62 protein-coding genes, 1 pseudogene, 1 riboswitch and 1 other annotated feature (2 of these 65 running past the window's edge) are annotated in these 56,357 nt (G+C 52.2%); of the genes and pseudogenes, 32 read left to right on the forward strand and 31 right to left on the reverse strand.

The genetic code is table 11. The annotated features are described in order from the left end of the window. The 14 genes from OGV69_RS17820 to pduF all read right to left on the reverse strand — a co-directional run. A protein-coding gene (locus OGV69_RS17820) for a cobalt-factor II C(20)-methyltransferase (protein WP_069323545.1) crosses the window boundary here: on the reverse strand, positions 1–79 show its beginning. 635 nt of this gene lie to the left of the window's left edge; the window shows 79 of its 714 coding nt (coding positions 1–79); it begins with the start codon at positions 77–79; its stop codon lies beyond the left edge, outside the window. Then, positions 76–870, reverse strand: coding sequence for a sirohydrochlorin cobaltochelatase (cbiK, locus tag OGV69_RS17825; protein ID WP_038641645.1), 795 nt, complete (start codon positions 868–870; stop codon positions 76–78). Before cbiK ends, OGV69_RS17820 begins: the two co-directional genes overlap by 4 nt. Before the next feature lie 10 nt (positions 871–880). Then, positions 881–1,666 (reverse strand): cobalt-precorrin-6A reductase, encoded by a 786-nt coding sequence (locus OGV69_RS17830; protein ID WP_069323544.1) that lies wholly within the window; start codon positions 1,664–1,666, stop codon positions 881–883. After that, positions 1,663–2,388, reverse strand: a complete 726-nt coding sequence (locus OGV69_RS17835; protein WP_003030278.1) for a precorrin-3B C(17)-methyltransferase — start codon at positions 2,386–2,388, stop codon at positions 1,663–1,665. The genes OGV69_RS17830 and OGV69_RS17835 overlap by 4 nt, the downstream gene beginning before the upstream one ends. Then, positions 2,388–3,443, reverse strand: coding sequence for a cobalt-precorrin 5A hydrolase (gene cbiG / locus OGV69_RS17840; RefSeq protein ID WP_038641649.1), 1,056 nt, complete (start codon positions 3,441–3,443; stop codon positions 2,388–2,390). Before cbiG ends, OGV69_RS17835 begins: the two co-directional genes overlap by 1 nt. Beyond that, positions 3,424–4,197 (reverse strand): cobalt-precorrin-4 methyltransferase, encoded by a 774-nt coding sequence (locus OGV69_RS17845; RefSeq protein ID WP_069323543.1) that lies wholly within the window; start codon positions 4,195–4,197, stop codon positions 3,424–3,426. Before OGV69_RS17845 ends, cbiG begins: the two co-directional genes overlap by 20 nt. Beyond that, positions 4,190–4,759, reverse strand: a complete 570-nt coding sequence (locus OGV69_RS17850) for a decarboxylating cobalt-precorrin-6B (C(15))-methyltransferase (RefSeq protein ID WP_038641653.1) — start codon at positions 4,757–4,759, stop codon at positions 4,190–4,192. The genes OGV69_RS17845 and OGV69_RS17850 overlap by 8 nt, the downstream gene beginning before the upstream one ends. Continuing rightward, positions 4,749–5,354 carry a cobalt-precorrin-7 (C(5))-methyltransferase gene (locus OGV69_RS17855; RefSeq protein ID WP_069323542.1) on the reverse strand — a complete coding sequence of 202 codons (606 nt, stop codon included), beginning with the start codon at positions 5,352–5,354 and terminating at the stop codon, positions 4,749–4,751. The genes OGV69_RS17850 and OGV69_RS17855 overlap by 11 nt, the downstream gene beginning before the upstream one ends. Continuing rightward, entirely contained in the window at positions 5,348–6,484 is a 1,137-nt protein-coding gene (gene cbiD, locus OGV69_RS17860) for a cobalt-precorrin-5B (C(1))-methyltransferase CbiD (RefSeq protein WP_038641657.1), read from the reverse strand. Before cbiD ends, OGV69_RS17855 begins: the two co-directional genes overlap by 7 nt. Beyond that, positions 6,481–7,113, reverse strand: a complete 633-nt coding sequence (locus tag OGV69_RS17865; protein ID WP_008785140.1) for a cobalt-precorrin-8 methylmutase — start codon at positions 7,111–7,113, stop codon at positions 6,481–6,483. Before OGV69_RS17865 ends, cbiD begins: the two co-directional genes overlap by 4 nt. A gap of 10 nt (positions 7,114–7,123) precedes the next feature. Beyond that, complete coding sequence (gene cbiB / locus OGV69_RS17870; protein WP_069323541.1) at positions 7,124–8,083, reverse strand: adenosylcobinamide-phosphate synthase CbiB; 960 nt, start codon at positions 8,081–8,083, stop codon at positions 7,124–7,126. Then, entirely contained in the window at positions 8,080–9,459 is a 1,380-nt protein-coding gene (locus OGV69_RS17875) for a cobyrinic acid a,c-diamide synthase CobB (RefSeq protein ID WP_069323540.1), read from the reverse strand. Before OGV69_RS17875 ends, cbiB begins: the two co-directional genes overlap by 4 nt. Positions 9,460–9,547: 88 nt before the next feature. Further along, positions 9,548–9,722: riboswitch (cobalamin riboswitch) on the reverse strand. Between the two features lie 329 nt (positions 9,723–10,051). Continuing rightward, a complete protein-coding gene (gene pocR / locus OGV69_RS17880) occupies positions 10,052–10,963 on the reverse strand; it encodes a transcriptional regulator PocR (protein WP_006683984.1) in 912 nt (303 codons plus the stop codon). 203 nt (positions 10,964–11,166) lie between these two features. Then, positions 11,167–11,976: a propanediol diffusion facilitator PduF gene (gene pduF / locus OGV69_RS17885; RefSeq protein WP_038641665.1), complete on the reverse strand. Its 810-nt coding sequence runs from the start codon at positions 11,974–11,976 to the stop codon at positions 11,167–11,169. A gap of 523 nt (positions 11,977–12,499) precedes the next feature. On the opposite strand from pduF, the gene pduA reads away from it, so the two are divergent. The 21 genes from pduA (at position 12,500) to OGV69_RS17990 (ending at position 29,260) form a co-directional block, all read left to right on the forward strand. Then, complete coding sequence (pduA, locus tag OGV69_RS17890) at positions 12,500–12,781, forward strand: propanediol utilization microcompartment protein PduA (protein WP_003030255.1); 282 nt, start codon at positions 12,500–12,502, stop codon at positions 12,779–12,781. After that, positions 12,781–13,593, forward strand: a complete 813-nt coding sequence (pduB, locus tag OGV69_RS17895) for a propanediol utilization microcompartment protein PduB (protein WP_003030252.1) — start codon at positions 12,781–12,783, stop codon at positions 13,591–13,593. The genes pduA and pduB overlap by 1 nt, the downstream gene beginning before the upstream one ends. An 18-nt stretch (positions 13,594–13,611) precedes the next feature. After that, entirely contained in the window at positions 13,612–15,276 is a 1,665-nt protein-coding gene (pduC, locus tag OGV69_RS17900; protein ID WP_038641668.1) for a propanediol dehydratase large subunit PduC, read from the forward strand. A gap of 10 nt (positions 15,277–15,286) precedes the next feature. Next, positions 15,287–15,961 (forward strand): propanediol dehydratase medium subunit PduD, encoded by a 675-nt coding sequence (gene pduD / locus OGV69_RS17905; RefSeq protein WP_038641670.1) that lies wholly within the window; start codon positions 15,287–15,289, stop codon positions 15,959–15,961. Positions 15,962–15,975: 14 nt separating this feature from the next. Then, the gene (pduE, locus tag OGV69_RS17910) at positions 15,976–16,494 is read left to right on the forward strand and encodes a propanediol dehydratase small subunit PduE (protein WP_016153529.1); all 519 of its coding nucleotides are present in this window, start codon (positions 15,976–15,978) and stop codon (positions 16,492–16,494) included. A gap of 15 nt (positions 16,495–16,509) precedes the next feature. Further along, complete coding sequence (locus OGV69_RS17915) at positions 16,510–18,342, forward strand: diol dehydratase reactivase subunit alpha (RefSeq protein ID WP_038641673.1); 1,833 nt, start codon at positions 16,510–16,512, stop codon at positions 18,340–18,342. Next, positions 18,332–18,682 (forward strand): glycerol dehydratase reactivase beta/small subunit family protein, encoded by a 351-nt coding sequence (locus OGV69_RS17920; protein WP_069323539.1) that lies wholly within the window; start codon positions 18,332–18,334, stop codon positions 18,680–18,682. Before OGV69_RS17915 ends, OGV69_RS17920 begins: the two co-directional genes overlap by 11 nt. A 19-nt stretch (positions 18,683–18,701) precedes the next feature. Then, complete coding sequence (pduJ, locus tag OGV69_RS17925; RefSeq protein WP_001057752.1) at positions 18,702–18,977, forward strand: propanediol utilization microcompartment protein PduJ; 276 nt, start codon at positions 18,702–18,704, stop codon at positions 18,975–18,977. A gap of 24 nt (positions 18,978–19,001) precedes the next feature. Further along, positions 19,002–19,466, forward strand: coding sequence for a BMC domain-containing protein (locus OGV69_RS17930; protein WP_069323538.1), 465 nt, complete (start codon positions 19,002–19,004; stop codon positions 19,464–19,466). Next, a complete protein-coding gene (locus tag OGV69_RS17935) occupies positions 19,466–20,098 on the forward strand; it encodes a phosphate propanoyltransferase (protein ID WP_069323537.1) in 633 nt (210 codons plus the stop codon). Before OGV69_RS17930 ends, OGV69_RS17935 begins: the two co-directional genes overlap by 1 nt. Next, complete coding sequence (gene pduM, locus OGV69_RS17940; protein WP_069323536.1) at positions 20,095–20,586, forward strand: microcompartment protein PduM; 492 nt, start codon at positions 20,095–20,097, stop codon at positions 20,584–20,586. The genes OGV69_RS17935 and pduM overlap by 4 nt, the downstream gene beginning before the upstream one ends. A gap of 3 nt (positions 20,587–20,589) precedes the next feature. After that, the gene (locus tag OGV69_RS17945; protein WP_038641685.1) at positions 20,590–20,865 is read left to right on the forward strand and encodes a EutN/CcmL family microcompartment protein; all 276 of its coding nucleotides are present in this window, start codon (positions 20,590–20,592) and stop codon (positions 20,863–20,865) included. 8 nt (positions 20,866–20,873) lie between these two features. Beyond that, positions 20,874–21,881, forward strand: a complete 1,008-nt coding sequence (gene pduO, locus OGV69_RS17950; protein ID WP_069323535.1) for a two-domain cob(I)yrinic acid a,c-diamide adenosyltransferase PduO — start codon at positions 20,874–20,876, stop codon at positions 21,879–21,881. Continuing rightward, on the forward strand, positions 21,878–23,263 hold the full coding sequence (gene pduP / locus OGV69_RS17955; protein ID WP_069323534.1) for a CoA-acylating propionaldehyde dehydrogenase PduP: 1,386 nt from the start codon (positions 21,878–21,880) through the stop codon (positions 23,261–23,263). Before pduO ends, pduP begins: the two co-directional genes overlap by 4 nt. 10 nt (positions 23,264–23,273) lie before the next feature. Next, positions 23,274–24,386 (forward strand): 1-propanol dehydrogenase PduQ, encoded by a 1,113-nt coding sequence (locus tag OGV69_RS17960; RefSeq protein WP_069323533.1) that lies wholly within the window; start codon positions 23,274–23,276, stop codon positions 24,384–24,386. After that, positions 24,383–25,738, forward strand: a complete 1,356-nt coding sequence (pduS, locus tag OGV69_RS17965) for a cobalamin reductase PduS (protein WP_069323532.1) — start codon at positions 24,383–24,385, stop codon at positions 25,736–25,738. The genes OGV69_RS17960 and pduS overlap by 4 nt, the downstream gene beginning before the upstream one ends. Positions 25,739–25,740: 2 nt before the next feature. After that, positions 25,741–26,295, forward strand: coding sequence for a propanediol utilization microcompartment protein PduT (gene pduT / locus OGV69_RS17970; RefSeq protein ID WP_003030201.1), 555 nt, complete (start codon positions 25,741–25,743; stop codon positions 26,293–26,295). After that, positions 26,295–26,645, forward strand: coding sequence for a propanediol utilization microcompartment protein PduU (gene pduU / locus OGV69_RS17975; RefSeq protein WP_032939586.1), 351 nt, complete (start codon positions 26,295–26,297; stop codon positions 26,643–26,645). Before pduT ends, pduU begins: the two co-directional genes overlap by 1 nt. Before the next feature lie 4 nt (positions 26,646–26,649). Continuing rightward, entirely contained in the window at positions 26,650–27,102 is a 453-nt protein-coding gene (pduV, locus tag OGV69_RS17980; protein WP_038641695.1) for a propanediol utilization protein PduV, read from the forward strand. Next, entirely contained in the window at positions 27,087–28,301 is a 1,215-nt protein-coding gene (locus OGV69_RS17985; RefSeq protein ID WP_069323531.1) for an acetate/propionate family kinase, read from the forward strand. The genes pduV and OGV69_RS17985 overlap by 16 nt, the downstream gene beginning before the upstream one ends. A 92-nt stretch (positions 28,302–28,393) precedes the next feature. Further along, complete coding sequence (locus tag OGV69_RS17990; RefSeq protein ID WP_069323530.1) at positions 28,394–29,260, forward strand: GHMP family kinase ATP-binding protein; 867 nt, start codon at positions 28,394–28,396, stop codon at positions 29,258–29,260. Between the two features lie 39 nt (positions 29,261–29,299). Here the strand turns inward: OGV69_RS17990 and OGV69_RS17995 are convergent, their stop codons facing one another. The 7 genes from OGV69_RS17995 to phsA form a co-directional block, all read right to left on the reverse strand. Continuing rightward, entirely contained in the window at positions 29,300–29,635 is a 336-nt protein-coding gene (locus OGV69_RS17995) for a DUF496 family protein (RefSeq protein ID WP_032939582.1), read from the reverse strand. 238 nt (positions 29,636–29,873) lie between these two features. Further along, complete coding sequence (locus OGV69_RS18000; protein WP_069323529.1) at positions 29,874–30,932, reverse strand: FUSC family protein; 1,059 nt, start codon at positions 30,930–30,932, stop codon at positions 29,874–29,876. 86 nt (positions 30,933–31,018) lie between these two features. Further along, the gene (sbmC, locus tag OGV69_RS18005) at positions 31,019–31,486 is read right to left on the reverse strand and encodes a DNA gyrase inhibitor SbmC (protein ID WP_069323528.1); all 468 of its coding nucleotides are present in this window, start codon (positions 31,484–31,486) and stop codon (positions 31,019–31,021) included. 124 nt (positions 31,487–31,610) lie between these two features. Continuing rightward, complete coding sequence (gene dacD, locus OGV69_RS18010; protein WP_069323527.1) at positions 31,611–32,783, reverse strand: serine-type D-Ala-D-Ala carboxypeptidase DacD; 1,173 nt, start codon at positions 32,781–32,783, stop codon at positions 31,611–31,613. 139 nt (positions 32,784–32,922) lie between these two features. Further along, on the reverse strand, positions 32,923–33,690 hold the full coding sequence (gene phsC / locus OGV69_RS18015; RefSeq protein WP_069323526.1) for a thiosulfate reductase cytochrome B subunit: 768 nt from the start codon (positions 33,688–33,690) through the stop codon (positions 32,923–32,925). Continuing rightward, positions 33,687–34,265: a thiosulfate reductase electron transport protein PhsB gene (gene phsB / locus OGV69_RS18020; RefSeq protein WP_069323525.1), complete on the reverse strand. Its 579-nt coding sequence runs from the start codon at positions 34,263–34,265 to the stop codon at positions 33,687–33,689. The genes phsC and phsB overlap by 4 nt, the downstream gene beginning before the upstream one ends. Before the next feature lie 14 nt (positions 34,266–34,279). Beyond that, positions 34,280–36,553, reverse strand: a complete 2,274-nt coding sequence (phsA, locus tag OGV69_RS18025; RefSeq protein WP_069323524.1) for a thiosulfate reductase PhsA — start codon at positions 36,551–36,553, stop codon at positions 34,280–34,282. A gap of 392 nt (positions 36,554–36,945) precedes the next feature. On the opposite strand from phsA, the gene sbcB reads away from it, so the two are divergent. Then, positions 36,946–38,370, forward strand: coding sequence for an exodeoxyribonuclease I (gene sbcB, locus OGV69_RS18030; RefSeq protein ID WP_038641712.1), 1,425 nt, complete (start codon positions 36,946–36,948; stop codon positions 38,368–38,370). Between the two features lie 59 nt (positions 38,371–38,429). Here the strand turns inward: sbcB and plaP are convergent, their stop codons facing one another. The 4 genes and pseudogenes from plaP to OGV69_RS18045 all read right to left on the reverse strand — a co-directional run bounded on the left by plaP (position 38,430) and on the right by OGV69_RS18045 (position 41,856). Further along, complete coding sequence (gene plaP / locus OGV69_RS18035; RefSeq protein WP_003030167.1) at positions 38,430–39,791, reverse strand: putrescine/proton symporter PlaP; 1,362 nt, start codon at positions 39,789–39,791, stop codon at positions 38,430–38,432. Then, positions 39,781–39,843: a membrane protein YoeI gene (gene yoeI / locus OGV69_RS25230; protein WP_110498811.1), complete on the reverse strand. Its 63-nt coding sequence runs from the start codon at positions 39,841–39,843 to the stop codon at positions 39,781–39,783. Before yoeI ends, plaP begins: the two co-directional genes overlap by 11 nt. A gap of 162 nt (positions 39,844–40,005) precedes the next feature. Continuing rightward, positions 40,006–40,990, reverse strand: a pseudogene (locus OGV69_RS18040) (LysR substrate-binding domain-containing protein). Positions 40,991–41,031: 41 nt separating this feature from the next. After that, positions 41,032–41,856 (reverse strand): SDR family oxidoreductase, encoded by an 825-nt coding sequence (locus tag OGV69_RS18045; protein ID WP_069323522.1) that lies wholly within the window; start codon positions 41,854–41,856, stop codon positions 41,032–41,034. A 174-nt stretch (positions 41,857–42,030) separates the two neighbouring features. On the opposite strand from OGV69_RS18045, the gene hisL reads away from it, so the two are divergent. From hisL to hisIE, 9 genes are all read left to right on the forward strand, one after another. Then, the gene (hisL, locus tag OGV69_RS18050) at positions 42,031–42,078 is read left to right on the forward strand and encodes a his operon leader peptide (RefSeq protein WP_100250077.1); all 48 of its coding nucleotides are present in this window, start codon (positions 42,031–42,033) and stop codon (positions 42,076–42,078) included. Further along, positions 42,054–42,176, forward strand: a sequence feature (His leader region). It overlaps the preceding gene by 25 nt. A gap of 44 nt (positions 42,177–42,220) precedes the next feature. Continuing rightward, entirely contained in the window at positions 42,221–43,120 is a 900-nt protein-coding gene (hisG, locus tag OGV69_RS18055) for an ATP phosphoribosyltransferase (RefSeq protein ID WP_038641718.1), read from the forward strand. Positions 43,121–43,125: 5 nt separating this feature from the next. Beyond that, positions 43,126–44,430, forward strand: a complete 1,305-nt coding sequence (gene hisD, locus OGV69_RS18060; protein ID WP_038641720.1) for a histidinol dehydrogenase — start codon at positions 43,126–43,128, stop codon at positions 44,428–44,430. Further along, positions 44,427–45,506 (forward strand): histidinol-phosphate transaminase, encoded by a 1,080-nt coding sequence (gene hisC / locus OGV69_RS18065; RefSeq protein WP_069323521.1) that lies wholly within the window; start codon positions 44,427–44,429, stop codon positions 45,504–45,506. Before hisD ends, hisC begins: the two co-directional genes overlap by 4 nt. Then, a complete protein-coding gene (gene hisB / locus OGV69_RS18070; RefSeq protein WP_069323520.1) occupies positions 45,503–46,570 on the forward strand; it encodes a bifunctional histidinol-phosphatase/imidazoleglycerol-phosphate dehydratase HisB in 1,068 nt (355 codons plus the stop codon). The genes hisC and hisB overlap by 4 nt, the downstream gene beginning before the upstream one ends. Next, entirely contained in the window at positions 46,570–47,160 is a 591-nt protein-coding gene (gene hisH, locus OGV69_RS18075; protein WP_038641727.1) for an imidazole glycerol phosphate synthase subunit HisH, read from the forward strand. The genes hisB and hisH overlap by 1 nt, the downstream gene beginning before the upstream one ends. Beyond that, positions 47,160–47,897 (forward strand): 1-(5-phosphoribosyl)-5-[(5-phosphoribosylamino)methylideneamino]imidazole-4-carboxamide isomerase, encoded by a 738-nt coding sequence (gene hisA / locus OGV69_RS18080; protein ID WP_069323519.1) that lies wholly within the window; start codon positions 47,160–47,162, stop codon positions 47,895–47,897. Before hisH ends, hisA begins: the two co-directional genes overlap by 1 nt. Beyond that, positions 47,879–48,655, forward strand: coding sequence for an imidazole glycerol phosphate synthase subunit HisF (hisF, locus tag OGV69_RS18085; RefSeq protein ID WP_069323518.1), 777 nt, complete (start codon positions 47,879–47,881; stop codon positions 48,653–48,655). Before hisA ends, hisF begins: the two co-directional genes overlap by 19 nt. Further along, a complete protein-coding gene (gene hisIE, locus OGV69_RS18090) occupies positions 48,649–49,260 on the forward strand; it encodes a bifunctional phosphoribosyl-AMP cyclohydrolase/phosphoribosyl-ATP diphosphatase HisIE (RefSeq protein WP_069323517.1) in 612 nt (203 codons plus the stop codon). The genes hisF and hisIE overlap by 7 nt, the downstream gene beginning before the upstream one ends. A 76-nt stretch (positions 49,261–49,336) precedes the next feature. Here hisIE and wzzB read toward each other — a convergent pair whose 3' ends face one another. After that, positions 49,337–50,317, reverse strand: coding sequence for an LPS O-antigen chain length determinant protein WzzB (gene wzzB / locus OGV69_RS18095; RefSeq protein ID WP_069323516.1), 981 nt, complete (start codon positions 50,315–50,317; stop codon positions 49,337–49,339). Between the two features lie 400 nt (positions 50,318–50,717). On the opposite strand from wzzB, the gene OGV69_RS18100 reads away from it, so the two are divergent. After that, entirely contained in the window at positions 50,718–51,722 is a 1,005-nt protein-coding gene (locus OGV69_RS18100; RefSeq protein WP_069323515.1) for an NAD-dependent epimerase, read from the forward strand. 59 nt (positions 51,723–51,781) lie between these two features. On the opposite strand, the gene ugd is transcribed toward OGV69_RS18100, so the two are convergent. The 5 genes from ugd to OGV69_RS18125 form a co-directional block, all read right to left on the reverse strand. After that, complete coding sequence (gene ugd / locus OGV69_RS18105) at positions 51,782–52,948, reverse strand: UDP-glucose 6-dehydrogenase (RefSeq protein ID WP_069323514.1); 1,167 nt, start codon at positions 52,946–52,948, stop codon at positions 51,782–51,784. Positions 52,949–53,145: 197 nt separating this feature from the next. Next, entirely contained in the window at positions 53,146–54,552 is a 1,407-nt protein-coding gene (gnd, locus tag OGV69_RS18110; RefSeq protein WP_069323513.1) for an NADP-dependent phosphogluconate dehydrogenase, read from the reverse strand. A 127-nt stretch (positions 54,553–54,679) separates the two neighbouring features. Then, a complete protein-coding gene (locus tag OGV69_RS18115) occupies positions 54,680–55,576 on the reverse strand; it encodes an alpha-1,2-fucosyltransferase (RefSeq protein WP_069323512.1) in 897 nt (298 codons plus the stop codon). Between the two features lie 11 nt (positions 55,577–55,587). Continuing rightward, positions 55,588–56,325: a glycosyltransferase gene (locus OGV69_RS18120; RefSeq protein WP_069323511.1), complete on the reverse strand. Its 738-nt coding sequence runs from the start codon at positions 56,323–56,325 to the stop codon at positions 55,588–55,590. A gap of 2 nt (positions 56,326–56,327) precedes the next feature. Then, positions 56,328–56,357 carry the 3' portion of an O-antigen polymerase gene (locus OGV69_RS18125; protein ID WP_069323510.1) on the reverse strand. The gene runs 1,134 nt beyond the window's last position, so only the last 30 of its 1,164 coding nucleotides appear in the window; its start codon lies off the right edge, out of view; the stop codon is at positions 56,328–56,330.

Consider the following 56,357-nt stretch of genomic DNA (forward strand, 5'->3'; position numbering starts at 1 on the left):
CCAGCGTGCGGGCGGCGCGCACGGTGATGAGATCGGAAGCGCCTGGCCCGGTGCTTAACGCGTACAGTTTTCCGCTCATGCCGCTTCCTCCAGCGCCACATTCAGCGCCTGCTGTAAATGCGCCACAAACATGGCGCGCACCGCCGGATTCTCACCCAACCCACTGAGCCACGGCGTAGCCCGTATCCCGGCCGCATTAAACAATGTCTTCCACGAATCGTCTTCGTCGGAGGCCATATCATTGATGGCATGGTCGCCAGCAACTAACATCAGCGGCATCAGATGCACCGCCGTCACCCCTTCCTGAGACAAACTATCAATTAACACATCCACTTCCGGGTAGCTTTCCACCGCCCCGACCCGCGCCGGGTAGCGCTGCGCCGTCATCATATGATCGAGACAGGCATAAGCGGCAAAGGCATGATGGCTGGCTCCGTGCCCCATAAAGACCACTTTTTCCTTTTCGCCAAGCGGCGGCATCTGCTGTTGCAGCGCCAGCATCAGCTGCGCGTAATCTTCATGGCTGCTCAGCAGCGGTACGCCGAGCGTCAGGCGAGAAAACAGCGGACGCATACTTTGTACTTCGCGGACAATTTTTTCGTATTCGTCGCCGTTGATGATGTGCAGCGACTGAATAGCCACATCCTGATACCCCTGCTCTGCCAGCTTTTGCAGCGCCTGCAACGGCGTGTCGATATCAATGCCGTCACGCTGCTTGAGCTTGCGGATAATCATCCCGGAGGTAAACGCACGGAACAGGTCACGATCCGGGCAACTGGCCGCGAGATCGCGCTCGCAGGCCACAATATTTTTCTCACAGGTGTCGTGATAGCTGGTGCCAAAGCTGACCACCAGAAGCGCCTTTTTCATCTCTAACTCCTTAAGCAGCGGCCAGCCAGCGCGTTAAACGCGCCCCAAATGCTGCCTGACTTTCCAGTAACTCTTCTCCCGTCACCAACGGTGCAGGACGTGTAATCACGATGCAGGGGATACCGGCATCCAGACAGGGTTGAACTTTTTCCTGATAACCACCTTCCGCACCAGATGCTTTGGTGATCACCACATCAGCCTGACACTGACGGTAAAACGCGGCGTTGAACTCGGCGCTAAACGGCCCGCACAACGCAAAAATCTCACCGACGCCAAAGCCCAGATCCGCGCATTGCTGAATGACCTCAGGTACAGGCAGAACACGCGCCAGCAGCGTTTTTTCCGCTAATCTTTCACGCCAGATGGCTAAATCTTTACTGCCGGTGGTGAGCAACACGCGTTTACCGAAGCGTCGCGCCACCTCGCAGGCTTGCTGAATATTCTGTACGGTAAACAGATGCGGGTGGGTTAAACCACTCAACTGCTCAGGACGTTGGTAGCGGCTCAGCAGCACGCCCGCCGCTTCGCAAGCGCTCACGATATTGCGGCTCACCACCTCGGCATACGGATGCGAGGCGTCAATCACCCAGCGCGTCCGATTTTCCTGCAGCCAGGCAATCATTTGCTCACGCTCCAGACGTCCGCAACGCACCTGGCCTTTGATGTCTCCCGCCAGCTGCTTCCCCGTTGGGGTCGCCACTGACAGGGTGTAGGCCACGTTTGCCGCATCCAGTTGCTGGCACAGCATGCGCGCATCGCTGGTACCGCCCATGACCAACACGTCACCGTAATTCACAGCACATAACCTCGTGGCGTGATCATCAGGCCGTCCTGTACGTAGGTTGTTTTGTTGCCAACGATCACCAGACTGGTCATATCAACCGGCTCAAAGTCCATTTCACCGAGAGTGGTCAGCCATTTTTCCTGCTTTTTACGTCCGGCTGATTTCACGATACCCACCGGCGTTTGCGCGCTCTTGCTGGCGGAAAGCAGCTCAAATGCGCGCGCCAGATGTCCTTCACGACCCCGACTGCGCGGGTTGTAGAAACAGATGACAAAGTCGGCTTCGCCAGCGGCAACGATGCGTTTTTCGATAACCGGCCATGGCGTCAGCAGATCGCTTAAGCTGATGTGGCAGAAGTCGTGCATCAACGGCGCGCCCAGTAAGGAGGCGGCGGCGATGCTGGCAGTCATGCCTGGGATCAGTCTGACCTCAACATCCAGCTTTTGCTTACTGACCAGCTCCAGCACCAGCCCGGCCATCCCGTAAATCCCCGCATCACCGCTACTAATGAGTGCCACATTGTGACCCGCCTGCGCCAGTTCGATCGCCGCCTGACAGCGTTCAATCTCCTTACACATCCCGGTTTTGATCACCTGTTTGTCGCCAGTAAAGGCCTTAACCAGATGGGTGTAGGTTTTATAGCCAACGATGATTTCCGCTGCCTGTAGTGCTTCAACGGCTTCCATGGTCATCATTGCCTGCGAGCCAGGGCCAATTCCAATTACGCTTAACATCAGTGTGAAACTCCCAAAGTGATAGTGACGCCCTGTTCGCGCAGGGTCTCGCCTAACAGTTGTCCGTGGCTCAGCAGCCAGGCTGCAGGACCAGAAACGCTTCCTGTCCCCACCGTTTTACGAACAAACGATGAGGCCGGAAAACGGTGTTCATGCTCACGCAGCGCGTCAGCGGAAAAGGTTTCGAAAGGCACGCGGCAGCACGAAGCCAACTGGATGAGCCCCTGTTCATCTTTTTTCAGCGTGATACTGCCAATGGCTTTGAGCGCCAGCGGGTCGAGTTGCTGGGCTTCAAGTTGACGGGCAAGCAGCGCAGCCAGCAGTGGAAACGGTGTGTCGCGGCGACAACCAATTCCGGCCACGACCCGCTGCGGCACCAGCTTCCAGTGCGGAACAGGCAGTTCGGGTAAGTTGGTGCGTAAGGTGATACACACCAGCGCATCCAGTTCGGGAAGCTGATTGAGATCGGTTACCGTAATAAAACCGCGCCGATCGCAATGGCTGATATCCTGGGTCAGTTCGTCATCCCACCACAGGCCAACCCGTTTGTTGCTGACCAGCATCTGATTCACGATCTTCACCGCCGAACGGAAATCGCTCATCCGGGCATTCAACTGGAATGCCAGCGTATCCAGGGCCGCCATATCGTTGACATCCGTCGCCGTGGTGATTACCGGGTCGGCGCCCAACATGCCTGCCAGATAACGCGCCAGCGCATTCGCGCCCCCTGCATGGCCGGAGAGCAGGCTGATGACATGCTGGGCACGTTCATCAATGACCACCACCGCCGGATCGCAAAATTTATCGTTGACCAGCGGGGCCAGTACGCGCACCGCAATGCCGGTCGCCCCGATAAAAATCAGCGCCGAATAATTCATAAACGCTTCGCGGGCGGTATTGGCAAAGCCGTTTTCAAAGGGAATAAACCCCTCCTCCAGCAGCTTTTCACTGGTAAAACAGGTGACCGGCAGCATAGCCGCCAGACGTTTCGCCAGCACAACGCCGCCTGGCGTCAGGCAAAAAAGCGCAATTGACTCAGGCTTTACGGTATTCATGGCTAAAGTCCGCCGCATAGAGTTTGGAGTAGTGATACTCCGAGCCCAGGAAATCACCGACCAGAATCAGGGCCGTTTTGCGGATGTCCGCATCGCGAACCTTGTCGCCAATATCCGCCAGAGTACCGCGCACGGTCTGGCTTTCCGGCCAGGTCGCCTTGTAGATCACCGCCACTGGCGTGGTCGCCGGATAACCGCCTTCAATCAAACGCTCGGCCACCCGATGAATACGCTGGACGGACAGATAAATCGCCATAGATGTCTGATGACTGGCAAACGACTCCAGTTGTTCGCGCTCGGGGACCGGCGTGCGCCCTTCCAGACGGGTAATGATCAGGCTTTGGGAGACTTCAGGCACGGTGTACTCCACGCCGAGTTCCGCCGCCGCACCGAGGAATGCGCTGACGCCGGGCACCACCTGCCAGTCGATCCCGCGTTTGGTCAGTTCCTCGCCCTGCTCGCGGACGGAACCGTACAGTGAGACATCGCCAGTTTGCAGACGCACCACGGTCTTGCCAGCCTTCACGCCAGCTTCCATCAGATCGAGGATCTGCTCCAGATGCAGTTCAGCGCTGTCGTGGCATTCAGCACCGGCGGGGCAATATTCCAGCAGTTCGGTGTTAATCAGCGATCCAGCGTAGATAACCACCTGCGCCTGCTGTAGCAAACGGTAACCTTTAAGGGTAATCAGCTCGCGATCGCCAGGACCTGCGCCAACGAACCACACGCTACGGGGATCAAAAATCTCAGACATGGTTTCCTTCCTTCTGACAGGCGATAACAAATACGGGGTTATTCGGTTTGAAATAATGACCACTGCCAAGCGTGGTAAGCGAGGAAACCTGTAGCTGCAGGCAATCCACTCCCTGTACGCCAAGATGGTCCAGATGAGCCAGCGCGGTATTGAGGTTTTCCTGAAGGATAAACGTCATGACCAGCCGCCCGGCGGGATGCAGCTGACGCATCGACCAGTCAATGAGATCGGTCAGATGCCCACCGCTGCCGCCCATAAAAATGGCATCGGCTTTTTCGGCGATGGTCATTGGCGCAACGCCGGGAAAAATGTCGATATTTGCGCAGGCAAAATGCTGGCGATTTTCATCCAGCAACCTGAGCGCCGCCGGGTTACGTTCGATTGCCGTCACGCGCAATCCAGGATATTGCAGCGCCGCTTCTATCGACACACTGCCTGTTCCCGCACCAATATCAATCAGGTGACTGGCGCGGTGTAATTCAAGTTTTGAGAGGGCAAGTGCGCGTACCGCTTCTTTGGTCATCGGCACCTTCTCTCCACGCAGAAACAGCTCATCTTTCATCAAGGATCACCACTGCATTCATGTCATAGTCGGCATTAATTTCACTCACAGGCAGGACATGGATCCGCTCGTTTTTCATCGCCAGGTTTTCGCCAATAACCATCCAGCGATGTCCCTTGCCTCGAGTGATTAGCTGCTGCGCGATTTCACGTGGGCCGCACAACGCATCTGTTACCATCCCCACCTTGTTATGTCGGGCCAGTTCATCGAAACAGACGCTGCGCCCGTGGCTACTGGTCAGCCACATATCGTTCATATCGATACCGGACTGCGCGCACAGATACTGCACCGCGCTAATGCCGGGAATAATGCGTACCTGCCCGATGCCAAAATGCGCCACCATGCGCGTCCCAATGCCGTAGAACAGCGGATCGCCAGACGCCAGCACGACGACATGCTTATCCTTGTGCGCAGTTACCCAGTTCAGGAACTCCGCGATATTGGCGCCAAGAGCAAACCGTTCACCGGTAAAATCCGAGAATTGTTGCAAATGCCGCTTACCGCCAACCAGCACATCAGCCGTTGCGACCGCTTCACGCGCCGCAGGCGTCATCAAATGCAAACCCGCGGGTCCCATTCCCACAACGGTTAACATTGCATCTCCTCAGCAATTTCTGCGATCGGGCGATTACTGCCAAGCACCTGATTGTCAAACGAGAACATGATGGCGTCGCAGGTCGGGGGATTTTTGGTAAAGCGCAACGTTTGCAGAACGCGCATACAGATCCGCTCCGCCAGATGGTTATAAATATGCTGAAAGCCGTACGCGTCGATGTGTTCCATCGCCGCTTCAGTAGTATCGCAGTCGCTGACCAGCCTCAGCAGTTCCAGCGGCGCGCCAAGCAATGCGAGATGGGCCACCAGCGTTTCCATGCGCGCATCGGCAATATGGCTGTGGGTATGGAAGATCCCCGCCGCGATTTTGATAAGTTTCCCGGGATGTCCCACCAGCACGATTTGCCGAAATCCCAGACGGACGGCTTCTTCAATCATGTAGCCGACAAAGTTGCTCATGGTGACCACAACCTGGGTGTCGATGCCCATCTGTTCACGCACAAAACGTTCACCGTGGTTTCCCGGCACCAGAACCACGCGATCCAGACCCGCCGCGCGTTTAATTTCCAGCTCCAGCGACAGCGAACGCTTCCAGCTCTCTTCCGACATTGGCGTGACGATACCCGTGGTGCCAATAATCGAAATGCCGCCCAGAATGCCAAGCCGCGAGTTGTAAGTTTTTTGCGCCCGCTCTTCGCCTTCCGGCGCGAAGATTTCAATCTGCGCCCCACGATTTGGACCAATCGCTTCACGTACCGCCGACTCAATGGTCTGGCGAGGTGTGCGGTTAATCGCCGAACTCCCCACCGGTAGACCGATCCCTTTGCGGGTAACTGTACCGACCCCTTCACCGCCCTGTAAGGCGATCACGCCACTATCATCTAACGTCACGCGGGCAAAAATCAGCATGCCATGCGTGGCATCGACATCATCGCCACCGTCTTTACGGATCGCAGCTATCGCCTGCTGCCCTTCGATATGCGGCGATTCGACGTTCAGGCACAGCGTCACCCCGGAAGGCGTCACGATGGAAACCTGATGGATCAGGTGCTGGCGCAATACCATCAGCGCCGCCACTTTTGCAGCCGCCGTCGCGCACGATCCCGTGGTATATCCTTTACGCAGCGCTTTGCCGTTGTGCCACACCGGCGTATCGAAGGCCTCGCTCATCGCGCCCCCTGCATGTGATAAAGCATGGCATTGACGATAGCAGCGGCGACGTTACTCCCTCCTTTACGTCCTAACGCAGCAATGGCCGGCAGGTTGCTTTGGGTCAGGGCATCTTTCGACTCTTCAGCACCAACGAACCCGACCGGTACACCAACCACACCGCTAACCGCAACATCATGCTCAAGCAGGCGGAACAGCGCTGTCGGCGCGTTGCCAAAAACAAACAGCTTTTCCCCCTCTTCTTTCACCGCAATATCGACAGCCGCCATTGAGCGGGTGATCCCCTGCTCTTTTGCCGTACGTACGACTCGTGGATCGCTGATATAGCAGCGGCACTCGCCGCCAAATTTTGCCAGCAGCGTTTTATTGATCCCGGAAAGGGCCATGGTGGTATCGGTATAAATCACGCTCGAACGGCTAAGCGCCGCGCAGAACTGCTCCAGCACATCACTGGAAAACCACAGAATGTCCAACCAGTCGAAATCCGCCGTGGTGTGAATGACCCGCTTGATAATGGCTTCATGCAACGGACTGGCAAACTGATAGTCCGGACGGGTTTCACGGATAATCTCGCCAATAATGTCGAAACTTTTGGCCTCAATAGCCTGGGGTTGCTGGATATATTGCATAGTGTTGTCCTCAGGCTACACCGACCAGCAGCCACCGCAGCGCGATAAACAGCGCCAGTGCCAGCGTCGATGCCACCCACATCAATCGAATCGTATGGGAAATGTCGTCTACCGAAATGTCGCGTTGTGCATCACCAATCCACGGTTTCTCAACGCGCTCGCCAAAGTAGTCATTAGGGCCACCCAGACGAATACCTAATGCCCCGGCAACGGAGGCCTCCGACCACGCGCAGTTTGGGCTACTGTGGTTGTAGCGATCGCGCCAGCCGATCTGCAAAGCACGCGCACCGTCCTGGCGGCATAAAAATGCAGCCATGCCCAACAGCAGCCAGCTCAGCCTCGCAGGAATATAATTTGCGACATCATCCAGACGCGCGCTGACCATACCGATAGCGCGGTATTTTTCATGTTTGTAACCCACCATGGAGTCAAGGGTATTTACCGCTTTGTAGGCCATCGCCAAAGGCGCGCCGCCGAGAAGAAGGAAAAACAGTGGCGCGATGATGCCATCAACGGTGTTTTCGGCCACGGTTTCCACCACGGCACGATTGATCTGCTGAGGTTGTAATTGCGAGGTATCGCGACCCACGATCCAAGATAACTTTTCCCGACTTGCGGCAAGGTTACCGGCACGCAACGGACGTTCGACAGCCTGCGCGGCGTTCGCCAGGCAGCGCCCCGCCAGCACGGTAAAGATCATCCAAACCTCCACCATCCAACCAAGCCAGGGATGAATAGAGTGCGCCAGCGCCAGTACGCCCCAGGACACGGCCCAGGTCAGGCCAACCACCACTACCCACATCGCCGCGCCACCAATGCGCAACGCACGATCGCTATGGCAGTAGCGCCGCACGACTCGCTGCATGGCAGAAATCAGATTGCCAATCCAGCGCACCGGATGCGGCCAGTTCTGCGGATCGCCGATAATAAAATCAAGCAGCCAGGCAACACACCACGCAAGGATCGTCATAGCGCGCTCCTCGCGGCTGCCAACCAATGGTTAAGCATCTGCGGACGTTGAGCAAAATGAACGTGTAGATAGCTGGCGAAAGTGTTACCCACCTGCCAGCCGCCGGACCAGGTCTGCAACGTTTTGCCATCGCGCACTTTGCGACAGTGCATCACCGCGGGAGTTTCAGGAATAAAATCTGAGTAGTGAAATTCATGCCCGCGCAGCACTTCGCCTTCTGCAGCTAACAAGGTTTGCTGCGCGGCCTGCGCCTCGCAGTAGCCAAATCGGGTCAGACGTTTCCCCATTTTGCTGTGACCGGGAATGATATCCGCCATCAACCAGCTATCACCGTGGCTGTCCTCCAGCGAGCTGCCGAGATACATCAGCCCACCGCACTCGGCGTAAATCGCCACGCCGCGGTGATGTGCGGCTCGCAATTGCTTAAGCATCAGGACATTGCGGGCCAGCGCCGCAGCATGTAACTCAGGGTATCCGCCCCCCAGCCAGATCATCTGACAATCAGGTAAACAGGTGTCGTGCAACGGGCTAAAACGAACAATCTTCAGCCCCGTGCGTTCAAGCAAAGTAATATTGTCCGGGTAATAAAAGTTGAAGGCCTCGTCATCAGCGATAGCAAGCGTTAGCCCTTCTCCGGCATCAGTATCGGGAAGCGTAGGCCATTCACCCGCAGGGAGGGTGTTTAGCTGGCTTAATTTCAGTAGAGCATCGATATCCAGCGTCTGCTCCAGCGTCGCGGCAAAGGCCTGCCACGGCTGCTGATTGATAATAGACTCACGCGCAGTAACCAGCCCCAGATGACGCTCCGGAAGCGCAACGCCTTCCATACGGGGAACGTAGCCTAATACAGGAACGGAACAGTAACGCTCAATCGCCACCTTCAGCAGCTGATAATGCGTTTCGCTGTTGACCCGATTAACGATCACCCCGGCGATGTTCAGCGTGGGATCAAAATGCTGAAAACCCATTACCGTTGCGGCTATCGAGGTAGAAACAGCTTTACCATCAACCAGTAAGATGACCGGGCAACCTAACTGTTTGGCCATCGCGGCGGTACTGCAGTAGTTCGGGTCGGTACCATAACCGTCATACAACCCCATCACGCCTTCAATCACGGCGATATCGGCATGTTGCATCTGCTCGCGGAATAAAGCATTCAGAGTGGAAGCGGGAAGCATGAAGCTATCAAGATTACGGGAAGCGGTACCGCATACCGCTGTATGCCAGCCGGTATCAAGGTAATCAGGCCCCACTTTGCAAGGCTGGACGCGTAAACCGCGTTTTTTCAACAAGCTCAACAAGCCCAGCGTCACCGTGGTTTTACCACAGCCGCTTCCGGTACCTGCAAGAACAAATGCGTGAAAATTGGCCGCCATACCCTGATCCTGTTCAGGGTGGTAGGGGTGTAGAGATACCCAGTCTCTCGACTGTATGCATCTGAACCACCCACTTCCCACCGAAGTTGTTGGTAGTCACTGACAGGCAGGTCTTCTGGCTTAGCGTCATCCTCACCCGTCCTTCCCAATCTTGCGATCAGTGGTCCATACGGGGTCGTCAGCATCACAGCAGCGGGGGCTGCGGGGGATTCTCACCCCCTTCCCTACCACAAATGTGGCAAACCTGTCAGTTCAGGAGCCTTAATTAAGCTCCCTGTTATGAGGTAAATTCACGACCTCATGACAATAATTCAATTTAATATCTTTCCGGATTCATTCAGCCAATTATCTGGCATAAACCCACTTATTCACATGTTCACATTTTGAATGAAAGTGTCAGCAAAGAATAAAGAAAGTCAGGCATACAGACACTGTATCTCATCACAAAAATAAAAACTGGTGCAGTTTATCCCTCTAATACTATTATTTTGTTGCGCTATGACAATTTATTGACTGCTGTTGTTACTTTTCATTTTATAATTACTGACATAGCGCCCGATATCAAAAATCGGCAATAGCAAAATATTGCTATTTAAGCGGACTCACCGCGTGAAATGACATTTATTTGCTGGCGAAATGCCTGCGGCGTAACCTGATACGTCTGGCGGAATACTTTGCAGAAATAGCTGGTTTGTGAAAAGCCTAAATTACGCGCAATGCTGGCTATGCTCCAGTCACTATGACAGAGCAACTCTTTGGCACTCGCCATTCGCTGTTGATTTACCCAGGCGTTAAACCCGATACCCTGATATTTTTTGAACAATTTACTGAAATAGTAAGGGCTAAGGTAAACATGAGACGCAACATCTTCCAGGCGTAACTCATCTGACAAATGCGCATCAATATAGCGCAGCGCTTTTTTCATTTTGCTGTCGTGAGGATTCGGCGTTCGGTTGGCGCGTACTGGCTCTGCCTGCTGCGGGTTGTCTTTGATAACCACAAAATTTAGTTGTTTTTTAAGGCAATTTTCCACGATGAGCTTTAGCAGATCCGCCGAGGCGATAACGCGCGAATAGTCCATCTCCGGCACATTACGAAATTCACTGAGCAGTTCGGGATCGGCTTGCCAGCGGTCATCGACGTTCAGGATATCCACCAGGCCGACATCGTTACTTAAACGCACCTGACCGCACAATACGAACCCAACCAGGTGACCCGCAATTACCAGCGGAATTGAAAAGTCGGTAAGCCCCGCGTGGCAGCGATAGATGCAGGGTTGATCAGATTTTGAAGCTTCCAGCCCGCCACAGCGATCGCTCATACGACAACGGGTACTGTGCTGAGGATGCTGGCGCATCAACTGACAAAAAGGGGTGAAATTAAAAAGCTCAGAAATTTCATCACCGTGAATATTGACAACCACAACAGCCAGACTGGTGGCCTGCGCAAAATCCTGTGCGATTTTATTAATGAGTTCTGAGTTCAGGGCACTCGCAGAAATCATGATAAAACCTCTCAGTTAATTTATTGTTATAAATAAAACATACTATTTACACATCCAGTTTCATCTCGCTTTCCTGGGCGCTGATGAAAGTCATCATCGAACATAACAAAAGTCTCCCATTGTGGGGAGACTTTTTCAGCGGTTCAGGAAACCGGATCACGAAAACAGTTTTTACGCTTCAAAAATAAACATCTTCCGTGAAGCTAGCTCTCATTTTCCTCCAGTTTACACGTATTACACGGTAAATTTTTGCCAATAAAATAACGATAAATTGCTGCGCCCGCGCACGCACCGATGATGGGGGCCACAATCGGTACGATGAAATAAGGGATATCACGCCCGCCAGTCATCGCCACATCTCCCCACCCGGCCATCCATGCAAATATTTTTGGACCGAAATCACGTGCCGGGTTCATCGCAAATCCGGTGAGCGGCCCGGTAGATGCACCGAGAACAGCCACCAGAATGCCAATCAATAAAGGCGCCAATGGCCCTCTGGGGACGCCATTACCGTCATCGGTAAGTGCCATGATCATGCCCATCAGAATGGAAGTGATCACTACTTCAACCAGCGCAGCCTGCCAGACGCTGAGCGCCGCCGCTGGATAAGTACTAAAAATACTGGCCAATTGCAGGCTTTCAAGGCTGCCGCGCACCATTTGATGGGCAGACTCATATTCGGTAAATAGACTTCCGTACAGCAGATAGGCTAGCAACGCGCCGCCAAAGGCACCCGCAACCTGCGCTACGGTGTATGGCACAACTTTGCGCCCCGGAAAACAGGCAAATAACCACAGGGCGATGGTGATTGCAGGATTGAGATGCGCGCCAGAAATCCCCGCTGTCAGGTAAACGGCAAGCGAGATCCCCAACCCCCATATGATGCAGATCTCCCATAATCCCAAACTGGCGCCCGCGACTTTAAGTGCGCTCAGGCATCCGATGCCAAAAAACAAAAACAGCCCGGTACCCAAAAACTCAGCAATGCATTGCGCTTTTAGTGAATCGTTCATTGTGACACCTTCTAAGCAGAGTTCGTGTCTTTACCAGCGGACTCCTTGCTGGTACGTAGAATACTTCAAGGCTTACTATAAAAAGCCGTATCGGCAAAATGTTGGCAATCTGAAGGCGGCATGCCCCTCAAAATCGTGCTGAGATAGCAAATTCTTGCTATCACTTTTATTAAAACAGGCGAGAACACAGGGAAATCCACTATTAGTGGTACATTTGTGAAACGATAAAATATTGCTATTGGCAGAATTATGTTTTCAGACAATCATCACATTTTCATTTTCCGCATAGCAAATGCCATTTTTAATGTCACTAACAAAAGTGTAAATATGGAATTAACATAACTAAATATTCATATTATTAAAATAAAAAATAACCATTAAAAACAGAAAGATAAAATAAAACGCAGCAATTTTATATCACCATAACCTCACTATTTTTTCATTCATACTTTCAACTCAGCCATTCTTTTTCCTCGCTTCTTTTTATAGTCATGAATATCGGGACAACCCAGGCGAGGTCTTTATGCAACAAGAAGCGTTAGGAATGGTAGAAACCAAAGGCTTAACTGCAGCCATAGAGGCCGCAGATGCAATGGTGAAGTCAGCCAATGTAATGCTGGTCGGCTACGAAAAAATTGGTTCGGGGCTGGTAACCGTTATTGTCCGCGGCGATGTCGGCGCAGTCAAAGCAGCAACAGATGCCGGCGCCGCCGCAGCCCGTAATGTGGGAGAAGTGAAAGCCGTACACGTTATCCCGCGCCCTCACACCGATGTAGAAAAAATCTTACCGAAGGGAATTAGCTAATGAGCAGCAATGAGCTGGTTGAACAGATCATGGCGCAGGTGATTGCTCGCGTGGCAACCCCAGAACAGCAGGCTATCCCTGAAAATAATCACCCAACACGAGAAACGGCTATGGCAGAGAAAAGCTGCAGTTTAACGGAGTTTGTCGGTACCGCGATCGGCGACACCGTCGGTCTGGTAATCGCCAACGTAGACAGCGCCTTACTGGACGCGATGAAACTTGAAAAACGTTATCGCTCCATTGGCATCCTTGGCGCCCGTACTGGCGCGGGTCCGCACATTATGGCCGCCGATGAAGCGGTAAAAGCAACAAATACGGAAGTCGTCAGTATTGAATTACCACGAGATACCAAAGGCGGCGCGGGCCACGGCTCGCTGATTATCCTCGGCGGCAACGATGTTTCCGACGTGAAACGCGGAATTGAGGTTGCGCTGAAAGAGCTGGATCGCACCTTTGGCGATGTTTATGCCAACGAAGCCGGTCACATCGAGATGCAATACACCGCCCGCGCCAGCTACGCGCTGGAAAAAGCCTTTGGCGCGCCGATTGGCCGTGCCTGTGGCGTGATTGTCGGCGCACCAGCCTCCGTGGGTGTCCTGATGGCTGATACTGCGCTGAAATCCGCCAATGTAGAAGTTGTAGCCTACAGCTCCCCGGCCCATGGCACCAGCTTCAGCAACGAAGCCATTCTGGTCATCTCTGGTGATTCCGGCGCAGTTCGTCAGGCTGTTATCTCCGCCCGTGAAATCGGTAAAACCGTACTCGGGACCCTCGGCTCAGAGCCGAAAAACGATCGTCCGTCCTATATCTGATATCAGTGAGGCTGATTCATGAGATCGAAAAGATTTGAAGCACTGGCGAAACGCCCTGTGAATCAGGATGGTTTCGTTAAGGAGTGGATCGAAGAAGGCTTCATTGCGATGGAAAGCCCGAACGACCCTAAACCATCGATTAAAATCGTCAACGGTACTGTGACTGAACTGGACGGCAAATCCGCCAGTGAATTTGACTTAATTGACCATTTCATTGCCCGCTACGGCATTAACCTGGCGCGCGCTGAAGAAGTCATGGCAATGGACTCGGTCAAACTGGCCAATATGCTTTGCGACCCTAACGTGAAGCGCAAAGATATCGTACCGCTGACCACCGCCATGACACCAGCAAAAATTGTCGAAGTGGTGTCCCATATGAACGTCGTCGAGATGATGATGGCCATGCAGAAAATGCGTGCTCGTCGAACTCCGTCTCAACAGGCGCACGTCACTAACGTCAAAGATAACCCGGTACAGATTGCCGCTGACGCCGCAGAAGGCGCATGGCGCGGATTTGACGAACAGGAAACGACCGTTGCCGTCGCACGCTACGCGCCATTTAACGCCATTGCCTTGTTAGTCGGTTCACAGGTTGGACGCCCTGGCGTGTTAACTCAGTGCTCTCTGGAAGAAGCAACCGAACTTAAGCTCGGCATGCTGGGCCACACATGCTACGCGGAAACTATCTCCGTCTATGGTACAGAACCCGTCTTTACCGACGGCGACGACACACCATGGTCGAAAGGCTTCCTCGCCTCTTCCTACGCCTCTCGCGGCCTGAAAATGCGCTTTACTTCCGGCTCTGGCTCTGAAGTACAGATGGGTTATGCCGAAGGTAAATCGATGCTTTATCTGGAAGCCCGCTGCATTTACATCACCAAAGCCGCTGGCGTGCAGGGTTTGCAAAACGGCTCAGTAAGCTGCATCGGCGTACCTTCTGCCGTGCCGTCCGGTATTCGTGCGGTTCTGGCCGAAAACCTGATCTGTTCTTCTCTGGATCTGGAATGCGCCTCCAGCAACGACCAGACCTTTACCCACTCGGATATGCGTCGTACCGCGCGTCTGCTGATGCAGTTCCTGCCAGGTACTGACTTCATCTCTTCCGGTTATTCCGCGGTACCGAACTACGACAACATGTTCGCCGGTTCCAACGAAGATGCTGAAGACTTTGACGACTACAACGTTATCCAGCGCGACCTGAAAGTGGACGGCGGCCTGCGTCCGGTTCGAGAAGAAGATGTTATCGCCATTCGTAACAAAGCGGCCCGCGCGCTGCAGGCTGTGTTTGCCGGGATGGGATTACCGCCAATCACTGATGAAGAAGTGGAAGCTGCGACTTACGCTCACGGATCGAAAGATATGCCAGAGCGCAACATCGTTGAAGACATCAAATTTGCACAAGAGATCATCAGTAAAAATCGCAACGGTCTTGAAGTGGTAAAAGCGCTTGCTCAGGGCGGGTTTACCGATGTTGCGCAGGACATGCTCAACATCCAGAAAGCCAAGTTAACCGGGGATTATCTGCATACCTCCGCCATTATCGTTGGCGACGGACAGGTGCTATCCGCAGTAAATGACGTCAATGACTATGCCGGTCCGGCAACAGGTTATCGCCTGCAAGGCGAACGCTGGGAAGAGATCAAAAACATCCCTGGCGCACTTGATCCCAACGAACTTGGCTAAGGGGTGAAAAATGGAAATTAATGAAAAGCTGCTGCGCCAGATAATTGAAGACGTGCTGTCTGAAATGCAGACCAGCGACAAACCCGTCTCATTCCACGCATCGACAGCGGCAAGCGCGCCGCAGGCCGCAGCGGTACAGAGCGACAGTTTTCTGACCGAGATTGGCGAAGCTAAACAAGGTCAGCAGCAAGACGAAGTGATTATTGCCGTAGGTCCAGCGTTCGGGCTCTCACAAACCGTCAATATCGTCGGGATCCCGCATAAGAATATCTTGCGCGAAGTGATTGCCGGGATTGAAGAGGAAGGCATTAAAGCACGCGTTATCCGCTGCTTTAAATCCTCTGATGTCGCGTTTGTCGCCGTGGAAGGCAACCGTCTGAGCGGTTCCGGGATCTCTATCGGCATCCAGTCAAAAGGCACCACGGTTATCCACCAACAGGGATTACCGCCGCTTTCTAATCTGGAACTGTTCCCTCAGGCGCCGCTTCTGACGCTGGAAACCTATCGTCAGATCGGTAAAAACGCCGCGCGTTATGCCAAGCGTGAATCTCCGCAACCGGTCCCTACTCTGAATGACCAGATGGCTCGACCTAAGTACCAGGCGAAATCGGCCATTCTGCACATTAAAGAGACCAAATATGTCGTGACGGGCAAAAACCCGCAGGAACTGCGCGTGGCGCTTTGATAAAGGATAACTCCATGAATACCGACGCAATTGAATCGATGGTTCGGGATGTGCTGAGCCGGATGAACAGCCTGCAAGGCGAGTCCGCTACTCCGGTTGCGGCAAGTTCATCAGCACATACCGCGAAAGTCACGGATTACCCTCTTGCGAATAAACATCCTGAGTGGGTAAAAACCGCGACCAACAAAACCCTGGATGACTTCACGCTCGAAAATGTTCTGAGCAACAAGGTGACGGCACAGGACATGCGCATCACGCCTGAAACGCTGCGCCTGCAGGCGGAAATCGCCAAAGATGCCGGGCGTGACAGGCTGGCGATGAACTTTGAGCGCGCCGCAGAGCTAACCGCTGTACCTGACGATCGCATCCTGGAGATCTACAACGCGCTACGCCCGTATCGCTCGACTAAAGATGAGCTGATGGCTATCGCTGACGATCTCGAAAATCGTTATCAGGCAAAGATCTGTGCGGCTTTCGTTCGTGAAGCGGCAGCGCTGTATGTTGAGCGTAAAAAACTCAAAGGCGACGACTAACTCAGGGACAGGATCATGCGATATATAGCTGGCATTGATATAGGTAACTCATCAACGGAAGTCGCTCTGGCTACCCTGGATGAGTCTGGCGCGCTGTGTATTACCAACAGCGCCCTGGCAGAAACTACCGGGATAAAAGGCACATTGCGTAATGTGTTTGGCATTCAGGAGGCACTTACGCTGGCAGCAAAAAACGCCGGCATCAATGTCAGCGATATTTCGCTCATCCGTATTAACGAAGCCACTCCGGTCATTGGCGACGTGGCGATGGAAACAATCACCGAAACCATCATCACTGAATCCACCATGATCGGCCATAACCCTAAAACGCCGGGCGGTGTCGGGCTGGGTGTTGGCATTACTATTACGCCGGAAGAGCTGCTCAGCCGTCCGGCGGATACACCTTATATTCTGGTGGTGTCATCGGCATTTGATTTCGCCGATGTCGCCACGATGATTAATGCCTCGGTACGCGCCGGATACCAGTTAACTGGCGTAATTTTGCAGCAAGACGATGGCGTGTTGGTCAGCAATCGTCTGACTCACCCCCTGCCCATCGTGGATGAAGTGCTTCATATCGACCGTATCCCATTGGGTATGTTAGCTGCTATTGAGGTCGCGGTTCCCGGAAAGGTCATTGAAACGCTTTCTAACCCCTACGGGATTGCAACTGTCTTTGGTCTCAATGCCGACGAGACTAAAAACATTGTCCCGATGGCGCGCGCGCTGATCGGCAACCGCTCTGCCGTGGTGGTGAAAACGCCGTCAGGCGATGTGAAAGCACGAGCCATTCCCGCCGGGAATCTGGAGCTACAGTCACAAGGGCGTACCGTACGCGTCGACGTTGCAGCAGGCGCTGACGCGATTATGAAAGCCGTTGGCGAGTGCCCGAAACTGGATAACGTTACTGGCGAAGCGGGGACCAATATTGGCGGCATGCTGGAACATGTACGCCAGACAATGGCTGAATTAACCAACAAACCCAGTCAGGAAATCTTTATTCAGGATCTACTGGCGGTTGATACCTCGGTTCCCGTCAGCGTGACCGGTGGACTTGCCGGTGAGTTTTCGCTGGAACAGGCTGTCGGTATTGCCTCAATGGTGAAATCAGATCGCCTGCAAATGGCAATGATTGCCCAGGAGATCACGCAAAAGCTCAACATTGATGTCCAGGTTGGCGGGGCTGAAGCCGAAGCGGCCATTCTCGGGGCCTTAACCACTCCGGGTACGACGCGACCACTGGCTATTCTGGATCTCGGTGCGGGATCGACCGACGCCTCCATCATCAACCCGAAAGGCGAAATTATTGCCACACACCTGGCGGGCGCGGGCGATATGGTCACGATGATTATTGCCCGTGAACTGGGGCTGGATGACCGTTATCTGGCCGAAGAGATCAAAAAGTACCCGCTAGCGAAAGTTGAGAGCTTGTTCCATCTTCGCCACGAAGATGGCAGCGTTCAGTTCTTCCCTGAGCCTCTTCCGCCAACGGTTTTTGCCCGCGTGTGCGTAGTAAAACCTGATGAGCTGGTGCCCCTGCCAGGCGAACTGGCGCTGGAGAAAGTACGGGCCATTCGCCGCAGCGCCAAGGAGCGCGTTTTTGTCACCAACGCGCTCAGAGCGTTACGTCAGGTGAGTCCGACCGGGAACATTCGGGATATTCCCTTTGTGGTGCTGGTTGGCGGCTCGTCCCTGGACTTCGAAGTACCGCAACTGGTCACCGATGCGCTGGCGCATTATCGCCTGGTTGCCGGGCGCGGCAACATTCGTGGCACCGAGGGTCCGCGCAATGCGGTCGCGACCGGGCTGATTCTCTCCTGGCACAAGGCGTTCGCTCATGGAAAGTAATCTCAACACGCCCGCTATCGTTATCTTCACCACCGGTGACTGTGCTGACACCTGGAACGACGTGCTGCTGGGTATTGAAGAAGAAGGGATCCCGTTTGTGATTCAGGAGAACCATTCAGCCGACGTTATCCACAACGGATGGCTCGCCGCATGCCAGTCGCCGCTGCTGGTTGGCATTGGCTGCAGTCGCGAAAAACTGGTCGTGCACTACAAAAATCTACCCGCGTCAGCGCCGCTTTTTACGCTGATGTATCAACAAGATAACCACGCTCGTCGCAGCATCGGTAATAACGCTGCGCGGCTGGTTAAAGGCATTCCATTCCGGGAATGCCACTCATAACCCACAGGAGACAAGCAGTATGAATAACGCACTGGGACTGGTTGAAACAAAAGGGCTTGTCGGCGCTATTGAAGCCGCTGATGCCATGGTGAAATCCGCAAACGTGCAGTTGGTCGGTTACGAAAAAATCGGCTCAGGTCTGATCACCGTGATGGTTCGCGGCGATGTCGGCGCGGTGAAAGCCGCAGTAGATGCAGGAAGCGCAGCTGCAAGCGCCGTTGGCGAGGTGAAATCCTGCCACGTTATCCCGCGTCCGCACAGCGACGTTGAAGCCATTTTACCTAAATCCGCATAAGTCGTTGCAACCAAGGAGCACAGCGTGAAGCAATCACTGGGATTACTCGAAGTTAGTGGTCTGGCATTAGCCATCAGTTGCGCGGACGTCATGGCGAAAGCCGCCTCCATCACGCTGGTGGGCCTCGAAAAAACTAACGGTTCAGGCTGGACGGTGATCAAGATAATCGGAGATGTGGCCTCCGTGCAGGCGGCCATTTCTACCGGTGTCAGTTTCGCGGACCAACGCGAGGGGCTGGTGGCTCACAAAGTCATTTCCAGACCAGGGGACGGAATCCTGTCACATAGCGTTACACCGGAACCTGAGCCAACACCCGCCCCCATCCAGGTCGAGCCGCAAGAAGAGATGTTGGTGGACAGCACAGCGTCCGAAGCGCCGCAAAATGCGGAGTTGATTAGCTGCAATCTGTGCCTTGACCCAGCCTGTACCCGCCAGAAAGGTGAGCCCCGTTCTCTTTGTCTGCACTCTGGCAAACGAGGTAAAGCGTGATGGATAAACAGCAACTCAAGTCAACGGTCACCAAAGTTCTGGATGAAATGCGCGAGCGCCCTATTCCGCTGGGGATCTCTAATCGTCATATTCATCTTTGCACTGAAGATTACGTCCGTTTGTTTCCCAATCAGCCTATCAGCATGAAAAAAGGGCTATTGCAGCCCGGACAATACGCTGCAGAGCAGACCGTCACGCTGGTCGGACCTAAAGGACAGTTAAAAAATGTGCGTTTACTCGGCCCGCTACGTAGCGCCAGTCAGGTTGAAATTTCACGTACCGATGCCCGTACGCTAGGTATTGCTGCCCCGCTGCGTATGTCGGGCAATATTCAGGGCACGCCGGGTATTCGCCTTGTCAGTCCATTTGCTGAACTGGACTTAACATCCGGCGTCATCGTTGCTCAACGGCATATCCATATGTCGCCGCTCGATGCCCTGATTCTGCGGGTTTCCCATGGTGATAAAGTCTCGGTCGCCATTAATGGCGATGAACGCCGGCTGATTTTCGATAACGTCGCCGTACGCGTTTCGCCGGATATGCGCCTTGAGATGCATATTGATACCGACGAAGCCAATGCCGCAGGGGCGGAGAATCCGCAGGCATTCGCCACACTGGTGACTTCACAATGAACAACGAACTGCTGCAACGCATTATCGAGGAGGTTGTTTCCCGATTAAAAAAACGCGCGGCAAGCACGATCTCCCTCAGCGTCGCGCAGTTACGGGAAATAGACCCACGGGTACTATGCTGCCAATACTCGTCACTGCACATTTTGCAGGCTGACCTGCTCCTGCTGGAGCAAATTGTCGAAAGCAGCTCTGCCAATATGTCGGTAGTCACGATCCACGAAGCGCTGGCATGCGGAGTCCGCGTGAAAATTTCACTACATCACCAATTGTTACCCGCAGTACCCGTGAAAAAACTCGCGCGTCTGCCGCTGGAGTTTGGGGACGAACTGGGGCGAGCCATCGTTCTGCATCCTGACAAACTTCTCAGTTACGCCGACGTCGCCCAATTGCACGATGCGGTTTTAGTGCTACGCCGTCGATGTGTCGTCACTGCGCTGGCTCAGGAAGCTGTCAGTACGCGAAATGTCCAATTAATTAAGCAGGAGTGAGCTATGCATCTGGCACGGGTTACAGGCGTTGTTGTCTCCACGCAAAAGTCCCCTTCACTGGTGGGGAAAAAGCTATTACTGGTACGTCGGGTGAGTGTTGACGGAGAGCTGCCAGCCTCCCCGACGACCGGGGACGAAGTCGCCGTTGATTCTGTCGGCGCAGGAACCGGCGAACTGGTTTTACTCAGCAGCGGCTCCAGTGCCCGGCACGTTTTCTCCGGCCCAAATGAGGCCATCGATCTGGCTATTGTCGGCATTGTCGACACGCTTTCTCGTTAGGAGGAACTATGGCGATTTATACCCGCACTGGCGATGCCGGCACAACGGCCCTCTTTACCGGGCAACGCGTAAGCAAAACGCATCCGCGCGTCGAGGCTTACGGGACGCTGGACGAACTCAATGCGGCGCTTAGCCTGTGTATTTGTGCGGCGAAAAGCCCGCAGCACCGCCAGTTACTTGAAAACATTCAACTGCAGCTTTTTTGGTTCAGCGCCGAACTCGCCAGCGAGAGCCAACAACCAAACCCAGAGCAGCGCTACATCAGTTCAGAAGAAATTGCAGCGCTGGAAACCGCCATCGATACCGCGATGGGGAGAGTACCGCCGCTGCGCAGCTTTATTTTACCGGGCCGCAGCGAAGCGGCCAGCCGTCTACATTTTGCCCGTACGCTGGCTCGCCGCGCAGAGAGGCGACTGGTGGAGCTTTCTGCCGATATCGCCGTCAGACATGTGCTGATGCGTTACATCAATCGTCTGTCCGACTGCTTATATGCGCTCGCACGGGCAGAAGATCATGACGCCCATCAAAACGACATTATTCAGAAAGTGGCTGAGCGTTATCTCGCCGCCATCCGTACATCAGCCATAAAGGAGCCGACTATGTCTCTGTCTTTTCAGGAGCTCCATCAACTGACTCGCGCTGCGGTGACGAGAGCAGAAGAACTTCAGGTTCCGGTCGTCATCAGCATTGTTGATGCGAACGGGACCCAAACGGTGACCTGGCGTATGCCTGACGCATTGCTCGTCAGTAGCGAACTGGCACCCAAAAAAGCCTGGACCGCCGTGGCGATGAAAACCGCCACGCATGAATTAACGTCAGCGGTGCAACCAGGCGCGGCGCTTTACGGTCTGGAAAGCCATATGCAAGGAAAAGTCGTCACTTTTGGTGGCGGATACGCATTATGGCGAGAGGGTCTACTCCTTGGGGGGCTTGGCATCAGCGGGGGAAGCGTTGAACAGGATATGGACATTGCAGAAACGGCCATTGCGGCGATTAACGTGAGAACACATCAATGAATACTTCAGAACTTGAAACCCTCATCCGTAACATTTTGAGTGAACAACTCGCCCCGGCAAAAACAGAAACCAAAGGAAACGGAATTTTTCCGTCCGTGGGTGAAGCTATCGAAGCCGCGCATCAGGCTTTTTTACGTTACCAGCAATCGCCATTAAAAACCCGCAGTGCCATCATTCACGCCCTGCGAGAAGAACTGACCCCTCATCTTGCTTCCCTGGCCGCTGAGAGCGCAGCTGAAACAGGAATGGGCAACAAAGAGGATAAATTCCTCAAGAATAAAGCTGCGCTGGACAATACTCCAGGGATCGAAGATCTCACCACCACGGCACTGACCGGTGATGGCGGCATGGTGTTATTCGAGTATTCACCGTTTGGCGTGATTGGCTCCGTCGCCCCCAGTACCAACCCGACGGAAACCATAATTAACAACAGCATCAGTATGCTGGCTGCGGGGAACAGCGTTTATTTTAGCCCGCATCCGGGCGCTAAAGTGGTCTCACTGAAACTGATTGCCATGATTGAGGATATTGTTTTCCGCTGCTGCGGGATCCGGAATCTTGTCGTCACGGTCACAGAACCCACCTTTGAGGCTACCCAGCAGATGATGGCACACCCTAAAATCGCAGTTCTGGCGATTACCGGTGGCCCAGGCATTGTTGCTATGGGTATGAAAAGCGGGAAAAAAGTCATTGGCGCAGGCGCAGGCAACCCTCCCTGTATTGTCGATGAAACAGCCGACCTGGTTAAGGCGGCGGAAGATATCATCAACGGCGCATCTTTTGATTACAACCTCCCCTGCATTGCTGAGAAGAGCCTGATTGTTGTTAGTGCCGTTGCCGAACGCCTGGTTCAACAAATGCAGTCTTTTGGCGCACTGCTTCTCACGAGCGAAGAGGTAGACAAACTGCGGGCAGTCTGTTTGCCCGAAGGCATGGCCAATAAAAAGCTGGTAGGAAAAAGCCCGGCCACCTTACTGGAAGCCGCAGGAATACCTGTTCCGGCAAAAGCGCCTCGATTACTGATAGGTATCGTCAAGGCTGACGACCCGTGGGTTACCAGCGAGCAGCTAATGCCAATGCTCCCCATCGTCACGGTGAACGATTTTGACAGTGCGTTAACGTTGGCTCTGAAAGTTGAAGAGGGATTGCATCACACCGCCATTATGCATTCACAGAATGTGTCGCGTTTGAATCTTGCCGCACGCACGCTTCAGACCTCCATTTTTGTGAAAAATGGCCCCTCTTACGCCGGGATTGGCGTGGGTGGTGAAGGCTTTACCACTTTCACAATTGCGACGCCGACCGGTGAAGGAACAACATCGGCACGTACTTTCGCACGTTCTCGTCGTTGCGTGCTGACAAACGGTTTTTCTATTCGCTAATGGGGCCGTTATGAAAAGCTTTTCACTGCAAACTCGATTATTCAGCGGCCAGGGAAGCCTGGATGTGCTCAAGCGTTTCACGAATAAGCATATCTGGATTATCTGCGATGGTTTTCTGGCGCGTTCTCCTGTGATTGAAAAGCTGCGCAACACGCTTCCTGCGGATAATCGCATCAGCATTTTCAGCGATATTACCCCCGACCCAACCATTAGCACGGTGGTGCAAGGGATTGCGCAAATGCAGTCCCTGCGACCGGATGTTGTCATTGGTTTTGGCGGAGGCTCAGCGCTGGATGCCGCGAAAGCCATCGTTTGGTTCAGCCGACAGTTTGGTATTGAAATCGAAACCTGTGTTGCTATTCCCACCACCAGCGGCACAGGCTCGGAAGTGACCAGCGCCTGCGTGATTAGCGATCCGGATAAAGGCATTAAATATCCCTTGTTTGACAATGCGCTTTACCCGGATATGGCCATCCTCGATCCAACGCTGGTTGTCAGCGTACCTCCTGCCATCACCGCGAATACCGGCATGGACGTCCTGACGCATGCGCTGGAGGCTTACGTGTCCACGAAGGCCAGCGATTTCACCGACGCGCTGGCGGAAAAAGCGGCACAAATCGTCTTCCAGTACCTTCCCGTCGCCGTCAGCAAAGGCGAGTGTCTGGCAACCAGGGGGAAAATGCACAACGCGTCAACGCTCGCAGGAATGGCATTTAGCCAGGCGGGGTTGGGTATAAACCATGCGATTGCCCATCAGTTGGGCGGCCAGTTTCATCTGCCCCACGGACTTGCCAATGCACTGCTGCTGACCCCTGTCATTCATTTTAATGCCCGCGACCCCAGGGCCGCGAAGCGCTATGCCCGTTTCGCTAAAGCCTGCCATTTATGCCCGGATAACGCGAACGATACGGCTGCGCTGAATGCGCTCATTCATCACATTGAGCTTCTCAAAAAACAGTGTGCGTTACCTTCTTTCGTTGACGCACTCAAAGACGGAAAGCAAAACTGGTCACAGCGTATACCGTCGATGGTTCAGGCCGCGCTGGCTGATGTCACGCTGCAAACCAATCCTCGTGTTGCCGACGCCAGTGCCATGCAGGAACTGCTTGAGGAATTATTATGAATACAGCCATGACGGCAGAGTCCACGCTTTATGATGCGCAGACGATACGCGAACGCGTTCGGGCTGCTGGCGTTGTTGGAGCCGGCGGTGCAGGCTTTCCTGCGCACGTAAAATTACAGGCGCAGGTCGATACATTTCTGGTGAATGCCGCCGAATGTGAACCGATGTTAAAAGTTGACCAGCAATTGATGAGCGTCCAGGCAGGCCGACTTATTCGCGGCGTTAAATATGCCATGACGGCTACCGGAGCCAGTGCCGGTATTATTGCGCTCAAAGAGAAATATCAGAAGGCTATCAATGCGTTAGCTCCTCTGCTACCTGCCGATATCCGGTTACACATTTTACCTGATGTCTACCCGGCCGGTGACGAGGTGCTGACCATCTGGATGGCAACAGGCCGGAGGGTCCCACCTGCCGCACTGCCGGTCAGCGTCGGCGTGGTGGTTAATAACGTCCAGACCGTGCTCAACATCGCCAGAGCGGTTGAACAGCAATATCCCGTTACCCGTCGTACGTTGACCGTCAACGGCGCAGTCGCCAAACCCATCACACTCACTGTCCCTATCGGGATGTCACTTCGCGAGGTGCTGGCGCTGGCGGGAGGCGCAACCGTTGACGATCCAGGATTTATTAATGGCGGCCCGATGATGGGCGGTCTTATTACCTCCCTGGATACCCCCGTCAGCAAGACCACCGGTGGGTTGCTGGTTTTACCAAAATCTCATGCGCTGATTCAGCGGCGAATGCAGGATGAACGCACCGTGCTTTCCGTCGCAAAAACCGTATGCGAGCAGTGCCGTTTGTGTACGGATTTGTGCCCAAGGCACTTAATCGGCCATGAATTATCACCACATCTGCTGGTTCGCGCGGTTAATTATCAGCAGGCGGCCACACCACAACTGCTGCTCACAGCCCTGACCTGTTCAGAATGCAATGTCTGTGAAAGCGTTGCCTGTCCGGTTGGAATATCGCCGATGCGAATCAACCGCATGCTTAAACGCGAACTACGGGCGCTCAACCATCGTTATGAAGGGCCGCTAAATCCTGAGGATGAAATGGCGAAGTACCGGTTGATCCCGGTTAAGCGCCTTATTACCAAACTGGGTCTTAGCGACTGGTATCACGATGCGCCATTGGCTGAGACTGATTATTCCACCGATGAAACGACGCTGTTGCTACGCCAGCATATTGGCGCCAGCGCCATCCCATGTGTGCAGCAAGGCGATCGCGTTGTTCGCGGTCAATGCGTTGCCGATGTGCAGACAGGCGCATTAGGTGCGCCTGTCCACGCCAGTATTGACGGTATTGTCAGCGAAATCACTGAGCAATCCATCACGGTAATAAGAGGTTAATCATGTCTCAGGCTATAGGGATCTTAGAACTCACCAGCATTGCCAAAGGAATGGAAGCTGGCGATGCCATGTTAAAAAGCGCGAATGTGAATTTACTGGTCAGCAAGACCATCTGCCCGGGAAAATTCCTGCTTATGCTTGGTGGTGACGTAGGCGCAGTACAGCAGGCGATAGCCACTGGTACATCTCTTGCTGGAGATATGCTCGTTGACAGTCTGGTACTGCCTAATATCCATGCCAGCGTACTCCCGGCGATCAGCGGGTTAAATAGCGTGGATAAGCGTCAGGCTGTCGGGATTGTTGAAACATGGAGCGTGGCGGCCTGTATCTGTGCCGCGGATCGCGCAGTTAAAGCTTCCAATGTCACATTGGTTCGCGTGCACATGGCATTTGGTATTGGCGGCAAGTGCTACATGGTTGTCGCTGGCGATGTATCCGATGTGAATAACGCAGTAACGGTTGCCAGTGAAAGCGCGGGTGAAAAAGGCCTGTTGGTTTATCGTTCTGTCATACCTCGCCCGCATGAAAGCATGTGGCGGCAGATGGTGGAGGGATAATGGAAAGACAGCCCACCACGGATCGTATGATCCAGGAATATGTTCCTGGCAAGCAGGTCACGCTGGCGCATCTTATCGCCAATCCCGGAAAAGATTTGTTCAAGAAACTGGGATTACAGGATTCAGTATCCGCAATCGGGATTTTGACGATTACCCCCAGCGAAGCCTCAATTATCGCCTGCGATATCGCCACGAAATCCGGAGCGGTAGAGATTGGTTTTCTCGACCGATTTACCGGCGCAGTGGTACTGACGGGCGACGTCTCCGCCGTTGAGTACGCGCTGAAACAGGTAACCCGAACGCTGGGCGAAATGATGCGTTTTACCGCTTGCCCCATCACCCGGACGTAATCTCATGAAACGCATCATGCTAATCGGCCCCAGCCAGTGCGGAAAAACGTCGCTCACACAATGCATGCGGGGAGAAGCGCTTCACTATCAGAAGACCCAGGCCATAGTCTGGTCGCCCACAGCGATAGACACACCGGGCGAATATCTTGAAAACCGCTGTCTGTACAGTGCGCTGCTGGCCAGCGCCTGTGAAGCAGACATCATCGCGCTGGTCCTCAATGCTGACGCGCCGTGGTCGCCATTTTCTCCCGGTTTCACGGGCCCAATGAACCGACCCGTCATTGGCCTCGTCACTAAAGCCGATTTAGCCAATCCGCAGCGCATTTCCCTCGTTGAGAGTTGGTTAGTCGAGGCTGGCGCGCAAAAAGTGTTTGTCACCAGTGCGCTGGAGAATACAGGTGTTGATGAGATGTTCATTTTTCTGAATGCAAAGGAACTTTCATGTCTCACAAAATAATGGCCATTAATGCGGGGAGTTCCTCGCTCAAGTTTCAGCTTCTGGCGATGCCACAAGGTGAAATGATTTGTCAGGGGTTGATCGAGCGTATTGGTATGTCTGATGCGCAGGTCACCCTTAAAACGCCTGCGCAAAAATGGCAGGAAATATTGCCCGTAGCCGATCATCGTGAAGCAGTGACGCTGCTCCTGGAAAAACTGCTCAACCACAATATTATCAGCAGTCTGCAGGAGATCGACGGCGTGGGGCATCGCGTCGCACACGGCGGGGAATCTTTTAAAGATTCCGCACTGGTAACCGATGAAACGCTGGCGGAAATTGATCGCCTTGCGGAACTGGCCCCGCTACATAACCCGGTAAATGCGTTGGGAATTGCAGTATTTCGCCAGCAATTACCCGAAACGCCGGCCGTGGCGGTTTTTGACACCGCTTTTCATCAGACGCTTGACGAGCCTTCTTTCATTTATCCCCTGCCCTGGCGTTACTATTCAGAGCTGGGTATTCGTCGTTACGGATTTCATGGCACCAGCCACAAATATGTCAGCGCCCAGCTTGCTGAAAAGTTAGGGGTGCCCCTCAGCGCCCTGCGCGTCGTTTGTTGTCATCTTGGCAACGGCAGCAGCATCTGCGCCATCAAAGGTGGTCAATCAGTTAATACCTCTATGGGGTTTACGCCACAGTCTGGCGTGATGATGGGCACGCGAAGTGGCGATATTGATCCGTCTATTTTGCCGTGGATTGCCCTGCGCGAAGGCAAGACACCGCAGCAGCTCAACCAATTGCTCAACAATGAATCCGGCTTACTCGGCGTTTCTGGGATCTCACCTGACTATCGCGACGTTGAACATGCCGCAGATGCAGGTAATCATCAGGCGGCGCTGGCGTTGACGCTTTTTGCCGAGCGCATTCGCGCCACCATTGGCAGCTATATTATGCAGATGGGCGGCCTGGACGCGCTGGTATTTACCGGTGGGATCGGCGAGAACTCAGCGCGGGCGCGAGCGGCAATTTGTCGCAATCTGAATTTCCTGGGACTGGCCGTCGATGAAGAAAAAAATCAGCGAAACGCCACGTTTATTCAGACAGAAAATGCGCTGGTTAAAGTGGCGGTGATTAATACCAATGAAGAGCTGATGATAGCGCAGGACGTTATGCGTTTAGCGATATCAGAAACTGTGACATTGGGCATTCCCGCTTAGCGCTGCCGCACCGCAAATTGCGGCAAATCATGGTAATAGCATGATCGCCATGACACTATGCGCCGAAGATTGCTGATCACAAAGGTGAAGACGTGGCTGTTGCGCAATGTCCCGCATCGTGCGGAGAACTTATCCAGGGCTGGATTCTGGGCAGTGAGAAATTAGTCTCCTGCCCGGTCGAATGGTATAGCACCGTTGAAGTCACTTCAGGCTCGCCGCTGGCAGAGGAACGTCCACTTTCACGGGCGATGGTTAATCGGCTATTGCAGCACTGGCAATACCCGGCGCAGATGAGTCAGGATATCCGAATTGATGTCCAGTCAACTATTCCCATCGCTAAAGGAATGGCCAGCAGCACTGCAGATATTGCCGCCACCGCTGTCGCCACAGCACATCATCTGGGCCATCACCTGGATGAGCCTACGCTGGCGCAACTTTGCGTTTCGCTGGAGCCTACCGACAGCACCGTTTTTCGTAAGCTTACCCTTTTCGATCATAACGACGCCTCCACGCAAATTGCCTGCGAAGCCCAGCCTCAACTCGATCTGCTGGTTCTCGAAAGTCCGGAAACATTGCGCACTGCTGATTATCACCGTATTCCGCGTCATTCCGGGTTACAGGCAGGTGCTCCGGCCCTCAAACGAGCATGGGAAAAGGTACAGGAAGCTTGTATCAGCCAAAATCCTTACCGGATGGGCGAAGCTGCCACGCTAAGCGCAACCGCCAGCCAGTTGCTGTTACCGAAACCAGATTTTGATTCACTATTAGCGCTGGTAGAGGAATGTGATTTATACGGCGTTAACGTTGCGCACAGCGGCAGCGTTGTCGGCCTGATGCTGGACAGAACGCGTCATGATGTGGATTACATAAAATGGATGCTGACACAGAAAAAACTGACGGTTCACTGGCCAGAACAGCATTTATTGCGAATGGTCGCAGGCGGAGTTGAACTGCAATAAGGGTCGCCGCACAGCAGCGACCCGGACAAGCATAAATCGTTACTCAGCTTTCGCTTCGCCGTTTTTCAGTTCACCCATGGCTTTCAGCTTCTTAGAAATATCGCGGCGCTCTTTTGAGATCTCAGCATTTTTGATGATGTAATCATCAACGCGATCTTCGTAATCGCTTTTCATGCTAGCGATAATACCCTGAATCGCTTCCACGCTCATGCCTGGCTTGATGTAGTCGCTCAGGTTGTCCAACAGCAGGACACGTTTCTGGTTGTCACGGATCTTTTTCTCAACGTCCTGGATTTCACGTTGCAGTTTGTTTTTACGACGGAACAGACGAACAAATTCCAGCACGTCCTGGAAAGAAGGCTTGGTAGTTTCCATTTTTACACCCCTGATAATGTGAGATTCGGATTCGTTTAAACAACGGCTAAAGTGGGTCAACATTACTTTCATGCCCGCCATACTTCAAGTTGCATCTGCATCGACAATGCATGGTTGAAACCTGAATTATCGAGGGTAAAGCCATTGCAGTTACCAATGGTTTTAGCCTTTTTCAGTATCATACCTCTAATCGTTGCTGAATCGAAGCAGCAGTGAAACCAATCCCCTCATCTGCTCTTTATTTGCGCAGCGCGCGACAGATTAAATGAGAAAGTAACTCCAGCTGTCGCGCCATCTCCATATTCAACCAAACGTAGCCGTGAATAGGCGTTTCCGCGACATTATTGCCCTTATGCTCAGCGATAAGCTGACGCAGCTCCACCACGGTATCATTGAGCTTCTCCGTATTGGCAAGTACTGGCTGCGGATTACCTTCATATAATGCATGCGTTATTGTCAGTAGCGCCTGCTGCGTCCTGAGCTGGGTTTCACGCAAAGTATGCGCATTCAACATAACAAAGTGACTGGTACGGCTGGCCCAGAGCGCATTGATTTGCAACTCGAGCATGCAGACGAGGTTACGATTAACCGTCTGAATAGCTTCAAAAATGGATTTTTGAATATGCGTTTCTTTACTGGCAGGGACGATGAGCCCGCGCATTTTGACAACCTCGCTCAACAGCTGTTGTAAATGCTTCTCCAGTCGCGGTTGTTCAAGCAGATTGGGGGAGAGCGCCGCCTGGTACACCCGATTGTACCCCGTTACGCAATGCGCCAGTTGAATACGCCAGTGTATAAATGCCCGTTGTGGCCACACGCCGGTAAACAGCATTGCCAGCAACGATCCAAGAATAACGTCGCCGCCACGCCATAACGCCGTATTCATATCCCCAGCGGGAGCACCCACTACAACGGCAAGCGTAATACCAATCAACAGCGCCTGATACGGTTTTTTGCCCAATGCCAGCCAACCGCAGAGAAACATCGCCACCGCGCACCATATCAGCATCAGCGGAAGCGAAAAAAGCTCCAGACGCAGGGCCACCAGCCCAAGCACCGATCCCAGGATCGTGCCGCCAATACGTTCAAAAGCTCTGGGAACAACGTTCCCCCAAAAAGAAATAGGCCCCATGATCACCACCAGCGTGATCAGAGGCCATGTACCTTCAGGAATGTTTAACAGGCGTACCAACAGAAAAGTGAGAATAAACGCAAGCGCAATGCGAATACCGTGCACTACACGATAATGACGATACAAACGAATTTCAAAAGGGCTCAGTGACTTATTGGCACGCACTCATGCACTCCGTCAGCGAATAGCAAAGAACAAGATTATACTCGTTTATTGCCTGAAAATATCATCCTGATTTGCATCAAAAACAGTTACTTCGACTGCACCGGTATGTACATTTCAATGTCCCAGTAGCCATCCTCGATGCCATTGTTCATGTACACTTCAAAGCAGGGTTTAGCAGCTATTTCGAAAGTCGTATCCTGCAACAGGCGGTCAAAGAACTGATACCAGGGAGTGGCAAAATCATGATTTTCTACACGCGCAACGGCAACAGCATAGTCGCCACCCGCCACTTCGGTCAGGATCACCCCTTCGCTGTTTTCCGGGATCGCAAAATCTTCAGGCACAGATACCACGGTGTCGCAACGCAGTTTCTCCGCCGGGACAACGTCAGGATTGTCGTAATAAACGGCTATCCATTCCAGCGGAACAATTTGCTTCCCGTCGACCCACTTCATTAACTGCTCAAAACCTTGCTTTACCGTTTGTTCCCACGGACCAACCATGTGAAAACCGGCAATCCTGCGTTTATCGACCTGTTTAATCTCGTACTCCATATAACCTCCGTGATTACACTGTATGTATATACAGTTTAATTTTTAGGTATTACGGCCACAAGTAAATAGTGATTATTATGTGAGCAGATTCGCACTCTTGCCAGTCAGGTATTCCAGGAAATAATTACGCCTTGTGGTGGAAATAATCGCTCAGACGCGAGAAAACGCCACCTTCACTGACGGACTCCAGCGTAACCAGAGGCCAGTGCGCCACCAGCTTATCCCGATCGTAGAGTTCAATTTCACCCACACGCTGATGTGCCGCGATTGGTGCAACCAGTTCTTTCTTATCAAGGACATATTTTGCTTTAATGTTAGCCACTTCCGCTTTAGGCAGGGCCATCCAGAAATCCTGCTCGGTGCCCAGGCTGATTTTTTCTTTGTCGCCATACCAGATCCGTTCAGTACCGACCTGCTTACCGCTACGCAAAACCTGCACCGTATCGAAGTTTTGTTGTCCCCATTGCAGCAGCTTACGCGCCTGGTCTTCACGGCCTTTCGCACTCTCCGCCCCCATCACAACCGCAATCAGTCGACGTTGTCCATCAACGGCGGAAGCGATCAGATTGAACCCGGCACCGGACGTATGCCCTGTCTTCAGACCATCCACGTTCATGGTTTTATCCCACAACAGGCCATTACGGTTTTGCTGCGTGATTCCGTTCCAGGTAAGGCTTTTCTCACTGTACATATGGTAGAAATCCGGTTCACCATGGATGATAGCTCGCGACAATACGGCCAGATCGTAAGCAGAGCTATGCTGACCTGGCGCATCCAGACCATGAACCGTTTCAAAATGGGTATCCTGCAGGTTCAGCTTTTGCGCATAGTTGTTCATCATCGCCACAAACTGCGGTTGTCCCCCGGCGATGTAATCAGCCAGCGCCACGCAGGCATCATTCCCGGAATCAACAATTAGCCCGCGGCTGAGGTCGCGCACCGAAACGCGATCGCCTTGTTTCAGGAACATCAAGGATGAACCGACGAATACCGGATTGTCTTTCGCCCAGGCATCGCGCCCAACGGTGACAATATCGGTTGGACTAATGCGCTTACTGTCGATTGCGCGGTCAACAACATAGCCGGTCATCAGCTTGGTCAGACTGGCGGGGTTACGTTGCTGGTGTTCATTACCGGCTGTCAGAATTTGGCCCGTGGTGTAATCCATTAATACCCACGCCCCGGCATTTATCGCAGGCGGCTGTGGGGCGAAGCTGGCGGCATCGGTCGCCCAGGCGGACGTAAAACTCATCGTGAATAGTGAAGCGGCAATAAACAAACGGCGTTTCAACAGCATGTCCTCAGAAAAGGGATGAATAGCCGTTCTTTTTACGGAAGTTCTGTCGAACAAACTTGAATAAATTGCAAGAAAATGTGACATAAGGCACATTTTCTTGCTGTCATACAAGGCTGTCAGAGACAAACCGCGCGCGAAATTATCCTTTGCGTGGCGCAGTCTCTGCGTGATGGCTGCGATGGCGATGGTAGCCGTCGATCATACTGCGGAAAATTTGCCCTGGCGTGTCGCCCAGCGTACACAGGTAAATATGTGCGCAGATGAACAGTAAGCCGACAATCGCTAGCGCCATATGCAGCACCAGCATTATCGGCCCCGCTCCTGACACCTGCGGGTAGAGGCATAACAACCCGGTGATGATCAACAGCGGAACCAGCGCGTACATAATGGCCAGGTAGGCCAGTTGTTGCAGTGGGTTAAATTTATCCTTTGCCGTTGCGGCAAACGGGTGCGGCTCGCCTTTCATGATGCCATACAGATAAAAACGCGTTTGCAGTAGGCAGCGTGATATCACCCCGTTTAACTTCACGCGATAATGGCAGCCGTTGCCGCTGATTGCGTTTATTAACACAAAGCCAATCCAGAAGGCCAGCAATGCGAAGCCGCACCAGGTATGTACCTGCACCATCAACACTACCGGCCCGACAGAGAAGTGGCCAAACAGGCCGCTCAGCAAAAGCAGAATAAAGAGCAGCGCATTTCCCCAGTGCCAACGGCGAACAGCCAGCGAATAGAGGTACTCCCGGTGCTCCTCTCCGGTTACCGTTTTTGGCGCCAGCATCCGACGTAACAGCGCGTGCGTGATCAGCCCTGCAATCATCAGCACAACAATAACGCCCGCATAAATGAGCCACAGCGGCCAGTAGTCCGGCGCATAGTTAAGTTCCGCTCCCCAGATAGAATTCATACTTTACCCTCCTGATGGATCTCTTTACGCCGATAAACACTCACCGGGCCACTACGCGTATCCTGCTGGCGATAAACCTCTTTTTGATTGATCCAGTGCTGGATTTCCGGGTCATCACGACGACCAAACTTCAACGCATCCGTCGGACAAACGGAAACGCAGGCGGGCGACTGTTCAACATCCAGACGGGTATCCGCGCAGAAATTACATTTGTCTGCGATTCCCGTTTGTGGATTGAGGTAGCGCACATGGAACGGACAAGCAGCGACGCAGTAGTCACAGCCAATACAGCGGGACTTATCCACCTGCACAATGCCGTTTTCATCGCGGAATGATGCACCGGTTGGACAAACGCTGACGCACGGCGCATCTTCACAATGCTGGCAAGAAACACGAACAAACTGAAAATGGGAAAGCGCCTCGGGTTCATGTTCCGGTGAACGGATCTGCACCTGTAAGCGGCTAAAACCTTCAGGCACGTCATTCAGTACCTTGCAGGCAACCGTACACGCCTGACAACCAATGCAGCGTTTTTCGTCATGCAGCATGACATAAGGGTTTGTTGATTGATTCATGATGTACTCCTTTCTCATGCCCGACGAAGCGTAACGCCAGCGGTGTGGACCACCGTACCTGACACCGGACTGGTGACATGCGGAAGCAAATTACCGCAATGAATACCGTGCGTCGTCGCGGCTGTTTTGGCTCCTGCCTTGGCGCCAAATCCCATATAGACGAATAGCGTATCGGGTCGAATACCGGCGGTGACCAGCGCTTTGCCTTTTTCCTTACCGGTTGCATTTTCCAGCCAGATGTCATCGCCGCTTTTGATGCCTTTTTCACGGGCCGTTTGCGGGTGGATCCACACCGCGTTGTCCCACATCAGCTCACTCAGCAGTGGCACATATTGCGTTGCGCCATTGGTATGAACCGCCACTTTGCCCTGAATAAAATAGAGTTCATTGTCGCCTTTGAGCGCAAAATTGCGGGCGCGAGGAACACCGTAGCCTGGCAGGAGTGTTTCCAGCTCGGCAGAGTAGAGTTCGATTTTTCCTGACGGGGATTTAAAACGCAGCTGCTCGCCATAGGTGCCGTCGCTATCAACCGCTACCGCGCCCGGATAGCGCGCCACAAACTGACGCACCGCTTCGGGTTCGCGCAGCAATAGCGGAACACCCCACTCGCGATACCCTTTCTGACGTAACTCAGCAGATAACGCATGATCGCCATTAAGCTGGTACAGCTGGCGCGTTTGCATATCCTGCCATGGGTAGAATTGCCCAAGGCCTAACTGAACAGCCAGTTCTTTCCAGATTTGCCAGCTCGGACGCGCTTCACCAATAGGCTCAACAACCTGCTGACGCAGGGCATAGGCTGGATTCAGGCCCGACATATCAGAAACTTCTTCATCGCGCTCAAGGTAAGTACATTCAGGCAAAAGATAATCGGCATACGCCGCGCTTTCGCTTAAATAAACATCGCAACTGACCACCAGGTCGAGCTGTTCAACGGTCTTGACCAGGTCTGGTCGACAGGTCACGGTCTGGAAAGGGTTGTGTCGGGACATGATCCATCCCTTCACCGGATACGGCGTTTGCTTTAAGACGGCATCAATAATGCTTTGCACTACGCCGCCGCCGGCCGCGATGTACTTGAACTGCGGGGCCACCAGATCGATACGCTGCGCCGTTGGCTTGGGTAATTTGGCATCGGGTTTTGCCAGCACGGGAGCGACTTTCTCTCCGGCCAGCTTATTGTACGTTGCCGCCGCTTTTTTCTGATACAACCCACCCTCACGCTCAATATTTCCAAGTAACACATTGAGGGTGAAAATCATGCGCCGCATATCAATTTCTTCTTGCGAAAACGTCGCACGATGACCCGGACTGACAATGGCGTGAGGCGCGCAGGCGGCCATTTCGCGGGTGACCCGGATAATCACATCGGCAGGCACATCAGCGAGCTTTTGCGCCCATTCCGGCGTGGTCTCCTGGACCGCCTCAGCCAGTTGGTCAAACCCTGTGGTGTAGCGTGCCACAAAGTCTGCGTCATACAGATTTTCTTTGATCATGACATGACACATGGCCATCAGCACCGGTAGGTCACCGCCAGGCTTAAGCGCATGCCATTCATCCGCTTTGCTGGAGAAGACGGATAAACGGGGATCAAAGCTGACCATTTTCGCGCCCTTTTCCTGCGCGGTCATCAGTTCATGGGTGTCGGCAACCTCAATGCCTTCATAGAGGTTATGGCCAAAAGAGACCATATAACGGGTATTGACGATATCCATGGCTAAATCGCCACCCATCATAACTTTAGCGGCAATCGCTTTTCCGGCGGGGCATGTCGAGGCGTGAGTAAACGTGTTCGGCGATCCAAAAGCCGTCGCGAGGTGAAATAAATGGCCGGAAAGCGAACCAGACTTGGAAGAGAATACGACCCCCTCAGGACCATGCTGCGCTTTTATTGCCGTCATTTTTTCGGCAATTTCTTTATATGCCTGCTGCCAGCTAATTACCTGCCACTCACCGCTCCCGCGAGGTCCTGTGCGTTTCATCGGTTTAACAATACGATGCGGGTCGTTGACCAGGCTAACACCGCTGCCTCCGCGCGCGCAGACACGCGTCCCCTGCTGAGGCGCATTAGGGTTTCCTTGAATAAAAACCGTCTTATTATTAATTACCTGAGCCTGAATTGGGCAGCGAAAAGAACACATTTCGCACAAACTTGGCGTCAGGGATGTTTTCCCTTTTATGTGCTCGGGAGAATTCCGCGCCAGTGCGCCTGGTGGAAAACTGCCTATCGCACAGGCTGAGCAACCTATACCCACCCCTCGTAAAAAATTACGCCGACTTATGCTCATATAACCTCCTGTTATTAGATATATCCAATTATTATATGGAGTTTATATTATTAATTTTTAACCTCACTCACATTTTATTACAATGCATACAAGCGCATTAATAGAAATATAAGGCCGTTGTTTTTAAAAGACTTTTAAAACATCCAGAAAACAGAAAATGAAATAACAATAATGGTTATCAATTAACTTATTTCCCAGAGTGTGATTTTAAGAAAGTTTATTCCAGTAATTTCCTTTAATGGTACGAAAATAATTAATCATTCGTTCAAAGCCGTGTTTAGCGCAATTTTCTTGCGTAGGCCATTCCGCATCGATAATCCTCTTGCTGATTACCTCGCTATTTTTTGGTATTCTTGGATAAGCGCTAAATTGATCCCGGACATAACTGAACAATGAATGACGGCAAGCAGCAACCTGGTTTTCTCTTCCACGATTACGAGACTTTTGGTACCCATCCGGCGCTGGACAGACCCGCGCAATTTGCGGCTATCCGCACAGATAATGATTTCAACATTATCGGTGAACCTGAAGTCTTTTATTGCAAACCCGCAGATGATTATCTACCACAGCCCGAGGCGGTACTGATTACCGGCATCACGCCGCAAGAAGCACGTGAAAAGGGAGAAAATGAAGCTGCTTTTGCTGCGCGTATTCACGCCCTGTTTACCGTACCGAAAACCTGTATTCTGGGCTATAACAACGTGCGCTTCGATGATGAAGTGACGCGAAATATCCTGTATCGCAATTTCTATGATCCCTATGCCTGGAGCTGGCAGAACGATAATTCGCGCTGGGATCTGCTGGATGTAATGCGTGCCTGCTATGCCCTGCGTCCTGAAGGTATTAACTGGCCGGAAAACGACGATGGCTTGCCAAGCTTCCGCCTGGAACATTTGACCAAAGCGAATGGGATTGAGCATGCCAACGCCCACGATGCAATGGCCGATGTGTATGCCACGATTGCGATGGCGCAATTAGTCAAGTCACGCCAGCCACGTCTGTTTGAGTATCTCTATAGCCATCGTAATAAGCACAAACTGGCGGCGCTAATTGATGTGCCGCAGATGAAGCCGCTGGTCCATGTCTCGGGCATGTTCGGCGCATGGCGCGGTAACACCAGTTGGGTGGCGCCACTGGCCTGGCATCCGGAAAATCGCAACGCGGTTATCATGGTCGACTTAGCCGGTGATATTTCACCGCTGCTCGAACTGGACAGCGACGCGCTGCGTGAGCGGCTCTATACCGCTAAGGCAGATCTGGGAGATAACCCCGCAGTGCCGGTTAAACTGGTGCACATCAACAAATGTCCGGTACTGGCACAGGCGAACACCCTGCGCCCGGAAGATGCCGATCGTCTCGGTATTAACCGCCAACATTGTCTGGATAATCTCAAAATTCTGCGCGAAAACCCACAGGTACGCGATAAGGTCGTGGCTATCTTTGCCGAGGCGGAACCCTTTGCGCCATCGGATAACGTAGATGCCCAGCTGTACAACGGCTTTTTCAGCGATGCCGACCGCGCTGCGATGAAAATCGTTCTGGAAACCGAACCGCGAAATTTACCGGCGCTGGATATCACCTTTGTCGATAAACGCATTGAAAAGCTGCTGTTTAACTACCGCGCGCGTAACTTCCCTGGAACGCTGGATGAAGCCGAACAACAGCGCTGGCTGGACCATCGTCGTCAGGTATTCACGCCGGAGTTTTTGCAAAATTACGCCAATGAATTACAGATGCTGAGTCAGCATTATGCGGATAACAAAGAGAAGCTGACGCTGCTGAAAGCACTCTGGCAATATGCGCAAGAGATTGTCTAAATCCCACGTATAAAAAAACGGAGAACATGTCTCCGTTTTTTTTCAGCTAAATGCAGTTATTACGCGATATCTTCGTCGTACTGCGGTACCGGGTTGCGGAAGCTTTTGGTCACGCACGCCAGGTAGATCAGACCGATACCCGCCCAGATCAGGCCCAGAACCATTGAGCTTTCTTCCAGGTTCACCCACAGCGCGCCAACGGTCAGCGCACCGCACATTGGCAGGAACAGGTACTGGAAGTGATCTTTCAGCGTCTTGTTACGCTTCTCACGGATCCAGAACTGGGAGATTACCGACAGGTTAACGAAGGTAAACGCCACCAGCGCACCAAAGTTAATCAGCGCCGTCGCCATCACCAGGTCGAAGTTGATTGCCAGCAAAGCAATCGCACCAACCAGAATGATGTTCATGGACGGAGTACGCCATTTCGGGTGTACATAACCGAAGAAACTTTTCGGGAATACGCCGTCACGACCCATCACGTACATCAGACGCGCAACGCCTGCATGCGCCGCCATACCGGATGCCAGTACGGTAATGGTAGAGAAAATCAGCGCGCCGACCTGGAAGAACTTACCAGCAACATACAGCATGATTTCCGGCTGCGAAGCATCCGGATCCTTAAAGCGCGAGATATCCGGGAAGTACAACTGCAACAGATAAGTGGAGACGATAAAGATCAGGCCACCAATCAGCGCAGTCAGGAAAATCGCACGCGGGATCACGCGCTCAGCATCTTTGGTTTCTTCTGACAGGTTGCTGATACCGTCAAACCCGGTGAACGAGAAGCACAGAATGGTAGCCCCTGTGATCATCGGGATCACGTGCGCATCACCCGACCAGAACGGACGGCTGCTCGCCAGCGTACCGGCGCCTTCCCCTTCGAACACGCCATAAACGACCATGCCGAGGATCACTGCAATCAGCACCACCTGCAACAACACGATCACGGTGTTGAAATTAGCGACGGACTTGAGGCTACGCAGGTTGAAGGCGGTCATAAAGGCCACCAGCGCCACCACGAACATCCACGATGGAATCGAAGGCACCAGCGCTTCAAAATAAATTTTCGCCAACAGAATGTTGATCATCGGCGCGAACAGGTAGTCCAGCAGCGATGACCAGCCAACCATAAAACCAACGGTCGGGCTAATGGATTTCTGAGCGTAAGTGTAGGCAGAGCCTGCGGACGGATAGCGGCGTACCAGCTTACCGTAGCTTAGTGCGGTAAAGAGGATGGCGATCAGTGCGAAGGCGTAAGCTGTCGGGACGTGACCATCGGTCATTCCTGAGACGATACCGAATGTATCGAACAGCGTCATCGGCTGCATATAGGCAAGGCCCATCATGACAACCGGAACCAGCGTAAGCGTTTTACGTAATTCCACGCGAGAGGTGTTTGGAGTAGCGTTATGCGACATGGTTATCCTCCATTACGGCGAAAACCGTCGCGTAAGCAAAAAATTGCCCCATTTTTTGTTAATCCTCAGCGACAACAACTGTCGATTTTTAAGTAAGTATCTATCCGGTACGAAGCCCGGCCTCTTTTATGAATGATTGGTTTGATGCAAAAAAATAACCGACGCGTATTAAAACGTCGGTTAATGTCATTTTTTGCAAGCGGCGTATTTTGCACTAATTTGGGGAGAAATAACAAGAGATTGAAGCAACTGTAAAAAAATATTTTTTCTCAACTGATTGATTTATCAGCATCCGTTTTAACGTACACCCCGGCAATAGCACTATTTGCTAAAATCTCGTCCCGCCACCAGGCGCTGGCAAGCCCGGCGGTCTGTTCATTCCACCCTATCCACACGGGTTCAAACAGAATTTGTCCGACCACTTTCTTCTCAATCAGCGCGCCGCTGTCCAAAAATCGCTGCGCCAGATAACGGGGAATATATCCGCATCCCAGACCACTGATTTGCAGCTCCAGCTTGGTTTTGAAGTCAAAAACGGTAATCGCTTCCTGATCGTCCAACACCTGAACGCCGGAGATGTTCGCTTGATGCGCATTCTCTCCCACCACGATGGCGCGAAATCGTCGAATAGTACGCCGATGTAACGGTTCCTGTTCCTGTGCCAGCGGATGATGCGGCGCAACCACAAACACCTGTTCCAGCGCGCCAAGCCGCGCAAAACCAAATTCGCTCCCCGCCGGCGGTTCGTGCATAGCGCCGACAATAATATCCGCCCGCCCCTGAGTAAGTGCATCCCAGGAACCACCCAGCACGCCGTTAATAAACTTCAGGCGCGTCACACTGTGATGTTGATAGAAGGATTCGATAAGGGGGGCCAGCAGTGAAAAGGGAAACGTATCATCGACGCCGATGACCAGTTCATTCTCCCAGCCTTCATGAAGTTTAATGGCTTGCTTTTCGAGTTCGCGGACGGAGTGCAATACCTCTCGCCCCTTTTCCAGCAGCATTTGACCGGTGCGGGTAAACTTAGCCCGGTGCCCACTGCGATCTAATAACTGAATATTAAGATCGCTTTCCAGTTTATGGACGGTGTAGCTAAGCGCAGACGGCGTCTTATACAATTTTGCCGACGCCGCCGCGAAACTGCCCTCTTTTTCTAACGCATCGAGGATGATAAGAACGTCCAGCAGTGGTTTCATACTCGCCCCCTGGCGGTATACAGCGACACTCTGCTGGCCTGTCACTCCATCGGCATCACCAGCGGATCGGGATACTGGTACTCAAATCCAAGCTCATTACAAATACGGCTGCCATCAATGACTTTACCTTTACCGTTATCCGCACCGCCGCGAAATTCCGGCGGTTCCATCCCCAACTGGCGGGCCATCTGCGGATAGAACACGTTACGCGCCGGATGCATAGGCGCACATATATTATAGATGTGTCCCCCTTTGGGCGCTTGCAGCAGCAACGTGATGGCAGAAACGACATCATCCAGGTGCACCAGATTGACGCCATGGTGTCCATCTGGCGCCGTCTTTCCAGCGAAAAAGCGGCCGGGATGTCTTCCCGGGCCAACCAGTCCGGCCAGACGCAGAATATCTACCGAGGTGCCAGGCAGGTTATGCAACCAGTCTTCAAGATCTTTCAGAACACGCCCGCTGGCGGTGACCGGGTTACGCGGCGTCCCCTCTTTCACGATGCCCTGGACATCGCCATAGACCGACGTCGAGCTGGTAAAAATAATCCGCGGGATCCGGTACGCCAGCGCACTGTCAACCAGTTCCTGCATGGCCTGCAGGTAAAATGTCTCCCCCGGCCCGCTACGGCGCGCAGGTAGCGTTATAACCAGTGCATCAGCGTCCATGAGCGCGTCGAGATCGTCAGCCTCACAGACCAGTTCAGGCTCCAGGCGCAGCGAGTAACTCTCGATACCGCTCATACGGGCCGCTTCTACCCCATCCAGTGTGGTTTTGCTGCCGGTAACCTGCCAGCCTCTCGCCGCCAGCGACATGGCTAACGGCATGCCTAACCAACCTAACCCGACAATTGCGACCTTTTTCATGCCTTCTCTCCTGACTTTTGGCCTATAACGCAAGGCTACGCCAGCCCACGGTGGCTGACAATTCATAGTATCAATATGAAATGAATTAATGATCAAAAAAAGCCCTTGCTTTCCGTAGCTAAAGTGGTTTAGGTTAAAAGACATCAAATGAATAAACATTCATCGAGAAAATTTATGACACGCGCTCAATTTAAACACCATCATCACCATCATCCTGACTAGTCTTTCAGGCGATGTGTGCTGGGAGACATTTAAATCTTCCAGCGGTGCATGAGCGTATGAGAAAGCCCCCGGAAGATTTCTTCCGGGGGCTTTTTTTGTGCGTGACCCAAACTGATTCAGACAGGATAACGAGGAACAAACAATGTTAGACAACACCCGTTTACGCATAGCTATGCAGAAATCAGGCCGTTTAAGCGACGATTCACGCGAATTACTGGCCCGTTGCGGCATTAAAATTAATCTTCACACCCAGCGCTTAATTGCGATGGCAGAAAATATGCCGATTGATATCCTGCGCGTGCGTGATGACGATATCCCGGGTCTGGTGATGGACGGCGTCGTTGATCTGGGCATTATTGGGGAAAACGTTCTGGAAGAAGAGCTGCTCAACCGTCGGGCACAGGGTGAAGATCCTCGCTATTTTACCCTGCGTCGTCTGGACTTCGGCGGCTGCCGTCTTTCGCTGGCGACGCCGGTTGATGAAGCCTGGGATGGCCCGGCAGAACTGAACGGGAAGCGTATCGCCACCTCTTACCCGCACCTGCTCAAGCGTTACCTCGATCAAAAAGGGGTGTCATTTAAATCCTGTCTGTTAAACGGTTCTGTCGAAGTCGCCCCCCGCGCGGGCCTGGCCGATGCAATCTGCGATCTGGTGTCAACCGGCGCGACGCTTGAAGCTAATGGTCTGCGTGAAGTGGAAGTGATATACCGCTCTAAAGCGTGTCTGATTCAGCGCGATGGCGAAATGGCCGCAGCCAAACAGCAACTGATCGACAAACTACTGACCCGCATCCAGGGGGTTATTCAGGCTCGCGAATCCAAATACATCATGATGCACGCACCGAGCGAGCGTCTGGACGAAGTTATCGCCCTGCTGCCTGGCGCTGAGCGCCCAACCATTCTGCCACTGGCGGGTGATCAGCAGCGCGTGGCCATGCACATGGTCAGCAGCGAAACCCTGTTCTGGGAAACAATGGAAAAACTGAAAGCGCTCGGCGCCAGCTCTATTCTGGTGCTGCCGATTGAGAAGATGATGGAGTAACGACCATGAGCTTCAATACCCTGATTGACTGGAATAGCTGTAGCCCTGAGCAGCAGCGCGAATTACTGATGCGCCCGGCGATTTCCGCCTCTGAAAGCATTAGCCGCACGGTGGCCGAGATCCTTGAAAATGTCAAAAACAACGGCGACCAGGCATTGCGCGAATACAGCGCGAAGTTTGATAAAACCGAGGTCGGTGCGCTGCGCGTCACTGAGGAAGAAATTCAGCAGGCCGGGAATCGTCTGAGCGACGAGCTGAAACAAGCCATGCAGGCGGCAGTACGTAATATTGATACTTTCCACAGCGCGCAGATCCTGCCGCCGGTGGATATCGAAACCCAGCCGGGCGTGCGCTGCCAGCAGGTTATCCGCCCCATCGCTTCCGTGGGCCTGTATATCCCAGGGGGATCGGCACCGCTGTTCTCTACTGTATTAATGCTGGCGACCCCGGCGCGTATCGCGGGCTGTAAAAAAGTGGTGCTGTGCTCGCCGCCGCCGATTGCCGATGAAATCCTCTACGCCGCGCAACTCTGTGGCGTGAAAGAAGTGTTTAACGTGGGCGGCGCACAGGCCATTGCCGCGCTGGCACTGGGCACGGAGTCTATTCCAAAAGTCGATAAAATCTTTGGGCCGGGCAACGCCTATGTGACCGAAGCCAAGCGTCAGGTCAGCCAGCGTCTTGACGGCGCGGCAATCGATATGCCTGCCGGACCGTCCGAAGTATTGGTTATCGCCGACAGCGGCGCAACGCCGGATTTCGTCGCCTCCGACCTGCTCTCTCAGGCCGAGCACGGCCCGGACTCGCAGGTGATCCTGCTGACGCCGGACGCTAAGCTTGCCGAAGGCGTGGCCGAAGCCGTTGAACGCCAGCTCGCCGAGCTGTCCCGCGCCGACACCGCGCGTCAGGCGCTCTCCGCCAGCCGTTTAATCGTGGCGAAAGATCTGGCACAGTGCGTTGAAATCTCCAACGCCTACGGTCCGGAGCACCTGATCATTCAGACCCGCAATGCACGTGAGCTGGTGGACGACATTATCAGCGCCGGTTCGGTGTTCCTTGGCGACTGGTCGCCGGAATCCGCAGGCGACTATGCTTCCGGCACTAACCACGTGCTGCCAACTTACGGCTATACCACAACCTGTTCCAGTCTGGGGCTGGCTGATTTCCAGAAACGGATGACCGTACAGGAATTAACACCACAAGGTTTCTCTGCGCTGGCCGCCACCATTGAAACCCTGGCCGCGGCTGAGCTGCTGACCGCCCACAAAAATGCCGTCACCCTGCGCGTTAACGCCCTGAAGGAGCAAGCATGAGCACTGACAACTTTCTCAGCGTCACTGATTTAGCCCGTAAGAATGTCCGCGAGTTAACGCCTTATCAGTCTGCCCGCCGTCTTGGCGGTAACGGTGACGTCTGGCTCAATGCGAATGAATATCCCACCGCCGTTGAGTTTCAGCTAAGTCAGCAAACGCTGAACCGCTATCCGGAGTGCCAGCCGAAAGCCGTGATTGAGAATTATGCGCAGTATGCAGGCGTCAAGCCGGAGCAGGTGCTGGTCAGTCGTGGCGCAGATGAAGGGATCGAGCTGCTGGTGCGCGCTTTTTGCGAGCCGGGTAAAGATGCGATTCTGTACTGTCCGCCGACTTACGGCATGTACAGCGTCAGCGCTGAAACGATTGGCGTTGAATGCCGTACCGTCCCGACACTTGACGACTGGCAACTGGATTTACAAGGTATCGCGGACAAGCTTGATGGTGTGAAGGTGGTCTACGTATGCAGCCCTAATAACCCAACGGGCCAGTTGATTAAGCCACAGGATCTGCGTTCGCTGCTCGATATGACGCAGGGTAAAGCTATCGTGGTTGCCGATGAAGCGTATATCGAGTTTTGCCCGCAGGCCACGCTGGCGGGCTGGCTGTCTGAATATCCGCACCTGGTAATTTTACGCACACTATCCAAAGCGTTTGCTCTCGCCGGTTTACGCTGCGGGTTTACGCTGGCAAATGAAGAAATTATCAATCTGCTGTTAAAGGTGATCGCCCCTTACCCGCTCTCTACACCGGTGGCGGATATCGCCGCCCAGGCGCTGACGCCGCAAGGGGTTGCCGCCATGCGCCAACGCGTCCAGCAGATCCTGCAAGAGCGTCAGTTCCTGGTGGAGAACCTGAAAACAATTCGCTGTGTAGAACAGGTTTTCGCTTCTGAAACCAACTATGTTCTGGCGCGCTTCACCGCCTCCAGCAGCGTATTTAAATCTTTGTGGGATCAGGGCATTATCTTACGAGACCAGAACAAACAACCTTCGTTAAGCGGCTGCCTGCGTATTACTGTCGGAACCCGTGAAGAGAGCCAGCGCGTCATTGACGCCTTACGTGCGGAGCAAGTATGAGCCAGAAGTATCTTTTTATAGACCGTGATGGAACCCTGATTTCCGAACCGCCAAGTGACTTTCAGGTCGATCGCTTTGACAAACTGGCTTTTGAGCCGGAAGTCGTTCCCGTTTTACTGAAGCTGCAAAAAGCGGGTTTTAAGCTGGTGATGATCACCAACCAGGATGGACTGGGAACCCAGAGCTTTCCACAGGCCGATTTTGACGGTCCGCATAACCTGATGATGCAAATATTCACCTCTCAGGGCGTGAGGTTTGATGACGTGCTGATTTGCCCGCACTTGCCGGCCGATGAGTGTGCTTGCCGTAAGCCAAAAGTGAAGCTGGTTGAGCAGTATCTGGTTGAACAGGCTATGGACACCGAGAACAGCTACGTCATTGGCGATCGTGCCACAGATATTCAACTGGCTGAAAACATGGGGATTAGCGGATTACGCTATCACCGGGACACCCTGAACTGGGCGATGATCGGCGAGCAGTTGACCAAACGTGACCGCTACGCCCACGTTGAGCGCAATACCAAAGAAACGCAGATTGACGTCAAAGTCTGGCTGGACCGCGAAGGTCAAAGCAAAATCAATACTGGCGTTGGCTTCTTTGACCACATGTTGGATCAAATCGCCACCCACGGCGGTTTCCGTATGGAGATAGCCGTCAAAGGCGATCTGTATATTGACGATCACCACACCGTAGAAGATACCGGTCTGGCGCTGGGTGAGGCCTTAAAGCTGGCATTAGGTGATAAACGTGGTATCAACCGTTTTGGTTTTGTCCTGCCGATGGACGAATGTCTGGCACGTTGCGCGCTGGATATCTCCGGACGTCCGCACCTGGAATACCGCGCTGAGTTTACCTACCAGCGCGTTGGCGATCTGAGCACGGAGATGATTGAACACTTCTTCCGCTCACTCTCCTACACCATGGGCGTTACCCTGCACCTGAAAACCAAAGGAAAAAATGACCACCACCGTGTGGAAAGCCTGTTTAAAGCCTTTGGCCGCACGCTGCGTCAGGCGATTCGCGTAGAAGGCGATACGCTACCCTCCTCAAAAGGAGTGCTGTAATGAACGTGGTGATCCTGGATACCGGCTGCGCCAACCTGAATTCGGTGAAATCCGCCGTTGCGCGCCATGGATACGACCCGGTTGTCAGCCGCGATGCGGATGTGGTGCTCCGGGCCGATAAGCTGTTTCTACCCGGCGTTGGTACTGCGCAGGCGGCCATGGACCAGTTGCACGAGCGTGAACTTATTGAACTGATTAAAGCCTGTACGCAACCGGTGCTGGGGATCTGCTTAGGTATGCAACTGCTTGGCCGCCGCAGCGAAGAGAGTAATGGTGTCTCCCTGCTGGGCATTATTGAACAGGACGTCCCCAAAATGACCGATTTTGGCCTGCCGCTGCCGCATATGGGCTGGAACCGTGTGTATCCACAAGCAGGCAATCGTCTGTTCCAGGGTATTGACGATGGGGCGTATTTCTACTTTGTCCACAGCTACGCGATGCCAGTGAACCCATGGACTATCGCCCAGTGTCATTACGGTGAACCGTTTACCGCGGCAGTGCAAAAGGACAATTTCTTTGGCGTGCAGTTCCACCCGGAACGTTCGGGTGCGGCTGGGGCGCAGTTGCTGAAAAATTTTCTGGAGATGTAATGATTATTCCGGCATTAGATTTAATCGACGGCACGGTGGTGCGTCTTCATCAGGGTGATTACGCACAGCAACGTGATTACGGCAACGATCCACTGCCCCGCCTGCAGGATTACGCGGCACAAGGCGCACAGGTACTGCACCTGGTCGATCTGACCGGGGCAAAAGATCCGCAGAAACGACAAATACCGCTGATTAAAACGCTGGTCGCGGGCGTCAATGTTCCGGTGCAGGTTGGCGGCGGTGTGCGTACTGAAGCGGACGTTGCGGCACTGCTTGACGCCGGCGTGGCGCGCGTAGTGGTCGGTTCGACGGCGGTAAAATCCCCTGAGGAAGTGAAGAGCTGGTTTACCCGTTTTGGCGCCGACGCGCTGGTGCTGGCGCTGGACGTACGCATTGACGAACACGGTAATAAACAGGTTGCGGTCAGCGGCTGGCAGGAAGATTCCGGGGTTTCGCTGGAAGAGCTGGTGGAAACCTATTTACCCGTTGGTCTGAAGCATGTGCTGTGCACTGATATCTCCCGCGACGGTACGCTGGCGGGTTCAAACGTCGCGCTTTATGAAGAAGTGTGCGCTAAATATCCGCAGGTGGCGTTTCAGTCATCTGGCGGTATAGGTGGAATTGAGGACGTAGCCGCCCTGCGCGGGACTGGGGTTGGCGGCGTGATCGTCGGACGAGCCCTGCTGGAAGGTAAGTTCACCGTTGAGGAGGCCATCCAATGCTGGCAAAACGCATAATTCCTTGTCTGGATGTTCGCGATGGACAGGTGGTAAAAGGCGTCCAGTTTCGCAATCACGAGATTATTGGCGACATCGTTCCGCTGGCAAAACGCTATGCCGATGAAGGCGCAGATGAACTGGTCTTCTACGATATCACTGCCTCCAGCGATGGCCGTGTAGTCGATAAAAGCTGGGTATCGCGCGTGGCGGAAGTGATCGACATTCCGTTCTGCGTTGCCGGTGGGATTAAGTCCATCGATGATGCGGCGCGTATTCTCTCCTTCGGGGCAGATAAAATCTCCATCAACTCCCCGGCGCTGGCTGACCCGGAGCTTATCACGCGTCTGGCGGACCGCTTTGGCGTACAGTGCATCGTAGTGGGTATCGATACCTGGTATGACGCCGCAACCGGTAAATATCACGTTAACCAGTATACCGGTGATGAGAGTCGTACCCGCATCACGCAGTGGGAAACGCTGGATTGGGTGCAGGAAGTGCAGAAACGTGGCGCAGGCGAAATCGTGCTGAACATGATGAATCAGGACGGTGTGCGTAACGGCTATGACCTGGAGCAGCTGAGAAAAGTGCGCGACGTTTGCCACATACCGCTGATTGCCTCCGGTGGCGCAGGCACCATGGAACACTTCCTCGAAGCCTTCCGTGATGCTGACGTTGACGGCGCGCTTGCCGCTTCCGTTTTCCACAAACAAATTATCAATATTGGCGAGTTAAAAACGTACCTGGCAACACAGGGCGTGGAGATCAGGATATGTTAACGAAGCAACAATGTCGCGAGCTGGACTGGGAAAAAACCGACGGATTGATGCCGGTCGTGGTGCAGCATGCGGTATCCGGCGAAGTATTGATGCTGGGTTATATGAACCCTGAGGCGCTGGATAAAACGCTTGAAAGCGGTAAGGTAACCTTTTTCTCGCGGACCAAACAACGCCTGTGGACCAAAGGTGAAACCTCTGGCAACTTTCTTAATGTGGTTAACATCGCGCCTGACTGCGACAACGACACCCTGCTGGTGCTGGTTAACCCGATTGGGCCAACTTGCCACAAAGGCACCTCAAGCTGCTTTGCTAACACCAGTCATCAGTGGCTGTTCCTGTATCAACTGGAACAACTTCTGGCTGAGCGTAAAACCGCCGATCCGGCAAGCTCTTACACGGCCAAGCTGTATGCCAGTGGCACCAAACGCATTGCGCAGAAAGTGGGGGAAGAAGGCGTGGAAACCGCACTGGCCGCCACCGTGCACGATCGTTTTGAACTGACGAATGAAGCCTCTGACCTGATGTACCACCTGCTGGTTCTGCTACAGGATCAGGAGCTTGATCTGACCACCGTGATTGAGAACTTACGTAAGCGTCATCAGTAATCGGCAGACGTAAAAAAACCGGGCGCTGTGAACTGCCCGGTTTTTTTGTGCTCAGAATAAAACTGCCTTCGACCTGCTACGCTCTGGCTTTGTAACCACGCAGCGCATTTCGCCCCAGCACGATACCGGCACCAATCATTCCCCCCAGCAGAACGGCCAGTACCAGGGTAATGGCTTTTTTCGGACTGTCACGACGAATCGGTAACGTTGGTTTCATCACGTAGCGATAGGAGTGCAACTCTGCCCCTTCAAGCTTAAGATTTCTGATATCAAGCAGTTTTTGTTTTGTCTGGAAGTAGTTATCAGACAATATCAAAGGACGCGTAGACTCGTGCTCAATCATGGATTTCAGAGCATCACTACCCAACAGGAACATACTATCCTGTGTAACATCTTGAGTTTGCTGAATTTGCGGCTTAATCACACCAGCCTGTTCAGCATAACGCAGCGCTTCCTGGATTTGCTTAATTCGCAGATCTTTTTGTTCCTGAGCGACCACTTCCTGAGTCTTCAGAGAATCTTCTAGAGTACTGGTTTGCAGCTGAATGTTATCAGCCAGGTCAAGCTCCAGCTCTTTGGCAACCTTTTCATCTGTTTGTTGAATGTATTCAGCCAGCTGACGCTGAGCTTCTTCTGGAGAACTCGCCACATAGGAGACCGCTAACGGAAGTGGTTGGCCTTTAACAGACTGCTCAATCGACAGTTTCTGTGGTTCTTCCTGATTAGCAAGCGTTTCTGCCAGGGCAGAGAAAGAGGTACTGAAACGACCAACCACATTTGTCTGAAGTTCAGTCACCTTAGGCGCGTTGGCTCCATACAACACGTTGAGCGCGTTGTTATAGGTGGCAATTTGTCCAACATCGGGTTGAGTAATAATTGCAGTAGAGGTCCATTTCTCTTTAGCAACCACCAGATAGCCCACCGCCAGAACAATGGTAACAACGATCGCGATAACGATTGTTGTTTTCCCACGCCATAACTGCAGCAGCAAATCAATCAGATCAATCTGTTCCGGATCGTTACCGCGCCCGGACATGTTGTTATCACTTACAGACATAGATCCCCTAATTAAGGAAGGAAGGACTTAAACTCGAATTAGTTTAGCTAAAAATTGAAGCAATTCCATAGGATTAATGATAAAAAATCAAATTGATTGAGAGATTTTGATTGGTATTTTAGCCACTTGAGAAAAAAGGAAGGAATTTAAAAAAAGTGTCAATACTGAATGGCCACTGTTTGCAGGAAAAGCGTCAAACAGCGGATTAAATGTCATCAAGCGTAAATGCCAGACATTCTCGTTAATTAAATTCACGGCATGAATATTTATTAACTTACCACTAAAAATGGCATGCGTAAAAAGGATAACCATTAGCTTTTTTGCCATCTGACGGTATTATTTCACTTTTCGTCGCACCAGATAGTGCCTGGCTGCTTTTTAGCCGAAAAGAGGAACGAACATGAAATACCTGGTTACGGGGGCTGCTGGTTTCATCGGCTTCCATGTTAGCAAACGCCTCCTTGAGGCTGGCCATCAAGTCGTCGGTATCGATAATCTGAACGATTACTACGACGTGAGTCTTAAGCAGGCCCGTCTGGAGCTGCTGGTACACCCCGGCTTCCAGTTTCATAAGATTGATTTAGCCGACCGGGAAAGCATGTCTGCACTCTTCGCATCCGGGCATTTTGATCGTGTGATCCATCTCGCTGCACAGGCTGGCGTACGCTATTCACTCGAAAATCCGCACGCTTACGCAGACTCAAACCTCACTGGCTTTCTGAACATACTGGAAGGTTGTCGGCATAATAAAATTCAGCATTTACTTTATGCCTCTTCCAGCTCGGTATACGGCCTGAATCGCAAAATGCCTTTCTCAACAGATGATTCCGTCGATCACCCCGTATCCCTGTATGCTGCAACCAAAAAAGCCAACGAACTGATGGCCCATACTTATTCTCATCTGTACGGATTGCCCACAACCGGCCTGCGTTTCTTTACTGTATACGGTCCGTGGGGTCGCCCGGATATGGCGCTGTTCAAATTCACCAAAGCGATGCTGGAAGGGAAAAGTATTGACGTCTATAACTACGGCAAAATGAAGCGTGACTTTACCTATATTGGTGATATCGCAGAAGCAATTATTCGCTTGCAGGATGTCATTCCTGCGCCCAACGGGGAGTGGACTGTTGAAAGCGGTTCTCCGGCAACCAGCTCCGCGCCGTATTGCATCTACAATATCGGCAATAGTTCACCGGTTGAACTGATGGATTATATCAAGGCTCTGGAAGAAGCTCTTGGCATCGACGCGACAAAAAATATGCTCCCGCTACAACCCGGTGATGTGCTGGAAACCAGCGCGGACACCAAAGCACTGTATGACGTTATTGGTTATAAACCTACAACAACGGTTAAAGATGGGGTTAAGAACTTTGTTGACTGGTACCGTGATTTCTACAAAGTTTAATGAGTAATCTGCTTAAAATAAAAAGGCCTTTAATAAGGCCTTTTTTGTCGAGATGATGATTAATCACTACCGAACAAATCGCGGGTATATACTTTTTCTGCAACATCTGCCAATTCAGACGTCATTCGATTAGAAATAATAACATCCGCTTCATTTTTAAACGCGTTTAGATCGCGAACTACCCGAGAGTGGAAAAATTCATCCTCTTCCATGACCGGTTCATAAATAATAACGGGTATGCCCTTGGCTTTAATACGCTTCATGATCCCCTGAATAGAAGATGCACGGAAGTTATCAGAACCACTTTTCATGATCAATCTGTACACGCCAACCACTTTAGGCTTACGCGCCAGAATGGAATCTGCAATAAAGTCTTTACGCGTACGGTTAGCATCGACGATCGCGCCGATAATGTTATTCGGCACAGATGCGTAGTTCGCCAACAGTTGCTTAGTGTCTTTCGGTAAGCAGTAGCCACCGTAGCCAAAGGACGGATTGTTGTAATGATTACCAATACGCGGATCCAGACATACACCTTCAATAATTTGCCGGGTGTTCAGACCAAGACTTTCGGCATAGCTATCAAGCTCGTTAAAATAGGCCACGCGTAACGCCAGATAGGTATTAGCGAACAGCTTGATGGCTTCGGCTTCAGTAGAATCAGTAAACAGCGTCGGAATATCTTTCTTCACCGCACCTTCCTGCAGCAGCGCGGCAAAGCGTTCTGCACGTTCGGAGCGTTCACCTATGACGATACGCGACGGATGCAAATTGTCGTATAGCGCACGACCTTCACGCAGGAACTCAGGCGAGAAGAAAATATTATCAATGCCAAACTGTTCTTTAATTGAATTGGTAAAACCAACCGGAATGGTGGATTTGATGACCATCACCGCTTTTGGGTTAATTGCAACCACATCGCGGATAACGGACTCGACGCTGGAGGTGTTGAAGTAGTTGGTCTTCGGATCGTAATCAGTCGGTGTCGCGATGATCACGTAATCCGCATCACGATAGGCATCATACTTATCAGTCGTTGCACGAAAATTCAGCTGCTTTGTCGCCAGGTACTCTTCGATCTCTTTGTCAACAATCGGCGATTTTTTCTGATTCAGCATCTCGACCTTCGCCGGGACGATATCCAGAGCAACCACTTCATGGTGCTGGGCGATCAGAATACCGTTGGATAAGCCGACATAACCTGTTCCTGAGATAGTTATCTTCATTCGCTCTGTAACTTCTTCCAGTTAAACATTGAGGTTGAGCACACCACCAGCATTGTGGCGGATCGGCTCAGCATTGAATGAGTATATCGTGATTTGCTATAGCACCGCCTATCAGACCTGACCGAATCCCATTTTTTGACAATAAAAAAGCCCGGAGGAACGCTCCGGGCCTGGCTTTAGCAGTTGGCTATTTCAGATTAATCCAGCCATTCGGTGTGGAACACGCCTTCTTTATCGATGCGTTTATAAGTGTGCGCACCGAAGTAATCACGCTGGGCCTGGATCAGGTTCGCCGGCAGTACCGCAGCACGGTAGCTGTCGTAGTAGGCAACGGCAGCAGAGAAAGTCGGTACCGGAATACCATTTTGCACAGCGTAAGCCACGACATCACGCAGCGCCTGCTGGTACTCATCAGCAATGTTTTTGAAGTACGGAGCCAGCAGCAGGTTAGCGATACCCGCATTCTCCGCATAAGCATCGGTGATTTTCTGCAGGAACTGCGCACGAATGATGCAGCCCGCGCGGAAAATCTTCGCGATCTCGCCGTAGTTCAGATCCCAGTTGTACTCGTCAGACGCAGCACGCAACTGAGAGAAGCCTTGCGCGTAGGAGACGATTTTGCCCAGATACAGCGCGCGACGCACTTTCTCAACAAACTCAGCTTTATCGCCAGCCAGTTTAGCCTGCGGGCCGGACAGCACCTTAGATGCCGCCACGCGCTGATCTTTCAGAGAAGAGATGTAACGCGCGAATACGGACTCGGTGATCAGCGACAGGGGTTCGCCCAGATCCAGAGAGCTCTGGCTGGTCCATTTACCGGTGCCTTTGTTCGCTGCTTCGTCCAGGATCACGTCAACCAGGTATTTACCCTCTTCATCTTTTTTGGTGAAGATGTCTTTGGTAATGTCGATCAGGTAGCTGCTCAGCTCACCTTCATTCCACTCGGTGAAGGTGGTTGCCAGTTCTTCATTAGACAGGTTCAGGCCACCTTTCAGCAGAGAATAGGCTTCAGCAATCAGCTGCATGTCGCCGTATTCGATACCGTTGTGAACCATCTTCACGTAATGACCCGCGCCGTCAGCGCCGATGTAGGTCACGCACGGCTCACCATCTTCCGCCACAGCAGCAATTTTGGTCAGGATCGGCGCAACCAGTTCGTAGGCTTCTTTCTGTCCACCAGGCATGATGGACGGGCCTTTCAGTGCGCCCTCTTCACCGCCGGATACGCCGGTACCGATGAAGTTAAAGCCTTCTGCGGACAGTTCACGGTTACGACGAATAGTATCCTGGAAGAAGGTGTTACCACCATCAATGATGATGTCGCCTTTATCCAGATACGGCTTCAGGGAGTCGATGGCAGCATCTGTGCCTGCGCCCGCTTTCACCATTAACAGGATACGACGTGGGGTTTCAAGAGACTCGACGAACTCTTTCACCGTGTAATAAGGAACCAGTTTCTTACCCGGGTTCTCGGCAACAACTTCTTCAGTTTTTTCGCGGGAGCGGTTGAAGATGGAGACGGTATAACCGCGGCTTTCGATGTTGAGCGCCAGGTTGCGCCCCATCACTGCCATACCGACAACGCCGATCTGTTGCTTAGACATTACATACTCCTGTCAGGTGTGGTCACCGCGCAAGGTATGCGCGGCTTGAATGTGGTCCACATATTAGCTTAAACCACCGTAGTTTTACAGTTGCAGAACTCTTCCGCAAACATGTAATTACATATTGTTAGATAGTTATCCAACTGTCTTTTTTAAGCGCAGTTTCATTATTTCCCTGAAACCACTGTTTAGGTGAGATAACCAATTTATCTTCGTACTTATTCAACCATGCCCCCCACCAACTATAAGTACTATTAGCAATAATATTATTCTTGCATAAAGACATTAGATACATGTCAATTGCGCTAAAGTCATATCCTTGGTTATTCACGACATAGCAGTTTTTACGTGTAGAGAATGCCTTTTGCGCCCATTCAATATCATCAGAAAAAATGACAAATAACTGTTCACCAAGTTGGTTATCAACATAATTCATAGCATCGTTATAATAATCCAAACTCAACACACCATGGAATTTTGCTGCATGTTTATTTGTTACATAATCGCCACGACGAATATGCAACGATGTTATATCGCCCTGTTTCTGGATTAAAGAATAAACTTCCAGATTAGTGCAATACTCGAGAAGATCCGCACGGAGCTCAAATAACGGTAAAATTAACTCTCGATTATTATCAAGCAACTCAGAATTCTGATAAAACGAGAACAAGCATGCTTTATCAATATTTTTAATAGATTGAGGATGATAAAATAAAGCGTCTGGAAGCACATATTTATCAAGTAAAACAGAAGATGAAAAGTATAATAAGTTAGTTGGTAACGGAATTTTTTTTAATTTCCTTAATATATTTATTTTACTCTTCTCCGTTTCAGAACTAACACGGTCATAACTAACATTAAATTGATCAAGTTCCAAACAACGTTTAGTATCATTTTTGGGTTGATTAAAGTAATAGCTATCATCGAGCACTAATGTATCATCAGGAAAAAACTGCTTAAGAATATAAGCTGCAGAATATTGGAACATTTGATTACCTAGTCCGCCAGAAAGACAACTATACACAGGCTCAATCCTTATTTAATTAACGCTTTAGAGAAATGATATATGCAGGAAATTAGATTTATCGCTCTTTTATTTTTTAAAAACTCACGTAATGAATACGCCGCACATTCATAGTATGCAAGATTTGATTTTTGAGTTGATCTCGCATGAACTCTATAGTTTAGTAATGGCACTTCCATATTATCCCAACGTGGTTTAGCCTCACGCATTCTTAACCAAAGATCATAATCTTCAGAGTTGAAACCACCACTATAGCCCCTAAACTTCAGAAAAAAATCTTTTCTGAACATTACAGAAGGATGAGCAAAACAATTCTTAAAAATTATTCTTTTATCTATAGTATCCTTAGATGGATAAGTTCTCAACTTCAAAAAATTGTCATCCTCATCAATTAGGTTAATTGCTGAGCCAACTAAATCGAGTTCATTAAGCTGAAGGTACTTTATTTGCAATTCCAGGCGCTGAGGCAAGGATATATCATCAGAATCCATGCGTGCAATAATATCATATTTTGACTCTGATATTGCAAGGTTAAGAGAGAAACCTAGTTGACCAATGCTTGTTTCAATGACCCTAATATTTTTCTTATTTACCACTTCTTTTTTTATAATGGCAGCAATTTCACTGGCATTATTGCCATTAGCGACAATAATTAACTCAAATTCCGTATAGGTTTGATTCAGTATGCTATTAATTGCAGGCATCACATATAAATCAAATCTATTAATACACATAACAACTGAAATCATATCTAATTAGGTCCTTTCATACTTATTGTTCT

Origin of the sequence: Citrobacter sp. Cc139, assembly GCF_030334645.1 — a bacterium.
Classification (GTDB): Bacteria; Pseudomonadota; Gammaproteobacteria; order Enterobacterales; family Enterobacteriaceae; genus Citrobacter; species Citrobacter werkmanii.

What these genes read in the sequence shown, in the direction of transcription:
- cbiK (WP_038641645.1), bottom strand. Translation starts at nt 870, where the DNA reads ATGAAAAAGGCGCTTCTGGTGGTCAGCTTTGGCACCAGCTATCACGAC.
- OGV69_RS17835 (WP_003030278.1), bottom strand. Translation starts at nt 2,388, where the DNA reads ATGTTAAGCGTAATTGGAATTGGCCCTGGCTCGCAGGCAATGATGACC.
- cbiG (WP_038641649.1), bottom strand. Translation starts at nt 3,443, where the DNA reads ATGAATACCGTAAAGCCTGAGTCAATTGCGCTTTTTTGCCTGACGCCA.
- OGV69_RS17845 (WP_069323543.1), bottom strand. Translation starts at nt 4,197, where the DNA reads ATGTCTGAGATTTTTGATCCCCGTAGCGTGTGGTTCGTTGGCGCAGGT.
- OGV69_RS17850 (WP_038641653.1), bottom strand. Translation starts at nt 4,759, where the DNA reads ATGAAAGATGAGCTGTTTCTGCGTGGAGAGAAGGTGCCGATGACCAAA.
- OGV69_RS17855 (WP_069323542.1), bottom strand. Translation starts at nt 5,354, where the DNA reads ATGTTAACCGTTGTGGGAATGGGACCCGCGGGTTTGCATTTGATGACG.
- cbiD (WP_038641657.1), bottom strand. Translation starts at nt 6,484, where the DNA reads ATGAGCGAGGCCTTCGATACGCCGGTGTGGCACAACGGCAAAGCGCTG.
- OGV69_RS17865 (WP_008785140.1), bottom strand. Translation starts at nt 7,113, where the DNA reads ATGCAATATATCCAGCAACCCCAGGCTATTGAGGCCAAAAGTTTCGAC.
- cbiB (WP_069323541.1), bottom strand. Translation starts at nt 8,083, where the DNA reads ATGACGATCCTTGCGTGGTGTGTTGCCTGGCTGCTTGATTTTATTATC.
- OGV69_RS17875 (WP_069323540.1), bottom strand. Translation starts at nt 9,459, where the DNA reads ATGGCGGCCAATTTTCACGCATTTGTTCTTGCAGGTACCGGAAGCGGC.
- pocR (WP_006683984.1), bottom strand. Translation starts at nt 10,963, where the DNA reads ATGATTTCTGCGAGTGCCCTGAACTCAGAACTCATTAATAAAATCGCA.
- pduF (WP_038641665.1), bottom strand. Translation starts at nt 11,976, where the DNA reads ATGAACGATTCACTAAAAGCGCAATGCATTGCTGAGTTTTTGGGTACC.
- pduA (WP_003030255.1), top strand. Translation starts at nt 12,500, where the DNA reads ATGCAACAAGAAGCGTTAGGAATGGTAGAAACCAAAGGCTTAACTGCA.
- pduB (WP_003030252.1), top strand. Translation starts at nt 12,781, where the DNA reads ATGAGCAGCAATGAGCTGGTTGAACAGATCATGGCGCAGGTGATTGCT.
- pduC (WP_038641668.1), top strand. Translation starts at nt 13,612, where the DNA reads ATGAGATCGAAAAGATTTGAAGCACTGGCGAAACGCCCTGTGAATCAG.
- pduD (WP_038641670.1), top strand. Translation starts at nt 15,287, where the DNA reads ATGGAAATTAATGAAAAGCTGCTGCGCCAGATAATTGAAGACGTGCTG.
- pduE (WP_016153529.1), top strand. Translation starts at nt 15,976, where the DNA reads ATGAATACCGACGCAATTGAATCGATGGTTCGGGATGTGCTGAGCCGG.
- OGV69_RS17915 (WP_038641673.1), top strand. Translation starts at nt 16,510, where the DNA reads ATGCGATATATAGCTGGCATTGATATAGGTAACTCATCAACGGAAGTC.
- OGV69_RS17920 (WP_069323539.1), top strand. Translation starts at nt 18,332, where the DNA reads ATGGAAAGTAATCTCAACACGCCCGCTATCGTTATCTTCACCACCGGT.
- pduJ (WP_001057752.1), top strand. Translation starts at nt 18,702, where the DNA reads ATGAATAACGCACTGGGACTGGTTGAAACAAAAGGGCTTGTCGGCGCT.
- OGV69_RS17935 (WP_069323537.1), top strand. Translation starts at nt 19,466, where the DNA reads ATGGATAAACAGCAACTCAAGTCAACGGTCACCAAAGTTCTGGATGAA.
- pduM (WP_069323536.1), top strand. Translation starts at nt 20,095, where the DNA reads ATGAACAACGAACTGCTGCAACGCATTATCGAGGAGGTTGTTTCCCGA.
- OGV69_RS17945 (WP_038641685.1), top strand. Translation starts at nt 20,590, where the DNA reads ATGCATCTGGCACGGGTTACAGGCGTTGTTGTCTCCACGCAAAAGTCC.
- pduO (WP_069323535.1), top strand. Translation starts at nt 20,874, where the DNA reads ATGGCGATTTATACCCGCACTGGCGATGCCGGCACAACGGCCCTCTTT.
- pduP (WP_069323534.1), top strand. Translation starts at nt 21,878, where the DNA reads ATGAATACTTCAGAACTTGAAACCCTCATCCGTAACATTTTGAGTGAA.
- OGV69_RS17960 (WP_069323533.1), top strand. Translation starts at nt 23,274, where the DNA reads ATGAAAAGCTTTTCACTGCAAACTCGATTATTCAGCGGCCAGGGAAGC.
- pduS (WP_069323532.1), top strand. Translation starts at nt 24,383, where the DNA reads ATGAATACAGCCATGACGGCAGAGTCCACGCTTTATGATGCGCAGACG.
- pduT (WP_003030201.1), top strand. Translation starts at nt 25,741, where the DNA reads ATGTCTCAGGCTATAGGGATCTTAGAACTCACCAGCATTGCCAAAGGA.
- pduU (WP_032939586.1), top strand. Translation starts at nt 26,295, where the DNA reads ATGGAAAGACAGCCCACCACGGATCGTATGATCCAGGAATATGTTCCT.
- pduV (WP_038641695.1), top strand. Translation starts at nt 26,650, where the DNA reads ATGAAACGCATCATGCTAATCGGCCCCAGCCAGTGCGGAAAAACGTCG.
- OGV69_RS17985 (WP_069323531.1), top strand. Translation starts at nt 27,087, where the DNA reads ATGTCTCACAAAATAATGGCCATTAATGCGGGGAGTTCCTCGCTCAAG.
- OGV69_RS17995 (WP_032939582.1), bottom strand. Translation starts at nt 29,635, where the DNA reads ATGGAAACTACCAAGCCTTCTTTCCAGGACGTGCTGGAATTTGTTCGT.
- sbmC (WP_069323528.1), bottom strand. Translation starts at nt 31,486, where the DNA reads ATGGAGTACGAGATTAAACAGGTCGATAAACGCAGGATTGCCGGTTTT.
- dacD (WP_069323527.1), bottom strand. Translation starts at nt 32,783, where the DNA reads ATGCTGTTGAAACGCCGTTTGTTTATTGCCGCTTCACTATTCACGATG.
- phsC (WP_069323526.1), bottom strand. Translation starts at nt 33,690, where the DNA reads ATGAATTCTATCTGGGGAGCGGAACTTAACTATGCGCCGGACTACTGG.
- phsB (WP_069323525.1), bottom strand. Translation starts at nt 34,265, where the DNA reads ATGAATCAATCAACAAACCCTTATGTCATGCTGCATGACGAAAAACGC.
- phsA (WP_069323524.1), bottom strand. Translation starts at nt 36,553, where the DNA reads ATGAGCATAAGTCGGCGTAATTTTTTACGAGGGGTGGGTATAGGTTGC.
- sbcB (WP_038641712.1), top strand. Translation starts at nt 36,946, where the DNA reads ATGAATGACGGCAAGCAGCAACCTGGTTTTCTCTTCCACGATTACGAG.
- plaP (WP_003030167.1), bottom strand. Translation starts at nt 39,791, where the DNA reads ATGTCGCATAACGCTACTCCAAACACCTCTCGCGTGGAATTACGTAAA.
- OGV69_RS18045 (WP_069323522.1), bottom strand. Translation starts at nt 41,856, where the DNA reads ATGAAAAAGGTCGCAATTGTCGGGTTAGGTTGGTTAGGCATGCCGTTA.
- hisG (WP_038641718.1), top strand. Translation starts at nt 42,221, where the DNA reads ATGTTAGACAACACCCGTTTACGCATAGCTATGCAGAAATCAGGCCGT.
- hisD (WP_038641720.1), top strand. Translation starts at nt 43,126, where the DNA reads ATGAGCTTCAATACCCTGATTGACTGGAATAGCTGTAGCCCTGAGCAG.
- hisC (WP_069323521.1), top strand. Translation starts at nt 44,427, where the DNA reads ATGAGCACTGACAACTTTCTCAGCGTCACTGATTTAGCCCGTAAGAAT.
- hisB (WP_069323520.1), top strand. Translation starts at nt 45,503, where the DNA reads ATGAGCCAGAAGTATCTTTTTATAGACCGTGATGGAACCCTGATTTCC.
- hisH (WP_038641727.1), top strand. Translation starts at nt 46,570, where the DNA reads ATGAACGTGGTGATCCTGGATACCGGCTGCGCCAACCTGAATTCGGTG.
- hisA (WP_069323519.1), top strand. Translation starts at nt 47,160, where the DNA reads ATGATTATTCCGGCATTAGATTTAATCGACGGCACGGTGGTGCGTCTT.
- hisF (WP_069323518.1), top strand. Translation starts at nt 47,879, where the DNA reads ATGCTGGCAAAACGCATAATTCCTTGTCTGGATGTTCGCGATGGACAG.
- hisIE (WP_069323517.1), top strand. Translation starts at nt 48,649, where the DNA reads ATGTTAACGAAGCAACAATGTCGCGAGCTGGACTGGGAAAAAACCGAC.
- wzzB (WP_069323516.1), bottom strand. Translation starts at nt 50,317, where the DNA reads ATGTCTGTAAGTGATAACAACATGTCCGGGCGCGGTAACGATCCGGAA.
- OGV69_RS18100 (WP_069323515.1), top strand. Translation starts at nt 50,718, where the DNA reads ATGAAATACCTGGTTACGGGGGCTGCTGGTTTCATCGGCTTCCATGTT.
- ugd (WP_069323514.1), bottom strand. Translation starts at nt 52,948, where the DNA reads ATGAAGATAACTATCTCAGGAACAGGTTATGTCGGCTTATCCAACGGT.
- gnd (WP_069323513.1), bottom strand. Translation starts at nt 54,552, where the DNA reads ATGTCTAAGCAACAGATCGGCGTTGTCGGTATGGCAGTGATGGGGCGC.
- OGV69_RS18120 (WP_069323511.1), bottom strand. Translation starts at nt 56,325, where the DNA reads ATGATTTCAGTTGTTATGTGTATTAATAGATTTGATTTATATGTGATG.